At 62.7% G+C, this 57,671-nt stretch carries 46 protein-coding genes and 1 other RNA gene (2 of these 47 only partly in view); 32 read left to right on the forward strand and 15 right to left on the reverse strand.

Annotation, left to right across the window (positions count from 1 at the left end):
* The 8 genes from dnaE to glnA all read left to right on the forward strand — a co-directional run.
* Window positions 1–334: the 3' portion of a DNA polymerase III subunit alpha gene (dnaE, locus tag H3V04_RS00895; protein WP_198186916.1), read on the forward strand. It extends 3,224 nt beyond the left edge of the window; the window shows 334 of its 3,558 coding nt (coding positions 3,225–3,558); the start codon falls outside the window, past its left edge; its stop codon occupies window positions 332–334.
* A gap of 82 nt (window positions 335–416) precedes the next feature.
* Window positions 417–1,814, forward strand: a complete 1,398-nt coding sequence (hisD, locus tag H3V04_RS00900; protein WP_198186917.1) for a histidinol dehydrogenase — start codon at window positions 417–419, stop codon at window positions 1,812–1,814.
* Window positions 1,811–2,959, forward strand: a complete 1,149-nt coding sequence (locus H3V04_RS00905; protein WP_198186918.1) for a histidinol-phosphate transaminase — start codon at window positions 1,811–1,813, stop codon at window positions 2,957–2,959. Before hisD ends, H3V04_RS00905 begins: the two co-directional genes overlap by 4 nt.
* A gap of 98 nt (window positions 2,960–3,057) precedes the next feature.
* Window positions 3,058–3,660 (forward strand): imidazoleglycerol-phosphate dehydratase HisB, encoded by a 603-nt coding sequence (gene hisB / locus H3V04_RS00910; RefSeq protein ID WP_198186919.1) that lies wholly within the window; start codon window positions 3,058–3,060, stop codon window positions 3,658–3,660.
* Window positions 3,657–4,409: a hypothetical protein gene (locus tag H3V04_RS00915; protein WP_198186920.1), complete on the forward strand. Its 753-nt coding sequence runs from the start codon at window positions 3,657–3,659 to the stop codon at window positions 4,407–4,409. Before hisB ends, H3V04_RS00915 begins: the two co-directional genes overlap by 4 nt.
* Window positions 4,410–4,454: 45 nt before the next feature.
* Complete coding sequence (gene hisH, locus H3V04_RS00920) at window positions 4,455–5,228, forward strand: imidazole glycerol phosphate synthase subunit HisH (RefSeq protein ID WP_198186921.1); 774 nt, start codon at window positions 4,455–4,457, stop codon at window positions 5,226–5,228.
* A gap of 1 nt (window position 5,229) precedes the next feature.
* Window positions 5,230–5,961, forward strand: coding sequence for a bifunctional 1-(5-phosphoribosyl)-5-((5-phosphoribosylamino)methylideneamino)imidazole-4-carboxamide isomerase/phosphoribosylanthranilate isomerase PriA (priA, locus tag H3V04_RS00925; RefSeq protein WP_198186922.1), 732 nt, complete (start codon window positions 5,230–5,232; stop codon window positions 5,959–5,961).
* Between the two features lie 55 nt (window positions 5,962–6,016).
* Complete coding sequence (gene glnA, locus H3V04_RS00930; RefSeq protein WP_198186923.1) at window positions 6,017–7,354, forward strand: type I glutamate--ammonia ligase; 1,338 nt, start codon at window positions 6,017–6,019, stop codon at window positions 7,352–7,354.
* Between the two features lie 9 nt (window positions 7,355–7,363).
* Here the strand turns inward: glnA and H3V04_RS00935 are convergent, their stop codons facing one another.
* The 3 genes from H3V04_RS00935 to H3V04_RS00945 are packed head-to-tail and all read right to left on the reverse strand — an operon-like array spanning window position 7,364 to window position 12,995.
* Window positions 7,364–8,251: a hemagglutinin gene (locus H3V04_RS00935; protein ID WP_198176696.1), complete on the reverse strand. Its 888-nt coding sequence runs from the start codon at window positions 8,249–8,251 to the stop codon at window positions 7,364–7,366.
* Window positions 8,248–12,336 (reverse strand): ATP-dependent RNA helicase HrpA, encoded by a 4,089-nt coding sequence (gene hrpA / locus H3V04_RS00940; protein ID WP_198186924.1) that lies wholly within the window; start codon window positions 12,334–12,336, stop codon window positions 8,248–8,250. Before hrpA ends, H3V04_RS00935 begins: the two co-directional genes overlap by 4 nt.
* The gene (locus H3V04_RS00945) at window positions 12,333–12,995 is read right to left on the reverse strand and encodes a class I SAM-dependent methyltransferase (protein ID WP_232342400.1); all 663 of its coding nucleotides are present in this window, start codon (window positions 12,993–12,995) and stop codon (window positions 12,333–12,335) included. The genes hrpA and H3V04_RS00945 overlap by 4 nt, the downstream gene beginning before the upstream one ends.
* Before the next feature lie 222 nt (window positions 12,996–13,217).
* Here H3V04_RS00945 and hflX point away from each other — a divergent pair, with 222 nt between their 5' ends.
* The 3 genes from hflX to H3V04_RS00960 all read left to right on the forward strand — a co-directional run bounded on the left by hflX (window position 13,218) and on the right by H3V04_RS00960 (window position 16,749).
* Window positions 13,218–14,684 (forward strand): GTPase HflX, encoded by a 1,467-nt coding sequence (hflX, locus tag H3V04_RS00950; RefSeq protein ID WP_332460607.1) that lies wholly within the window; start codon window positions 13,218–13,220, stop codon window positions 14,682–14,684.
* 101 nt (window positions 14,685–14,785) lie between these two features.
* Window positions 14,786–15,748: an L-lactate dehydrogenase gene (locus H3V04_RS00955; RefSeq protein WP_024627229.1), complete on the forward strand. Its 963-nt coding sequence runs from the start codon at window positions 14,786–14,788 to the stop codon at window positions 15,746–15,748.
* Window positions 15,749–15,819: 71 nt separating this feature from the next.
* Entirely contained in the window at window positions 15,820–16,749 is a 930-nt protein-coding gene (locus H3V04_RS00960; RefSeq protein WP_198186925.1) for a cation diffusion facilitator family transporter, read from the forward strand.
* A 3-nt stretch (window positions 16,750–16,752) separates the two neighbouring features.
* Here H3V04_RS00960 and lexA read toward each other — a convergent pair whose 3' ends face one another.
* A complete protein-coding gene (gene lexA / locus H3V04_RS00965) occupies window positions 16,753–17,541 on the reverse strand; it encodes a transcriptional repressor LexA (protein WP_332460568.1) in 789 nt (262 codons plus the stop codon).
* A 181-nt stretch (window positions 17,542–17,722) separates the two neighbouring features.
* Between lexA and H3V04_RS00970 the strand changes: the two genes are divergently transcribed.
* Both H3V04_RS00970 and nrdR read left to right on the forward strand, forming a co-directional pair.
* A complete protein-coding gene (locus H3V04_RS00970; protein ID WP_198176692.1) occupies window positions 17,723–18,121 on the forward strand; it encodes a LysM peptidoglycan-binding domain-containing protein in 399 nt (132 codons plus the stop codon).
* Between the two features lie 157 nt (window positions 18,122–18,278).
* Complete coding sequence (nrdR, locus tag H3V04_RS00975) at window positions 18,279–18,761, forward strand: transcriptional regulator NrdR (RefSeq protein ID WP_198176691.1); 483 nt, start codon at window positions 18,279–18,281, stop codon at window positions 18,759–18,761.
* A 113-nt stretch (window positions 18,762–18,874) separates the two neighbouring features.
* On the opposite strand, the gene H3V04_RS00980 is transcribed toward nrdR, so the two are convergent.
* Complete coding sequence (locus H3V04_RS00980) at window positions 18,875–21,109, reverse strand: UvrD-helicase domain-containing protein (RefSeq protein WP_198186926.1); 2,235 nt, start codon at window positions 21,107–21,109, stop codon at window positions 18,875–18,877.
* Between the two features lie 277 nt (window positions 21,110–21,386).
* Here H3V04_RS00980 and mraZ point away from each other — a divergent pair, with 277 nt between their 5' ends.
* The 12 genes from mraZ to H3V04_RS10480 all read left to right on the forward strand — a co-directional run bounded on the left by mraZ (window position 21,387) and on the right by H3V04_RS10480 (window position 35,879).
* On the forward strand, window positions 21,387–21,869 hold the full coding sequence (mraZ, locus tag H3V04_RS00985) for a division/cell wall cluster transcriptional repressor MraZ (protein WP_198186927.1): 483 nt from the start codon (window positions 21,387–21,389) through the stop codon (window positions 21,867–21,869).
* A gap of 11 nt (window positions 21,870–21,880) precedes the next feature.
* Window positions 21,881–22,972: a 16S rRNA (cytosine(1402)-N(4))-methyltransferase RsmH gene (gene rsmH / locus H3V04_RS00990; protein ID WP_373564634.1), complete on the forward strand. Its 1,092-nt coding sequence runs from the start codon at window positions 21,881–21,883 to the stop codon at window positions 22,970–22,972.
* Window positions 22,969–23,460 (forward strand): hypothetical protein, encoded by a 492-nt coding sequence (locus H3V04_RS00995; protein ID WP_232342401.1) that lies wholly within the window; start codon window positions 22,969–22,971, stop codon window positions 23,458–23,460. The genes rsmH and H3V04_RS00995 overlap by 4 nt, the downstream gene beginning before the upstream one ends.
* The gene (locus tag H3V04_RS01000; protein WP_198186928.1) at window positions 23,457–25,238 is read left to right on the forward strand and encodes a penicillin-binding protein 2; all 1,782 of its coding nucleotides are present in this window, start codon (window positions 23,457–23,459) and stop codon (window positions 25,236–25,238) included. Before H3V04_RS00995 ends, H3V04_RS01000 begins: the two co-directional genes overlap by 4 nt.
* A gap of 46 nt (window positions 25,239–25,284) precedes the next feature.
* A complete protein-coding gene (locus H3V04_RS01005; RefSeq protein WP_198186929.1) occupies window positions 25,285–26,166 on the forward strand; it encodes a UDP-N-acetylmuramyl peptide synthase in 882 nt (293 codons plus the stop codon).
* A gap of 9 nt (window positions 26,167–26,175) precedes the next feature.
* On the forward strand, window positions 26,176–27,702 hold the full coding sequence (gene murF / locus H3V04_RS01010; RefSeq protein ID WP_198186930.1) for a UDP-N-acetylmuramoyl-tripeptide--D-alanyl-D-alanine ligase: 1,527 nt from the start codon (window positions 26,176–26,178) through the stop codon (window positions 27,700–27,702).
* Between the two features lie 74 nt (window positions 27,703–27,776).
* Window positions 27,777–28,880: a phospho-N-acetylmuramoyl-pentapeptide-transferase gene (gene mraY, locus H3V04_RS01015; protein ID WP_029677929.1), complete on the forward strand. Its 1,104-nt coding sequence runs from the start codon at window positions 27,777–27,779 to the stop codon at window positions 28,878–28,880.
* Window positions 28,881–28,959: 79 nt separating this feature from the next.
* Window positions 28,960–30,399, forward strand: a complete 1,440-nt coding sequence (murD, locus tag H3V04_RS01020; RefSeq protein WP_198186931.1) for a UDP-N-acetylmuramoyl-L-alanine--D-glutamate ligase — start codon at window positions 28,960–28,962, stop codon at window positions 30,397–30,399.
* Entirely contained in the window at window positions 30,383–31,606 is a 1,224-nt protein-coding gene (locus tag H3V04_RS01025) for a putative peptidoglycan glycosyltransferase FtsW (protein ID WP_198186932.1), read from the forward strand. Before murD ends, H3V04_RS01025 begins: the two co-directional genes overlap by 17 nt.
* A 70-nt stretch (window positions 31,607–31,676) precedes the next feature.
* Entirely contained in the window at window positions 31,677–32,909 is a 1,233-nt protein-coding gene (locus H3V04_RS01030; protein ID WP_198187475.1) for a glycosyltransferase, read from the forward strand.
* Window positions 32,910–33,039: 130 nt separating this feature from the next.
* Window positions 33,040–34,617 carry a UDP-N-acetylmuramate--L-alanine ligase gene (gene murC / locus H3V04_RS01035; RefSeq protein ID WP_373564675.1) on the forward strand — a complete coding sequence of 526 codons (1,578 nt, stop codon included), beginning with the start codon at window positions 33,040–33,042 and terminating at the stop codon, window positions 34,615–34,617.
* Window positions 34,614–35,879 (forward strand): cell division protein FtsQ/DivIB, encoded by a 1,266-nt coding sequence (locus tag H3V04_RS10480; RefSeq protein ID WP_373564635.1) that lies wholly within the window; start codon window positions 34,614–34,616, stop codon window positions 35,877–35,879. The genes murC and H3V04_RS10480 overlap by 4 nt, the downstream gene beginning before the upstream one ends.
* Here H3V04_RS10480 and dtd read toward each other — a convergent pair.
* Genes dtd through H3V04_RS01055 form a run of 3 tightly spaced genes read right to left on the reverse strand, consistent with a single transcriptional unit; the run spans window position 35,872 to window position 39,633 of the window.
* Complete coding sequence (gene dtd, locus H3V04_RS01045) at window positions 35,872–36,372, reverse strand: D-aminoacyl-tRNA deacylase (RefSeq protein ID WP_198186934.1); 501 nt, start codon at window positions 36,370–36,372, stop codon at window positions 35,872–35,874. The genes H3V04_RS10480 and dtd overlap by 8 nt on opposite strands.
* Window positions 36,373–36,390: 18 nt before the next feature.
* Entirely contained in the window at window positions 36,391–37,296 is a 906-nt protein-coding gene (locus tag H3V04_RS10485) for an AraC family transcriptional regulator (RefSeq protein ID WP_373564676.1), read from the reverse strand.
* A gap of 18 nt (window positions 37,297–37,314) precedes the next feature.
* Window positions 37,315–39,633: a beta-L-arabinofuranosidase domain-containing protein gene (locus H3V04_RS01055; RefSeq protein ID WP_198186936.1), complete on the reverse strand. Its 2,319-nt coding sequence runs from the start codon at window positions 39,631–39,633 to the stop codon at window positions 37,315–37,317.
* A gap of 457 nt (window positions 39,634–40,090) precedes the next feature.
* On the opposite strand from H3V04_RS01055, the gene H3V04_RS01060 reads away from it, so the two are divergent.
* Together H3V04_RS01060 and H3V04_RS01065 are read left to right on the forward strand one after the other, a co-directional pair.
* On the forward strand, window positions 40,091–41,656 hold the full coding sequence (locus H3V04_RS01060) for an oligopeptide:H+ symporter (RefSeq protein WP_198186937.1): 1,566 nt from the start codon (window positions 40,091–40,093) through the stop codon (window positions 41,654–41,656).
* A 652-nt stretch (window positions 41,657–42,308) separates the two neighbouring features.
* Complete coding sequence (locus H3V04_RS01065; protein WP_232342402.1) at window positions 42,309–43,748, forward strand: FtsX-like permease family protein; 1,440 nt, start codon at window positions 42,309–42,311, stop codon at window positions 43,746–43,748.
* A 321-nt stretch (window positions 43,749–44,069) separates the two neighbouring features.
* On the opposite strand, the gene H3V04_RS01070 is transcribed toward H3V04_RS01065, so the two are convergent.
* The 5 genes from H3V04_RS01070 to H3V04_RS01090 form a co-directional block, all read right to left on the reverse strand.
* A complete protein-coding gene (locus tag H3V04_RS01070) occupies window positions 44,070–44,348 on the reverse strand; it encodes a type II toxin-antitoxin system YafQ family toxin (RefSeq protein WP_198179021.1) in 279 nt (92 codons plus the stop codon).
* Entirely contained in the window at window positions 44,341–44,595 is a 255-nt protein-coding gene (locus tag H3V04_RS01075) for a type II toxin-antitoxin system RelB/DinJ family antitoxin (RefSeq protein ID WP_198179023.1), read from the reverse strand. Before H3V04_RS01075 ends, H3V04_RS01070 begins: the two co-directional genes overlap by 8 nt.
* 240 nt (window positions 44,596–44,835) lie before the next feature.
* Window positions 44,836–45,234: a transfer-messenger RNA gene (ssrA, locus tag H3V04_RS01080) on the reverse strand.
* Between the two features lie 113 nt (window positions 45,235–45,347).
* On the reverse strand, window positions 45,348–46,292 hold the full coding sequence (locus H3V04_RS01085; protein ID WP_198186939.1) for a LysR family transcriptional regulator: 945 nt from the start codon (window positions 46,290–46,292) through the stop codon (window positions 45,348–45,350).
* Window positions 46,293–46,534: 242 nt separating this feature from the next.
* On the reverse strand, window positions 46,535–48,157 hold the full coding sequence (locus tag H3V04_RS01090) for an NAD-dependent malic enzyme (protein ID WP_198183958.1): 1,623 nt from the start codon (window positions 48,155–48,157) through the stop codon (window positions 46,535–46,537).
* Between the two features lie 298 nt (window positions 48,158–48,455).
* Between H3V04_RS01090 and H3V04_RS01095 the strand changes: the two genes are divergently transcribed.
* Entirely contained in the window at window positions 48,456–49,934 is a 1,479-nt protein-coding gene (locus H3V04_RS01095) for a DASS family sodium-coupled anion symporter (RefSeq protein ID WP_232342403.1), read from the forward strand.
* 106 nt (window positions 49,935–50,040) lie between these two features.
* On the opposite strand, the gene H3V04_RS01100 is transcribed toward H3V04_RS01095, so the two are convergent.
* Window positions 50,041–50,940 (reverse strand): carbohydrate kinase, encoded by a 900-nt coding sequence (locus H3V04_RS01100; RefSeq protein WP_198186940.1) that lies wholly within the window; start codon window positions 50,938–50,940, stop codon window positions 50,041–50,043.
* Entirely contained in the window at window positions 50,930–52,207 is a 1,278-nt protein-coding gene (locus H3V04_RS01105; RefSeq protein ID WP_198186941.1) for an ROK family transcriptional regulator, read from the reverse strand. Before H3V04_RS01105 ends, H3V04_RS01100 begins: the two co-directional genes overlap by 11 nt.
* Before the next feature lie 398 nt (window positions 52,208–52,605).
* Here H3V04_RS01105 and H3V04_RS01110 point away from each other — a divergent pair, with 398 nt between their 5' ends.
* The 4 genes from H3V04_RS01110 to H3V04_RS01125 form a co-directional block, all read left to right on the forward strand.
* A complete protein-coding gene (locus H3V04_RS01110) occupies window positions 52,606–54,606 on the forward strand; it encodes a glycoside hydrolase family 20 zincin-like fold domain-containing protein (protein ID WP_198186942.1) in 2,001 nt (666 codons plus the stop codon).
* A 382-nt stretch (window positions 54,607–54,988) separates the two neighbouring features.
* Entirely contained in the window at window positions 54,989–56,332 is a 1,344-nt protein-coding gene (gene xylA / locus H3V04_RS01115) for a xylose isomerase (protein WP_198176653.1), read from the forward strand.
* A gap of 335 nt (window positions 56,333–56,667) precedes the next feature.
* The gene (locus H3V04_RS01120) at window positions 56,668–57,594 is read left to right on the forward strand and encodes a hypothetical protein (protein ID WP_198186943.1); all 927 of its coding nucleotides are present in this window, start codon (window positions 56,668–56,670) and stop codon (window positions 57,592–57,594) included.
* Window positions 57,587–57,671: the beginning of an extracellular solute-binding protein gene (locus tag H3V04_RS01125; protein ID WP_198176651.1), read on the forward strand. Its footprint extends 1,274 nt past the window's final position; the window shows 85 of its 1,359 coding nt (coding positions 1–85); the start codon lies at window positions 57,587–57,589; its stop codon lies off the right edge, out of view. The genes H3V04_RS01120 and H3V04_RS01125 overlap by 8 nt, the downstream gene beginning before the upstream one ends.

Consider the following 57,671-nt stretch of genomic DNA (forward strand, 5'->3'; position numbering starts at 1 on the left):
CTCGATTATCCGGGTCAAGGGTGTGGTCGAGCTGCGGGACGAGGCCACCAACATTCGCGTCAACGATATGGAGGTGCCCGTCCTGGAGTCGGCCGACGAGCGTCCACTGACCATCACCCTGCCCAGGCAGGCCCTGGACCGGGGGCACATGGAACGGCTGGCCCGGATACTCAAGTCCCACCCCGGCTACTGCCAGGTCCGTCTGGCCGTCACCGACGACCGGGGCAACGTCCGTCTGCTGACCTTCGGCGACGGATTCCGCACCAGGCACGACACCTCCATGATGGCCGAGATCAAGTCCGTCTTCGGACCCTCCTGTCTGCCGTCGGCCTAGGACGCACCCGGAGCCGTCTCACCATTTGGGACGGTGGTGAGTCGCCGGCTTTGGCGACACAAAAGTTCACTACCATCAAAGTATGTCAAAGCTCATGATGAGAACCATGGATCTGCGCGGTAAAACCATGTCCCGCGCCCAACTCCTCGCCGCCATGCCCCGGGCCGATATGGGTACCCGGGAGGCCAGCGCCCAGGTGCAGCCCATACTGGACCAGGTGCGCGAGCATGGGGCAGCGGCTCTGCGCGATCTGGAGGAGAGGTTCGACCATGTGCGCCCTCATGATCTGAGGGTTCCGGCATCGGCCATGCAGGAGGCCCTGGAGGGGCTGGATCCCAAGGTCAGGGCGGCGATCGAGGAGTCCGTCACCCGCCTCCGCAAGGTCTGCACCACCCAGGTGCCCAAGCCTATGGCCACCGATCTGGCACCCGGCGCCCGGGTCAGCGAGCGGTGGATTCCGATCGAACGCGTGGGCCTCTATGTGCCGGGAGGCAAGGCCCTGTATCCCTCCTCGGTCATCATGAACGTGGTGCCTGCCCAGATTGCCGGGGTCGATTCCCTGGCCGTGGCCACTCCGCCCGCCTCCGATGACCCCCGTGGCCTGCCGGCGGCCATCATCCTGGCCACCTGCGCCATCCTGGGGGTGGACGAGGTCTATGCCGTGGGCGGTGCCCAGGCCATAGCCATGTTCGCTTATGGGGCCAGAGGGTCGGAACCGCAGGACGGGGGGATTCTCTGCGACCCGGTCGACAAGATCACGGGCCCGGGCAACATCTTCGTGGCGACGGCCAAGCAGATGGTCTCCGGCATGGTGGGCATCGACGCTGTGGCCGGACCCACGGAAATCGCTATTCTTGCCGACGGCCAGGCCAACCCCGACTGGGTTGCTGCAGACCTGATCGGCCAGGCCGAGCATGACGAGCTGGCCGGCTCGGTGCTGATCACCGACAGCCGGGACCTGGCCCAGGGCGTTCAGGAGGCTCTGGATCGCAGGGTGCCTAGGACCGAGCATGCCGACCGGGTGCGTACCTCCCTGGGCGGCAATCAGTCGGGGATCATCCTGACCGACGGAATCGGCCAGTCCATCGACGTGGCCAATGCCTATGCCGCCGAGCACCTGGAGGTTCAGACGGCCGATCCGGATGCCGTCATCGACCGGATCAGGAATGCCGGCGCCATCTTCCGCGGCCCTTACTCCCCTGTGCCCTTGGGCGACTACATGTCCGGGTCCAACCACGTCCTGCCCACCGGCGGCACCGCCCGCTTCGACGTGGCCCTGGGCGTCCATACCTTCATGAAGCCTGTCGAAGTCATCGAATATGACCAGGAGGGGCTCAAGCCCATCGCTGCCAAGATCAATGATTTCGCGGTATCCGAGGACCTGCCCGCCCATGGCGAGTGCGTCCTGAGCCGGTTCCTGGACGATCCCTACGACAAGGCCGACCTGGAAGCCAACGAAGAGAAGGCCGGCCTAAGGTGAGTACCATACCAGCCGATCTTCCCCTCCGTGCGGACCTGGTGGGGGAGGAGCCCTACGGTGCCCCCCAGCTGGATGTCCCGGTCTGTCTGAACGTCAACGAAAACCCCTACCCCCTGGACCAGGAGGTGGTCGATGCCATCTGCGAGCGCGTGCGCCAGGTGGCCCCAGGTCTCAACCGCTATCCGGACAGGGAGCATGAGGAACTGCGGCGGGCCCTGGCTGCCTACCTGAAAAGGGAGTCTGGTACCTCGCTCCAACCCGGGCAGATCTGGGCGGCCAACGGGTCCAATGAGATCATGCTCCAGCTCTTCCAGGCTTTCGGCGGGCCGGGCAGGACCGCCTTGGGCTGCGACCCGACCTACTCCATGTATCCCGAGTACGCCCGGGACACCTTCACCGACTGGGAGCTGGCCCATCGGCTGCCTGATTTCAGCCTGGATATTGAAACCACCATCGAGCGCATCAAGGCGCTGGGCCCAGCCATGGTCCTAGTGACCAGCCCCAACAATCCCACTGGGACGCCCCTGCCCATGGACCAGCTGACCAGCCTCCTGGAGGCCTGCTCCAAGGTCCCTGTAGCGGGCGGGGACCCGTCCGCCCGGCCCATCGTGGTCGTGGACGAGGCCTACATCGAGTTCCGCGACCCGGGCACGCCATCGGCGGTCAGCCTGATCGGGCAGTACGACCACCTGGCGGTCAGCCGGACCATGTCCAAGGCCTTCGCCTTCGCCGGCGCCAGGGTGGGCTACCTGGCAGCATCCCAGGGAATAATCGACGCGGTCCGCATCGTCCGGATGCCCTACCACCTGAGCGCCCTGACCCAGGCTGCGGCCCTGGCTGCCCTGGAGCACACGGACCTCCAGCTGGCACGGGTGGATCAGATCCGCCAGACCCGGCAGGAAACCGCTGAGTGGCTGGCCGGGCAGCAGTTCCACGGCCGACCCTTGACCGTGGTCCCCTCGGCCTCCAACTTCATCCTCTTCGGCATCTTCCCCGACCGGGATGCCGTCTTCGAGGCCATGAAGGATGAAGGCGTGCTGATCCGGGCCGTTGGTCCCCAGGGCTACCTGAGGGTCTGCATGGGCACGGACGCGGAGATGGAGCGATTCCGGCAAACCCTGGTCCATGTCCTCAAGCGGTTCTAGGAGGATGCAGACCAGCGGAACGGCTATGCTGGTGGTCTAGACGCCGTGCAGGAGCCACAGTGCGGACTGGAGTGCGGCAGGAAAGCGGAGGAGCAGCAATGGCAGGCAGAACAGCCACCATCACCCGCCAGACCAGTGAATCCAAGGTGAGCCTGAGTCTGGACCTGGATGGCACCGGAGTGACCGATATCGACACCTCGGTTCCCTTCTATGACCATATGATGACGGCCCTGGGCAGGCATTCCCTGATCGACTTGACCATCAAGGCCAGCGGGGACACCCAGATCGACGTCCACCACACCGTCGAGGACGTGGCCATCGTCTTCGGCGAGGCCCTGGCCCAGGCCCTGGGGGACAAGCGGGGCATCAGACGCTTCGCCGACGCCACCGTCCCCCTGGACGAGGCCCTGGCCCGAGCCGTGGTCGATATTTCCGGCAGGCCCTATGCGGTCTGCACCGGTGAGCCGGAAGGGTTCGAATACGCCATGATCGGCGGGCACTTCACCGGTTCCCTGGTCAGGCACGTCATGGAGTCCGTCGCCCTGCACGCCGGCATCTGCCTGCACCTGACCCTCTTGTCGGGCAGGGATCCGCATCACATCGCCGAGGCTGAGTTCAAGGCCCTGGCCAGGGCTCTGCGTTTCGCCGTGGAGCCGGATCCCAGGGTGAAGGGCATCCCCAGCACCAAGGGGTCGCTATGAGCACTGATGAACACGAGAACAACGACAACAAGGATCAGGACCTGCCGGATTCCGGCCATCATCTGAGCGAGGAGGAGGTCGAGCGGGCCCTGGCCAGCTTTGAGGCTGAGTTCAATGAGGGCCAGGACCGGGCGGATCAGCCGGTTGATCACTCCGGATCGAGCGTGGATGACGAGGCTGGGCCGAATTCCGAACCCGCCGACCAATCGTCGGTGGAACCGGACGAGACTGATGGCGTTGCTGCTGACTTCGATCAGGAGCTTGAAGGCCTGATAGGCAACCGGGCCAAGGCCGCCGTCATGGTGACCCGTCTGGCTTCGGCAGAGCTTCTGGCGGCCTTCTGCCAGATTTCCGATATTTCGGCCTGGTGCATCCAGGCCCGTGAGGGTGCCGTGGCCATCCTGAGAAACCTGGATGGCGACGGACCCGAGGCTGCCATCCGCGATCTGACCACGGTGGTATCCGGGCTCAGCGCTATCCTCGCGGTCAACCGGGCCGACAAGCTCGAGGTGACTCTCTGGATCAGCGGGAAGTCGGGGCAGACGCTTGCGCCGCCCATCCTCTTTGCCGCCACCGCCGACTTCGTGGAGGACCTGATGATCGGGACCACCACGGTGGACAGGCTGCGCCAGGACGGGGCCGCCATCTTCGACTCGGGGGAGTACAACCGCGAGAAGGCCATGGGCATCATCGCCTCGCACACCAGGTTCGGGGCCGGCGGATCGACTCGCCAGGGCCGCGTCGAGTAATCAAGTCGAGTAGAAGTTCGGGCAAGAGGCTTGGCTAGGAGGAACATGACCAGGATACAGGTGCTTGACTATGGCTTCGGCAATGTCAGATCCATGGTTCATGCCCTCTCCCAGCTTGGGGTCGATGCGCAGATCAGCGCCGACCCGGACCTGGCCATGAAGGCCGACGGCCTGGTCATCCCAGGTGTGGGAGCCTACGGGGCCTGCATGGCGGGGTTGCGGGCCGTGGGCGGCGACCGCATCATCCTGGATCGTCTGGCCCAGGGGTTGCCTGTTCTGGGGGTCTGCATAGGTCTCCAGGTCATGTTCCAGTTCGGGGACGAGGACGGCCGCAGCGAACCCGGGCTGGGCCTGATCCCCGGTCGGGTGACCAAGCTGGATGCCGACGTCGTGCCCCATATGGGCTGGGACCATGTCCAGGCGCCTCAGGGAACACGACTATTGGCGGGCGTCCAGGACCAGCGCTTCTACTTCGTCCACTCCTATGCGGCCATGGCAGTGCAGGGGGATGACCGGACAAGCGGGACGCAGTCCGATCTGTCCCTGCGGGTAGCGGTATTGAATGAACATGGAGACAGCCAGCCAGGGTCGGTCCAGCCAGAGTCTGACAAGACCATACAGGGCGCCTCTTTTGGTGAACCGCTGGTTACCTGGGCCACCTATGGGCGCAGCAGATTCGTGGCCGCCTATGAATGCGGTCCCCTGAGCGCCACCCAGTTCCATCCCGAAAAGTCCGGCCAGGCCGGCGCACGGCTGCTGGCCAATTGGGTGCGGACCCTTCCCGGGGCTTCCGGACTCCCTTGCGAGAAAGGTGAATGAGATGCTGACGCTCCTACCCGCTGTCGATGTCCGCGACGGAAAGGCGGTCCGCCTGAAGCAAGGGATTTCCGGGTCCGAGAAGGTCTACGGCGAGCCTGCCGATGCAGCCAAGGCCTGGGTGGACCAGGGTGCCGAGTGGCTCCACCTGGTCGACCTGGATGCGGCCTTCGGCACGGGCGACAACCGCGACAAGCTGGCCGCCCTGGTCAACGAGCTTGGGGATCGCGTCAAGGTGGAGCTCAGCGGCGGCATCCGTGACGACGCCAGCCTGGGGGCAGCCCTGGATGCAGGCGCCACCCGGGTCAACATCGGCACGGCGGCCCTGGAGGACCCGGAATGGACCAGCCGGGTCCTGGATCGCTACGGGCAGAGGGTCTGCGTGGGTCTGGACGTGCGCGGACACACCCTGGCCGCCCGGGGCTGGACCAGACAGGGCGGGGACCTTTTCGAGGCCATGAAACGACTGGACCGGGACGGGTGCAGCCGGTACGTGGTCACCGATGTGACCCGCGACGGGATGATGACCGGCCCCAACCTGGATCTGCTGGGTCAGGTGGCTGACCGGACCCCGGCCAGGGTGACCGCCTCGGGGGGCATTTCCAGCTTGGATGACCTGGGCCGCATCCTGGACCTGGTCGATCGGGGCGTGGACAGCGCCATCCTGGGCAAGTCCCTTTATGAGGGGGCCTTCACGCTGGAGCAAGCACTGGACCTGGTCTCGGGGCATTGTTAACGCTATAAGCAAATCTGCGAAATACAGGAAATATAGGAATGGGAGCATAAGCTCTATGGATAAGCAAGAGGAGTTCGCGCTGCGCACTGTCGAGGAGCGCGATGTCCGGTTCATTCGTCTCTGGTTCACCGACGTCTTGGGAACCCTGAAATCGGTGGCCATAGCGCCCACCGAGCTGGAGGTGGCCTTCGAGGAGGGGCTGGGCTTCGACGGCTCGGCCATCGAGGGCATGACCAGGGTCTCCGAGGACGACATGATCGTCAAGCCCGACCCGTCCACCTTCCAGATACTTCCTTGGAGGGGAGGGCCGCAGGGCACAGCGCGGATCTTCTGCGACGTGCTCACCCCGGACGGCGAGCCCAGCAGCGGGGATCCCCGGCATGTGCTCAAGCGGGCCCTGGCCAAGGCCAAGGAGAAGGGCTTCATCTTCTACACCCATCCGGAGATCGAGTTCTATCTGTTCGAGAACCAGGATGACTGGTCCCAGATCCCGACCCCCATCGACGAGGGTGGCTACTTCGACCATGTACCCCGCAGCCCGGGGATGGACTTCCGCCGAGCCTGCGTCAACATGCTGGAGCAGATGGGCATCTCGGTGGAGTACTCCCACCATGAGGCCGGACCGGGGCAGAACGAGATCGACCTGCGCTATGCCGATGCCCTGACCACCTCCGACAACATCATGACCTTCCGGACCGTGGTCAAGGAGATCTCCCTGGAGCGGGGAATCTACGCCAGCTTCATGCCCAAGCCCTTCACCGACCAGCCGGGGTCGGGCATGCACACCCATCTGAGCCTGTTCGAGGGTGACACCAACGCCTTCTATGAGGTGGGCCAGGAGTTCAACATGTCCCAGACGGCCCGGCAGTTCGCCGCCGGCATCCTGGCCCACGCGGCCGAGATCTGTGCGGTGACCGACCAGTACGTCAACTCCTACAAGCGGCTCTGGGGCGGAGCCGAGGCACCCAGCTACGTCTGCTGGGGACACAACAACCGGTCCGCCCTCCTGCGCATTCCCCAGTACAAGCCCGGCAAGGGCAACTCGGCCAGGATGGAATTCCGCGGGCTGGATCCGGGGGCCAACCCCTACCTGGCATACTCGGTGCTGCTGGCCGCCGGTCTGGACGGGATCGAGCAGAAGATGACCCTGGGCGAGCCCACCAGCGATGATGTCTGGGAGCTGACCGACGCCGAGCGGCAGGCCATGGGCATCGAGCCCCTGCCGGACAGCCTGGACGCGGCGCTCAAGGTCATGGAGAAGTCGGACTTCGTGGCCCAGGTGCTGGGCGAGCAGACCTTCGAGTACTTCCTGCGCAACAAGCACCGGGAGTGGGCCGGATACAGCCGACAGGTCACCCCCTACGAGCTGGCCTACTACCTGCCCAAGCTTTGAACCCGGGGCTCACTGGTCCGATCGGCCGAACCAGCTGTTGTAGATGATGACGAAGTTGCGGTTGCCGTAGCTTGAGCAGCGGTTGCCCTCGCCGTCGCCTGCCCGCAGCGCTGCCTCGTTTGGCTGGTAGGGCGTATAGATGTAGAGCAAGGCAGTGGCATCGTTCTCGATGTAGACCTTGCCGCTGCCACAGGAGGCATCGGGGCTGAAGCGCACATCGTTCAGGGCCTTGGTCTGGTAGCCATACTGGTCCCGGTGGGCCTGATAGTAGCGGAAGCGGTGGGCGGCCCCGTAGACCTGGTTGAAGAATCCGGCATAGCGGGCGTCGCAGTCTGCATCATCAGGGCAGGAAAGACCCATGGCCGACTGGAGCTGGACCTGGGTGGGGGGCTGGTCGGTGGCCACCAGGTGCTGCTCCTTCTGCAGCATGGTCAGGAGGACCTTCTGGCTGATTCCGCAGGAGCGGGCGGACCCGTCGATGATCTGAGCCGCGCTCTGCCCCTTGCCGCCCTTGTAGGCATCACATAGGCCGTCGCTGGGGCGGTCGGGAACATCCATGTGCAGACTGCGCAGGCAGGTGGATCCGTTGCAGGATCCCCCTTTCTGGTCCAGGAAGGCCTGGACGTCGTCGGCGTTCATGTCCACCGTGTCATGGAAGCGGTGGTCGGTGATGATTCTGCCTGGATTAAAGACGTACTCCTGGGAGAGCTGCTCCTGGTGGCGGATGACGCGGCCGACCATCAGCCGGTAGGAGACGAAGCGGACGGCCAGGATGCACAGGGCGACCACCAGGACTATGGCCATCAGGGCGGCCCCCAGGGTCTGCGCACGGCGGAGGGTGATCCGTCCGCGTTTGGTGCCGCCCCCGCGTCTTCGCCCCGATGGCCTTGTGCTCATGGTTTTCCTTCCAGCGCCTTCCTGATCCTTTGCAGGCTGACGGGGATGGCGGTCCCCAGCTCCTGGGCCCAGATGGAGACGAAGTACTCCTCCATCATCCAACGTCCCCTTCGCGCACGGTCCATGGCCTGGTCTCGTCCGGGACCGGCGGGCAGAGCCTGGGCCGCCTTGGTCGCCTGGTCCACCAGATCCTGGGCGGTCTGCGCCTGCCATGCCCATCGTACGTCACGATCCTTGTCCCTGCGGGCCTTGTCCAGGCGCATCAGGTCCGCCTTCAGGTATGTGTGCAGGCGGGGGAGGGCATAGGGCGGATCGGCGCCGATGAAGCCCTTGGCCACCAGATTGGCAGAATGCTGGCGTATCCACTGCAGGACCGAGAGCAGGGGAAGATCGGCCGGGCCGGACACGGCCTTGTCCACCTGGGCCGAGGTCTCCAGAATGGCGACCACATCCCTGGCCACCTGATAGACGGTGTCCTCGTAGACCTGGCTGACGCCGGCCACAGCCTCCTGCAGGGTCCGGTCGTCGGTGACGGCTTCGGTGTGGGGGATCAGGCGCTTGACAGCGGCCATCTGCAGGTCCTCGGCAAGGGCAGAGGTGCCCGGGTAGGGGGCCGAGGCCAGCATCAGGGCCTCCCGGCTCAGCCAGCGTGAGGAGATCCGCTGGGCAGGCAGGTGGAGCTTGTCCAGGGCGGCCTGCCAGATCAGTTCCTCGCGCGGTTTGGTGGTGGCGCCGGACTGGTGGAGCAGGTCGGCGCTCTTGACCACCTGACCCTGTCGGGCGGCCTTGCTGGCCTGGGAGTCCACCCGGGACCGGGCCGACTGCCGGGCCTGTCCGGCCAGGTCGCGCTGCAGGTCGGCCAGGGACTTGGACCGGCCCAGGACCTTGGGGTGGCCCTGGCCCTTGCGGCCGTGGCCCTGGCGCCGATCCTCCTCCACCTGGAAGGTGGGGCGCAGGTAGTCGGGTAGCCGTTCCAACCTGGCCTGGGTGAAGACCGCCGGGTGCAGCTGGGCGCCGACCGTATTGATGGCTGCGGCGGTGAAGGCCTGCTCGAAGTCCGGCCAGCCCCCGGCGGGGATGGCTCCTGCACCGTTTTCATCCCCGGCTGCAGGCTGGTCCGCCGACCCATAGGTGGCCTGCTCTGCCGATGCCGGATCGGCGCCGGGCAACAGGGGATAGTGGCCGTCTATCCAGGCGCGGATGGTCCGGGCGGCGTCAGGGGCGGGGACGAACTGGACCCGCAGGGCCTTGGGCAGGGACTTGATGGTGGCTGTGATCAGGTCGTCCAGAAGACCGGGCACGGTCCAGCTGAACTGTCCGGGCGTCAGCTGGTTCAGGCAGTGCAGGGGGATGTGGACAGTGATGCCGTCGTCCGGCTCTCCCGGCTGGTAGCGGTAGGTCAGGGGCAGATCCATGGGCCGGCCGTCGATGCCCAGGGTATGCCAGTGGTCGGGGTAGTCCCCGGGTCGGTAGGAGGCGGACTGGTCGTTCAGGCGCTCCACCTTGTCGGGGTCGAAGTCCAGCAGGTGGGGGTCCGCATCGTGGCGCTTCCGCCACCAGGCGCCCAGTGCGGCCAGGGAGGTGGCCTCCTGGGGAATGCGCTCCTGGTAGAAGTCGTAGAGGTCCTCCTCGGTGACGGTGCCGGTCACCTGGCGGGTCCGGCTGGTCCGCTCTCCGGCTTCGCTGAGCACCTGCCTGTTGGCCTGAATGAAGCCGTCATGGGGGAAGCGCTCGCGCACGTCACCCTCGACCAGGCCCTGGCGTATCAGCATGTCCCGGGCCTGGCCGGGGTTGATGCGGGCCCACTGGACCGTCCTGTCGCGCACGATGGGCAGGCCGTAGAGCAGAACCTTTGAGGTCGCCACCGCGGCACCACGGGAGGCCGACCAATGGGGCTCGGCGTAGGCGGTCCTGGTCAGGGACTTGGCCAGGGGCTCGGCCCAGGCGGGGTCGATGGCTGCACAGCAGCGCGCCCAGAGCCGGGAGGTCTCCACCAGCTCGGCGGCCATGATCCAGGGCGGATTGGCCTTGGCCAGTGCAGAGCCGGGGAAGATGGCGAAATGCGTGCCGCGCGCCCCCTGATAGTCGTTCTTGGCCTGCCGGCGAGCCCGCTTCATGGCCTTGGCCCGGGCGGCACCATGCAGGCCGGCGAAATCGGAGGCCTTGGGTTCGTGGACCACCTGCATGCCCATGCTGGAGAGCAGTCCGGCCAGCATGGACCGGTGGATGCCTTGGTCGTCCCAGGAGCAGACCAGGGCGTGTGCCGCCTGCTGCCCAATCGGCAGGGCCAGCAGGGCCTGATCCGGTCCCTTGACGGGGACGGGGGAGCCCACCTTCATGTGCAGGCCCCGGCACATCTGGGCAAGCTGCCGGTAGAGGTCATGCCACTGCCGCATGCGCAGGAAGGCCATGTACTCCTGCTTGCAGGCCTTGCGCAGGGCCCCATTGGAGGGTTCCTTGTCCTGCGGGAAGAAGCGGTTCCAGATGTTCAGGGCCGTCAGGAAGTCGCTGGATGGGTCCTCGTAGCGGGCATGGATCCGATCGGCCTCCTCGCGCTTCTCCTCAGGTCGCTCGCGAGGGTCCTGCAGGGAGAGGAAGGCCACGACCACCAGAACGGCGGCCAGGGTGTCCGGGGTGGCATCCTGGCCGGCCTGCAGGATCATTCTGCCCAGACGGATGTCGATGGGGATCCTGGCCAGCCGTCGTCCCAGATTGGTCAGCCGGATGAGGCCCTGCTGGCGGGAGATGGCCTGCAGCTCGGTCAGTTCCCGCAGACCGTCGCTGACTGCTCGGGTGTCGGGCGGGTCGATGAAGCCGAAGTCGGTAACGTCCTCGGCCGTATGGGCCACGCCCACCGAGAGCATATGCAGGATGACCGAACCCAGAGAGGTGCGCAGGATCTCCGGGTCGGTGAACTTGGGACGGGTGTCATAGTCGTCCTTGGCATACAGGCGGATGGCGATGCCGTCGGCCACACGTCCGCAGCGGCCTGCACGCTGATCGGCCGAGGCCTGGGAGATGGGCTCGATGGGCAGGCGCTGGACCTTGGCCGACTTGGAATAGCGGCTGATCCTGGCCAATCCCGGGTCCACCACGTATCGGATGCCCGGTACCGTCAGGGAGGTTTCCGCCACGTTGGTGGCGATCACGATGCGCTGATGGCCGTGGTGTTCGAAGACCCGGTGCTGTTCCTTGGCCGACAGGCGGGCGAAGAGGGGGATGATCTCCAGGGCGTCCGGGCGGCGCATGTCGGAGGTTCGCGGGCCGAAGTGGCGTCGCAGGGCGGTTTCGTACTCACGGATGTCGCGCTCGCCGGCTGCGAAGACCAGGATGTCCCTGGGGCCGTCCTCATGGGTGGAGTGGATGACCAGCTCGGCGCAGGCCCGGGCCACCGCCTTGGGGATGTCCGGTTCCTCCCTGTCCTGGCCTTCCCCATCGGAGTCGAACCCGGGTACATGCCGCATCAGGGCAGGTGCCGATCCGGCGGGCTCGTAGAGGGTTTGGACCGGATAGGTCCGGCCGGAGACCTCCAGCACGGGCACCTGGGTGTGCAGGGCCTTGGCGAAGTGGTCCCGGAACTTGACCGAATCGATGGTGGCCGAGGTGATGATCAGCTTCAGATCGGGCCGTTTGGGCAGCAGGGCGGTCAGGTAGCCCAGCAGAAAGTCGATGTTCAGGCTGCGCTCGTGGGCCTCGTCGATGATGATGGTGTCGTAGGCCCGTAGCTGGGGATCGCCCTGGATCTGCGCCAGGAGGATGCCGTCGGTGACCACTCGCAGGCGGGTGCTCCTGCTGGACTTGTCGGTGAAGCGCACCTGGTAGCCGATCTGTTCACCCAGCCTGGTGCCTGTCTCCGAGGCGATGCGCTCAGCCACGGTTCTGGCGGCGATCCTCCTGGGCTGGGTGTGCACGATCTGGCGGCCGTGGTCGCCACGACCCATCTGAAGGAGGATCTTGGGAATCTGGGTGGTCTTGCCCGAGCCGGTCTGACCGGAGACGATGACCACCTGGGAGGACTGCACGGCGTGGACGATGTCCTCCTTGGCCGCACTGATGGGCAGCTCGGTGGGATACTCGAACCTCATGCCCGGCCCACCTCGATGATCCGGTAGCCCTTGGACGAGGCATATTTCTCCGCCGTCCAGCCGGAGCCCAGGGCCTGAGCCAGCCAGGGAATCAGGGAGTCGGCGCCCAGGTTGCGCTGGACCACCAGGTAGGCCCGGCCTTGGGGTTTCAGTCTGGGCAGGTAGGTCATCAGCAGGTCGTGCAGGGCCGTCTTGCCCACCCGGATGGGCGGATTGGACCATATCAGGTCAAAGCACAGATCGTCCGGCACCTGCTCCGGGGTCAGCGTGTGCACCCTGTCAAGGCCCTGGGACCGGGCGTTGCGGGCGGTCAGATCCAGGGCCCGCAGGTTGGTGTCCACAGCATAGACGCTGGCCTTTGGCGACTGGATGGCCATGCTCAGGGCGATGGGCCCCCAGCCGCAGCCCAGGTCCAGAAAATCGCCCTCGACCGGGGGCTGGGGGACGCGTTTGAGCAGGACCGAGGTGCCCAGGTCAAGCCTGCCCGACGAGAAGACCCCGTGGGAGACCTCCACCTGGCAGGTGCGGCCGGCCAGCTCCACCCGGATGGTCCGCCGCTGGTCGGGGGAGGCCGGACGGGCCACGAAGTACTGTTCGCCTCCGCCCGTCCCGGTCCTGGAGGATTGCCCCCGGCTGCTGCCATGGTCCCTGTGCGTCATGTCCATCCTGTCCGTCTTTTAAGTCCGCCCGTCCCTCGGGCACCCGCTGATGTCTGCTAAGAAGATGATAATAAAGACTGTGTCATGATTCCGCCTACACCGGATTCGTTCCCTAGTCCATAGATCAATGCAGAGGTGCCTTTGACCCAAGAAAAACCGACCCAAGAGCATGGTTCAGCAGTTGTCGACGCCCACCAGGACCCGCTCGCCCACAAGTCCGAGGTGCTGACCGGCAGTGAAGGGCAGGTCGGGCAGGACCAGGATCAGGAGTGGCAGGAGCGCAGCCGACGTAATGCCTTCCGTCATGTCGAGGGGCTGGGCGAGCTGCAGGACGTGACCGAGGTGGAGTATCGCAAGGTCCGTCTGGAGCGGGTGGTACTGGTCGGCGTCTGGTCGGGTTCTCGGACCACGGTCGGCCAGGCCGAGGAGTCCCTGCGCGAGCTGGCCGCCCTGGCGCGGACCGCCGGGGCCGAGGTGCTTGACGGCCTGCTCCAGCAGCGTGTCAAACCCGATCCGGCCACCTACCTGGGTTCGGGGAAGGCGCGGGAGCTGGCGGATATCGTGGCCCGGCTGGGCGCCGACACCATCATCACCGATGACGACCTTCATCCCTCCCAGCGACGTGCCCTGGAGGATGTCACCAAGGTCAAGGTGGTCGACAGGACAGCCCTGATTCTGGACATCTTCGCCCAGCATGCCACCAGCCGCGAGGGCAAGGCCCAGGTGGAACTGGCCCAGCTGGAGTACATGCTGCCCAGGCTGCGCGGCTGGGGCGGATCACTCTCCCGCCAGGCCGGAGGTCAGGCTGCCGGGCAGGCCGGCGGCATAGGCTCCCGCGGCCCGGGCGAGACCAAGATCGAGACCGACCGGCGGGTCATCAGACGTCGGATTTCCCGGCTGAAGCGTCAGATCGCCCAGATGGCCCCCTCGCGTCAGGTCAAGCGTGGATCCCGGCGACGCTATCAGTTGCCGGCCGTGGCCGTGGTGGGGTACACCAACGCCGGCAAATCCTCGCTGACCAACCGGCTGACCGGGTCCGAGGAACTGGTGGAGAACGCCCTGTTCGCCACCCTGGATACGGCCGTCAGGCGCACCAAGGCCGCAGACGGTCGGCTTTATGTCTATGTGGACACGGTCGGGTTCGTCCGCCGCCTGCCCACCCAGCTGGTCGAGGCCTTCAAATCCACCCTGGAGGAGGTGGGCCAGTCCGACCTGATTCTGCACGTCGTGGACGGCTCCCATCCCGATCCCTTCGGGCAGATCAGGGCTGTGGATGCCGTGCTGGCAGAGATCCCCGGCGCTGAGTCCATTCCCCGCCTGTTGGTCTTCAATAAGGTTGATCTGATCGACCAGGATGCCCGGCAGCGGCTCGCCAACCTTGAACCCGAGGCCTTCCTGGTCTCGGCCAGGCAGGGTCAGGGTCTTACGTCCCTGCGCAGGCGGGTGGAGGAGCTGCTGCCCGCCCCCGCCGTGCACGTCCAGGCCGTCCTGCCCTACACCAGTGGCTCCCTGCTGGAGCAGGTGCGGCGGTTGGGACGGGTGGATTCATTGGAATACCGGGCCGATGGGGTTGCGCTGAGCGCTGATGTGGACGACCGGCTGGCGGCCGCCGTGCTTGACCAGGCCATTGATCAGAAGCCCTTGCGGGCTCCAGCTGGTGACACGCCATCGGGAAGGCTGGGCTCCTAAGGGGCAGATGCACGCCAGGTCACCTATGCTGGGTAGACTACGTATGTTGTGTCAGCGGCAAACCCGTTTCCCGGGTTCCGATAAGAGAGGTCCATAAAACAATGGCGGAATCATCAATCAAGCCAACCAAGCTAGCGATCGTAGGAGCCGGAGCCGTGGGGTCGACCCTGGCCTTCTCGGCAGCCCAGCGCGGTGTGGCTCGGGAGATCGTCCTTGAGGATATCAACGCCCAGCGTGTTGAGGCCGAGGTCCGCGACATGCAGCACGGATCCAGCTTCTACCCCACGGTCACCATCGACGGCTCGGACGATCCGCAGATCTGCGCCGATGCCGACATGGTGGTCATCACGGCCGGAGCCAGGCAGAAGCCGGGCCAGACTCGGCTTGACCTGGCCGGCGCCACCATCAACATGATGAAGTCCATCATTCCTCAGATGGTCGAGGTGGCACCCAATGCCATCTTCCTGCTGATTACCAACCCCGTCGACATCGTCACCCGGGTCTCTCTGGAGCTGTCCGGGCTGCCGGTCAACCAGATGTTCGGTTCGGGTACCAACCTGGACTCCGCCCGGCTGCGGTACCTGATCGGCCAGCAGACCGGTGTCAACGTCAAGAACGTCCATGCCTACATCGCCGGCGAGCACGGCGACTCCGAGGTCCCGCTCTGGAGCTCGGCCACCATCGGCGGGGTGCCCATGTGTGACTGGATGGAGCTGCCCGGCCATGAGCCTCTGGACGCGGCCAAGCGCGAGGAGATCCACCAGGAGGTGAAGAACGCCGCCTACCAGATCATCGAGGGCAAGGGGGCGACCAACTTCGCCATCGCCATGTCCGGCGTGGACATCATCGAATCCATCCTGAACGGCACCGACAGGATTCTGCCGGTCAGCTCCCTGCTGGAGGACTTCCACGGGATTTCTGACGTGTGCATGTCGGTTCCCAGCGTGCTCAACCGTGACGGGGTCAACACCCACATCAACACCCCGCTGAGCGACGGCGAGCTGGCTGCTCTGAAGCGTTCCGCCGAGACCCTGAAGGAGACGGCAAGCAAGTTCGGTTTCTGAGTATTTCTCGGAAGACCCTTGCCTTGTGACCCCTGGTGGCATACTTTGGTGATTGATGAATCGGGGTATGCATGAGCGCTCATGAAGGTGGTGTCCAGGGCGGCGGGTCCGCCCATCGTCGACAGTTGCTGACGACCCTGGCGCTGACGGGCTCGGTATTCGTGGCCGAAGTCGTCGGTGCCTTGGTCACCCGTAGCCTGGCCTTGCTGGTCGACGCCGGGCACATGATGACCGACATGGCCGTGCTGATCGCCTCCACGGTCACGGCAGTGTTGATGGAGCGCCGTCCCACAAACCGGAGGACATGGGGCTGGTCCCGTCTGGAGGTCATCACGGCGGCCGGCGGTGCTCTGGTTCTGCTGGCTGTGGGCGTCTACGCTATTGTGGAGGCTGTCTTGCGGCTCTGGTCGCCCGGGCGGGACCAGGTTCATCAGCAGGGGTTGCTGCTCTTCTTCGGCATTTTGGGCCTGGCTGCCAATGTGGGGTCCATCCTGGTCCTGGCCTCCGGGCATAAGGACAACCTGAATATGCGTGCCGCTTTTCTCGAAGTGGTCAACGATGCACTGGGCTCGGTGGCCGTCCTGGTATCTGCCGTGGTCATGATGCTCACCGGCTGGGCCGGATTCGATGCCGTGGCGGGAGCCCTGATTGCTCTGCTGATGATTCCCCGCGCGATCAAACTGCTGGCCAGCAGTGTCTCCGTGCTTCTTGAGGAGACCCCGGCGGACCTCGACATGGCCAAGGTCAGGAAGCACCTGGAGGGTGTGCCCGGCGTGCTTGAGGTTCACGACCTGCATGCCAACAGTGTTTCCACCGGCCTGCCGCAGCTGACGGCACATGTGATCGTTCGTAAGGATACGACGGCTGTCGAAAACGAACGCATTCTGACCAGCATGCAACGCTGTTTGCGCAATCATTTCCCGGTCTCGGTCGAACACACGACCTTTCAGATAGAGCCGCAGGGTCACCGAGACAGCAGCGGCGAGCATTTGGACATGTAGCCTTCAGACCTTGCGCAGAACGGTGACCACCTTGCCCATGATGACGGCGTGGGTGCCGTCAATAGGGGAGTACGACGGGTTGTGGGGAATCAGCCAGACGTGGTCCTTCTCGCGACGGAAGGTCTTTACCGTGGCCCCATCGTCCAGCAGGGCCGCGACGATGTCTCCATTCTCAGCCTCCTGTTGGCGGCGGACGACCACGAAGTCCCCGTCGCAGATGGCGGCATCAACCATGGAATCCCCATGGACCTCAAGCATGAAGAGCTCACCTGATCCAGTCAGGCGCTCGGGCAGACGCATGACATCGTCCACATGCTGCTCGGCCAGAATGGGCTGACCTGCGGCGATTCTGCCGACCAGGGGCACGTCGCGCGACTGCATGATGGCCTCGTCGGTCTGTGTGTCGGGGAAGGGCATGATCCTGGCGGTTCCAGCAGTCGGCTCAGGTTGGTCCTGAACCAGCTCTATGGCACGTCCCTTGTTGGCAGTCAGACGAATGTATCCCAGATCCTGCAGGACCTGAAGCTGGTGTTTGACGGAAGAAGTGCTGCGCAGTCCCGCGTCTTTGCCGATCTCCCTGTAGGAGGGCAGAAATCCGCGCTCCGACAGGTGCCGCTTGATGGCTTCCAGCACCCTGGCCTGGCGATCGGTCAACTTGGGCCTGGACCCCTGATTCGGATGCTCGGTGCTGGCGGAGGTTTCAGCGGTTTCCTGAGAGGTTGCGCCATGAGCGGCGCTGGACTTGCTGTCGGAGCTCATGGTTGCAGGCCCGACAAAGGGGATGGTGCTCACGGATGGCTCCTTTCCTTGGAAACTGAACTCAGTCTAGCCTGCCCAAAGTGAAAAATCAAACAAATGTTCGAATCGGCCTTGCCAAACGACGAGTGAGATGCCAGAATGAGAACATCTGTTCGATAGAACAAATGTTCGAAAGAGGTGTGCTGTGGTTGTTCGTGCCGGTGTCAGTTCCCGCATGTCTACGCCGTCGAGCCTGCCCTCGGCCTGCCGGGTGTATGTCAGTTCCCTGTTCTCGTCCGTCATGCTGCGTCTTCGCAGTGCCGCCAAAGCCTGTGTGTCCGATCAGGGTTTCGTGGGTGTCATCGTGCGCAGATTCGCGGCTTTTCTGGCTGTCGGCGCGATGACCCTGATTGGGGCCGGATGGATGGCTCGTCCGGCCAGCTCCGCTCCAGGACCGCAGGAGGTCATTGCAAGAACGGTCCGTCCGGGCGATAATGTCTGGTCCTATGCAGCCTCGATCACCCCGCAAGGCGAGGATGTCACTGAAAACGTGGACCGCATCATGCGGATCAACAACATGTCCTCGCCCAACCTGCGCGTTGGTGACCGAATTCTGATTCCCAGCGACGATTGATGCAGCGACTTTCGGTCCAGGGAATTACCGACGCGGCTTCAATGACTCGTCGCCGGGATGAAGGTACTAGCTGAATTCAAGGAGTTTGTCCAGGGTTATACGCTGATAGGCCCGGTATACGTGGGTCTTGAGGTTCTTTGGCGCTATGATATTACATATGCATTGTCCTTTCTGCCAGAATCCCGATACCAAGGTTGTGGATACACGAATCAGCGACGACGGCCATGCCATAAGACGCCGCCGTGAGTGTCCGAACTGCTCGCGTCGGTTCACCACGGTGGAGACCTCGATCCTCCTGGTCATGAAACGTTCAGGCAACGCCGAACCCTTCAACCGCGACAAGGTCATCTCTGGTGTAAGGAAGGCCTGCCAGGGCAGGCCCATCGATGAGAATGACCTGAAGCTCCTGGGCCAGCAGGTCGAAGAGGATCTGCGTTCGCGCGGCCTGGCTCAGGTCGATTCGGAAGAGGTCGGCAGGGCCATTCTGAAGCCCCTTAGGGAGCTGGACGAGGTGGCCTATCTGCGCTTCGCCTCGGTCTACCGCAACTTCAGCAACCTGGAGGACTTCCAGCAGGCCATCGACACCCTTCGCGCCGAGGACCAGTCAGCTGAAGAGCAGCCTGCGACTGCACAGTCCTGAGAAATCAGCTACCCTGGCCCGGCCGTTCTGACTGCATCAGGCCTAAACTGCCACAGGCCAGCACCTCCCGCCGTTGTGAGATGGAGCTGGAAGTGAACGGTGTGCCAGGCGCATCATCCCAGATTCAGCAGTCTCTGATCCTCGGAAGTCTGAGCGATGACCAGTTCCTGGGTCGGTCGCGTCATGGCCACATAGAGGTCGGCCGCCGCGCTCAGCCTGGAGGGGGCTTCATTCTGAATGGCTCCAGGCTCAACCAGAACCACGGCGTCGAACTCCAGGCCCTTGGTGTGGCCGGTGGTTGTGACCGTGATCTGGTGCTGCTGAGCCTTATCGATATGCAACTGTGAGCCGACCTCGGATTCCAGGGCGCTGGGAACGATGATGGCCAGGCGTCCGGTACCGTCTTTGCCCAGGTGACGTTCCGCCAGTTCGCCCACAAGGTCGGGCAGCTGGTCCAGCAGGCTGGCCTGATCGTCGGCCCGCAGGTGGCTGACCGAGCCTTCCACCTCACGCACAGCCTTGAGCGTGGAAACCTCAAGACCCTCGGAGGCGGCGAAGGAGGAAGCCAGGTTGGATACCTGACGAGGGTTGCGATAGTCGATGGTCAGCTGCCGCAGGTCCCATCCGTCCGGGCCGAAAAGCCTGTCCATGGTGGAGGCCCAGGACCGGGTGCCGCCAAGGGCCGCCGTCTGGGCCACGTCCCCGACGATGGTGAAGGACCGGGATGGGCAGCGCCGGACCAGCATCCTCCAGTCCATGGCCGTCAGTTCCTGGGCTTCGTCGACCACGATGTGCCCGTAGACCCACTCTCGGTCGGCGGCCGCCTGAGTGGCTGCCTGGTTCTCGTCCTCGCCATTGATGGAATCCAGCAGCATCTGCGAGGTCACGATGCCTGTGCCGATGCCGTTCTGGGCCAGGGTGTCGCTGGCAAATTGACGTTCCTCATTGCGTCGGGCCTTTTCGGCCTGTTCACGATCCGCCTGGCGGGGGTCTGGGCCCAGCAGCTCCATGGCCTCATCCAGGATGGGGATGTCGGATACGGTAAGTTCGGCGCCGTCCTGGCGGGTCAGCAGGTCGATCTGTTCCGGGGTCAGCCAGGGGGCGAACCGGCGCAGACGATCCGGCCTGGACCAGAGGTCGTTGACCAGCCAGCGGGGGTTCATGGGCAGCCAGGCCAGGTTGAGGGTCCGCCGCACCTGGTCGTTCAGCCGTAGCAGGGAGGTGACCCGGGCAAGTTCCTCGGCTCCGGGCTGATAGTCCACCCCTTCGGCATAGCGGGCGGTCATGGCGTTCAGGGCCGAGCGCACGAAGGTGTTCCTGGCCTTGTTGTGGGGCTGGTGGCTGCGTCGGGCATCGACCAGGGCCTGTTCCAGGTCGACCGCAAGCATGGGGACTGCCACCCCATCCACCTTGACCGTTGGCAGGGAGGCAGGCACCCGCTCCCGGGAGGCGACGGCGTTGGCTACGGCCTCGGCCATGCGGATGTCCCCCTTGAGCCGGGCCACCTGAGGATCCTCCTGGCGTTCGGTGCTGATGCCGGGGATGAGGTCGCCCATGGTTCGGCTGAGCACTCCGGTCTCGCCCAGGGAGGGCAGGACCTGGTCGATGTAGTGCAGGAAGGCGTTGCTTGGCCCGACGATCAGCACGCCTGAACTCTCGAGTCTGCGCCTATGGGTATAGAGCAGATAGGCCGCCCGGTGCAGGGCCACGGCGGTCTTGCCGGTGCCTGGTCCTCCCTGGACCACCAACGGGCGGGTCATGGGGGAGCGGATGATCCGGTCCTGTTCGGCCTGGATGGTGGCCACGATGTCGGTCATCTGCCCGGTGCGGCGGCTGGACAGGGAGGCCATGAGCGCGCCCTCGCCGGCCAGGGTGCCGCCCTGGGCCGCCTTGTCCACTTCGGGGGCCGACAGATCCAGAACCTCATCCTCGATGCCGGTGACCTGGCGGAAGTTGAGGGTGATGTGCCGACGCATGACGATGTCGCCGTGGTCCGCCGGGGTGGCCTCGTAGAAGGGGCGTGCCGCCTCGGCACGCCAGTCGGTCAGGATGGGCTCATGGTTGCTGTCCAGCAGGCCCAGTCGCCCGATATATCGTCGGCCGCCTTGTGCCGTATCCAGCCGGCCGAAGACCAGACGGTCCTCCACGGCCCGCAGCTGGGTGAGCCGGTCCTCGTACATGTTGGCGAATGAATCCCGCTCGGTGCGCTGGGTGGGCGATCCGTGGGAGCCGGCGGCCCGGACCGCGTCCAGTCTGGTCCTGGCCTGGGTCCGCAGCTCGTCCAGACGGCCGTAGGCCCTGTCCACCGCCGTCTGCTCTTCATGCAGCTGTGAGGAATAGCTCGACATGTGCGTCCGTTCTGTCCAATGTTCAAAAATCGGATGATCCAATATACCGCTGGACCTCTACTTTTTCGGTCCGGCAGACCCTCGGTAGCGCCCTCTTCGCCAGGTGGCGAAACGCCGGACCGGACACTTTGGCGAGTCGAATGGTTGGGTTTGGGCCTGAAGTGGTGTCAAGGTGGTGAGCAATGGGGATAAGTGGGGTAAAGTGGGGAGCACTGCGCAGGGGACACTACCCAATGGGGCCGTCCCATGGTTACCGAACTGGCATTGGAGGTGGGGCATGGCCGATACATACGACGCAGATGCTGCCTTGCCTTCCCTGCCGCCCATGCTTCTGGGCACCTACACCCCCAAGATGGATTCCAAGGGCCGCCTGGCGCTGCCCGCCAAGTTCCGCGCCCAGCTGGGTCAGGGCCTGGTCATGACACGTGGCCAGGAACGTTGCGTCAGTCTGCTGCCCGCTGAGGAATTTCGGCGGATGGCCGTGCGCATCCAACACACCTCCATGGGCGACAAGTCGGCCAGGGACTACCTGCGTGTATTCCTGTCTGGCGCTGTCGACCAGGTCCCCGACAAGCAGGGTCGCATCCTGGTTCCGCCCATGCTCCGTTCCTATGCACGGCTGACCGGCCCCGTCGTGGTCATCGGTGTGGGCACCCGTGCCGAGATCTGGGATCAGGATTCCTGGGCCGCATACCTTGAGAGCAAGGAACAGGGCTACGCCGACATTGCCGACGATGTTCTTCCGGCGGTGGATTGCTGATGGAGGCGTTCATGGAAAATCGCAATCCACCCGATCAGGAGGCCGTGGACAGAGGCATGGTCCACCGTCCCGTCCTGCTGGAGCGTTGCCTTGCGCTGGCCCGGCCCGCCCTGGAGCACCCGGGGGCCGTGGCTGTGGATTGCACGCTGGGTCTGGCAGGGCATGCCACCGCCTTCCTCAAGGCTTGCCCTGAGGCCTGTCTTATCGGCATCGACAGGGATCTTGAAGCCCTGGATCTGGCAACTGGCCGTATGCGTGACGAGGGTCTGGCCGACCGCTTCACGCCGGTGCACGCCCCCTTTGACCAGCTGGACCGGCAGCTGGATGCACTGGGAGTGGGCCAGGTGGACCTGGTCTTCATGGATCTGGGGCTGTCCTCCCTGCAGATCGACCAGCGCGACAGGGGATTCACCTACCGGCAGGATGCTCCGCTGGACATGCGCATGGACACCAGCCAGGAGCTGACGGCCGCACAGGTCCTGGCCGAGTATGACCAGGAGCACTTGGCCGAGATCTTCTCCCGGTATGGGGAGGAACGCTATGCAGGACGCATCGCCCGGGCCATCGTGGAGGCCAGGCAGGAGCAGCCTCTGACTACCTCGGCCCAGCTGGACCGCCTGGTCGACAGGGCTGTGCCGCGCGGCCACCGTCCTCCGGGCAATCCGGCCAAGAGGGTCTTTCAAGCCCTGCGCATCGAGGTCAACGGGGAGTTGGATCGTTTGAGGCGAACCCTGCCCCAGGCCATCCTGCGGCTGGCCCAGGGGGGTCGTCTGATTGTGGAGTCCTACCATTCCCTGGAGGACCGCATGGTCAAGCGCTTCATGGCGCCTGGGTTGCATGTCGACCTTCCTGCGGGCATGCCGGTGGTGCCCGATCAGGCACGTCCCTATCTGTCGGATCTGACTCACGGGGCCATCAAGGCAGACCCGGCCGAGCGGGAACGCAACCCCCGGTCCGCCTCGGTCCGCCTGCGGGCTGTGGAGATGAGCGGAACCATCCCTGAGGAGCGTCGTCGTCGGCTTCAGGCCGAGGCCCGTGGTGAGGGTTCAGATGGTCGCCGTCGCCGCGTCGGCCACGGTTCGGAATCGAGGCGCCGGTCATGACCATGCCAGCACGTTCAGTCCGTTCCAAGGCCTCTGCAGACAAGGGCCATCCCCGCATCCAGGAAATGCCCACCAGGCCTGAGCTCAGTCTGATCAAGGGCACAGGCAAGCCGGGCAAGGCCCGCCAGCCAGAACGAGGCCCGGTGGCTGAGGGGGCCCGGCGCCTGATCAGCTGGACGCGGACCTGTGGCAATCCTCTGCTGAGGATCATGACCTCCGTGGTTTTTCTGGCCGCCTGTATGTTCGGCTCCCTGATGTTGCGTACCCAGATGGTCCAGGATTCCTTCGAAGCCACCCGAATCCAGCGTGAGATCAGCAATCTCAACCAGGACGTCCAGGATGACCAGAACAAACTCGACCAGCTCCAGGCCTCCCTGCCGGACAAGGCCCAGCAGTTGGGCATGCAGCCCCAGCAGGGTCTGAACTCCATCGATCTGCAGGGCTACAGGCCCCCTCAGGATGCCCAGGGCAAAGCGGGGCATCCATGAGCGGCAAGGGAACCAAGCGCTCCTGGCACCTGTCTTTCTGCAAACGTTCCCTGTCCGTGGGCCTGATCCTGATCCTCGTGGCCGCGCTGGCCCTGGGCAAATTGGCCTACATCCAGCTCTTCGACGGAAGGTCCATGGCCCAGGCAGCTGCGGCGGGTCGCACCGTGCCGCATACCATCAAGGCCCAGCGTGGCCGCATCCTGGATGTCAATGGCCGGGTGCTGGCCCAGAGCCTGGAGCGATACAACATCATCGGCGACCCCGAGGCGGCCGCTTCCTTCATACCCATCAACTGCACCAAGCGCACGGGCAGTGACTGCCACAGCATCAAAGGCCATCCGGTGGGCGCTGACGGTGCTGCCGGCGTGGCCCGCCTTCTGGCGCCTGCCCTGGGGATGAACGCCATGGAGCTGGGAGGCAAGCTCAGCGTCCCCGGACGGTATGTGGTCCTGGCCAAGCGGGTGACCCCCGAGGTCAAGCGTTCCATCGACAAGCTGGGACTGCAGGGGATCATCACGGCCGAACTGAGCAGTGAACGCACCTATCCGCACGCGGATCTGATGGGAGCCCTGATCGGGGGCATCGACGACAGCGGCAAGGGCGTGGCCGGGATCGAGCAGATGGAGAATCGGCGGCTGACCGGCACTGACGGCTATACGGTCTATCAGCAGGGGATGCTGGGCCAGGAGATTCCCGGAACCATGACCCGTCAGCGCAATCCGGTCAATGGCAAGGACGTGAGACTGACCATCGATCAGGACGTGCTCTGGTACGTCCGCCAGGCCCTCAAGTCAGGCTGCCAGAACTACCATGCGGACTGGGCCCTGGCGGTGGTTCAGGACACCCACACCAACGAGATCCTGGCCCTGGCCGACACCGACGACTACCAGGCGGGCAGCGACCAGGCCAAGGTCAACTCCTCCAGGGCTGTGGCGGAGACCTTCGAGCCCGGTTCGGTCGGCAAGACCATCTCGGCCGCAGGCATGCTCCAGGAGCGGGCGCACTCCATGACCGACCGCTTTACCGTGCCCGACCACATCACCCTCGACAACCAGCAGTACAAGGATTCCTTCAACCATGGGGACGAGCATTGGACGCTGGCCGGCATTCTGCAGAATTCCTCCAACGTGGGCATGGTCATGGCCGGTCAGAACTACCCGGACCAGAAGCGCTACGACTATCTGACCCGCTTCGGCATCGGCCATGTCTCGGCCCTGGGTCTGCCGGGGGAGTCCAAGGGACTGCTGACCACGCCTCAGACCTGGGATCGACGCACCCGCAACACGGTCCTGTTCGGCCAGGGCTATGCCACCAACGCCGTCCAGCTGACCAATGCCATCGCCACCCTGGCCAACAAGGGGGTCCGTTCCGACCAGACCATCATCCGCGGTCAGGGCGCCGTCAAGGCCAATCAGGTCAGGGTCGTGGACGAGAAGGTGGCCGCCGAGGTCATGGACGCGATGGAGTCAGTGTCAGAGAAATACGACAAGACGGTCAAGGTGGAAGGCTACAGGATAGCTGCCAAGACCGGCACCGCCGAGGTGGCTGACAGCTCCGGCAGATTGAGCGGCATCGTCAGCGACTGGGTGGGCATACTGCCCGCTGACGATCCCCGCTTTGTGATCACCGTGGTGCTGAAGAATCCCCATAGCAGTGCCGGGGTTTTCGGCGGCGTCACCGCTGGTCCCATCTTCGCCCAGATCGGTGAATTCCTTATGCAGAAATACCAGGTCCCCACGTCCCAGCCCAGAACCGATGCTATCCCGGTAACATGGTGATACCGGCAGGCATCATGGCGTTCCCGGACGAAGGAGAGATTGCAGCATGAGTGCGCTGAGTGAATCAATCTCCCGACGGTTGACCCTGGGTCAGCTCAAGGGGCGCTACGGGCTTACCCTGGTCCCCGACTTCGCTGAACCAGTGACGGTGACCTCACTGGTGGACGACCTGCCCTCGGTGCGGCCCGGCAGTCTTTACGTGCCTGCAGACCAGCAGGTGGACCAGGGCATGATCGAGGAGGCCGAGCGTCGGGGGGCTTACGCAGCCCTGCTGCCGACTGCGGCCCGTCAAGAGGTGGGACGAGCCCGCATACCTCTGCTCTTCGGCACCATGCACCCCTGGCAGATGGGCCAGCTGCTGGCCAATGCCGCCGGTGATCCTTCGGGAGCACTGGCTGTCTTCGCCCTTGTCGGTTCCCAGGTGCAGGACCAGGTGGATCTCTTGGCCGACTTCCTGCACGTGCTGGGCAATCCCGTCGGCATTCTCAGCGCCAAGGGCTCATACTCGCTGGACCGGCGGCTGGACCTGGAATACCCCCTGAGCATGTTCGATGTGCAGCGCAATCTGTCCATCGCCCTGGAGGACGGGGCGGCCGCCGTGGTCATCTCCGTGGAGGAGCAGACCCTGGCCAGGGATGCCCTGCAGGCGGTGGACCTGGATGTGGTGGCCCTGGGCGCCCAGGAGGGCTCCACCCGCGATATGCGGCACGTGCGGCTGATCTCCAGGGCCCGCCGATACGGATTCAACCTGGGTGGACACACCATTGTGGCCCGGCGCAACGAGGAATCGGACGGGCTGGCCCGCCAGTCCCTGCCTGCGGATGCGGAAAGCGACGACCTGTCCCTGTGCATCGCCATGACCATGGCCGCCGGCGTCAAACGCAACAACATCAGGAGCGCCCTGCGCGTCTCCCGCGAAATGTCCTGAGAGGTGAGGATGAGTCAGTCTGTAGGGGCCGGGTCCATGCCCATGACCCTGGAAGAGGTCGTCGAATATGTGCACGGTCGGCTGGTCGAGGCCGGTCCTGGTCGCGAACCCGACCGGCGGTCCGTGCGCATGCGGGTGGTGACCGACTCCCGGCAGGCGGGGGTCGATGGACTCTTCGTAGCCATCAAAGGCGAGCACGTGGACGGTCATGACTATGTTCCCGGCCTGGGGGCCAAGGGTTGCCGGGCGGCCCTGGTCGACCACCTGGTTCCGGACGCTGACCTGCCTCAGATTCTTGTGGACGATACGGTTGCGGCCCTGGGGCTGCTGGCCAGGGCCAACATGGACCTCCGGCGTGAGGCCACAGGCCCCTTCACGGTCATCGGCATCACCGGCTCAGTCGGCAAGACCACGACCAAGGATCTGTTGGCCTCCCTGCTGGCCCTGCTGGGCCCTGTGGTGGCCCCGGTCGGGTCCTTCAACAACGAGATCGGCCTTCCTCTGACCGCCTTGGAGGTCGGGCCGGACACACGCTACCTGGTGGCGGAGATGGGTGCCAGCCACGTGGGCGAGATTGCGGGCCTGACCCGGATGGTTCCCCCGGACATGGCCCTGGTCCTCAAGGTGGGAGTGGCCCACCTGGGCGAATTCGGCTCCGTGGAGCGTATCGCCCAGGCCAAGAGCGAGATTGTGCAAGGCCTGGTGCCGGGCGGGACCGCCGTGCTCAATGCCGACGATCCCCGGGTGGCCGCCATGGCTGATCTGGCCTCCGGGCCTGTTCTGCGGTTTGGCATGGCCGTTCAAGGCGGCGGGCAGGGCAGCGACCTGGACGGTTCGGCTCGCTACCTGGACAGCGACAGCCTGGACAGGCCGGCCTTCGAGCTGTGCCTGCGTGGCCAGCAGCCGGTTCAGCTGCGTCTGGGCATCCCGGGACGGCACAACGTCATGAACGCCCTGGCCGCCGCCACGGTAGCCCATGCCCTGGGTCTGGACGCAGAGCGCATCGCCGATGAACTGGGCCGTCAGCGTCGGATCAGTCCGCATCGGATGGCCCTATCCTCGGTCCGGCTGCCGGAAGCCTCCTTCACCCTGATCGATGATTCCTTCAACGCCAATCCCGACTCCGTGCGGGCCGGTCTGGACGCCCTGGCCGCCTGGAAGGGATCCGATGGCCCGGTCTATCGGATAGCTGTCCTGGGGGTCATGCTTGAGCTGGGCGATCGAGGGGAGCGGCTGCATCAGGAGATCGGCGCCTACTGCCGTCGTCAAGGCATCGATGCATTGGTCGCGGTGGGTTGCCGGGACCAGCAGATGGACGGTCTGGTCCAGGCCCTGGTCCTTGGTGCCGGCGGCCCATCCGATCCGGGCGAGGATCAGCCTGGGGCCATGCGGGTACTCTTTGCCCAGGACGCTGACCAGGCCGACCAGATGGTCCGCCGCCTGTGCGCCAGGCATTCGGACCGGCAGAATCTGGTTCTGCTCAAGGGCTCGCACATGTCCGGCCTGTCCGATCTGGCCGACCGGTGGCAGGGCTGAGCCATGGGTCCATCGGCATCCCCGCAGCGGGGTCTAATATTCAAGGACAGAATCCAAGAGTTGGAGTACACACTGTGATTGCCCTCATCATCGGAATCCTGGTCGCCCTGGTGGTGACGCTGGCGGGGACCCCCCTGCTGATACGGCTGGTCCACCGCCTGCACTACGGCCAGTACATCCGTCAGGACGGGCCCAAGTCCCACCTGGTCAAGCGCGGCACCCCGACCATGGGCGGGCTGGTCATCAACCTGGCCATTCTGCTGGGCTGGGCGGCCTCGGCGCTCTACCGTTACCTGTCGCGGGGGGAGTCCGTGTCCCTGTCGGCCATGCTGGTCCTGTTCGCCATGCTCTCCATGGGCTTTCTGGGCTTCATCGACGACTTCGCCAAGGTGCGCAAAAAGCAGAATCTGGGCCTGTCGGTCAGGGCCAAGTTCATCGGCCAGTTCATTCTGGCCACCATATACGCGGTGCTGGCCCTGAAGCTGCCCACCAAGAACGGCTACCCCAGCGCCCAGGCGGGCATATCCTTCGTGGAGCAGCCCATCATCGACTTCCGAATGGCGGGCAGCGTCCTGTCCGTGGTGCTCTTCATCATCTGGGTCAATCTGCTGATGACGGCCTGGAGCAATGCGGTCAATCTGACCGATGGCCTGGACGGACTGGCTTCGGGATCCTCCATGATCGCCTTCGTGGGCTATACGGTCATTGCCTTCTGGGAGAGCTACCACTTGAAGGGCGGCGGCCATCCCGGCCATGCCTACGCGGTCTCCGACCCCCTGGACCTGGCCATCATCGCCTGCTGTGCGGCCGTGGCCTGCTTTGGGTTCCTCTGGTACAACACCAATCCTGCCTCCATCTTCATGGGCGACACCGGATCCCTGGCTCTGGGCGGGCTCTTCGCGGCCCTGTCCATCGCCACCCATACCGAGCTTCTGGCGGTCATCCTGGGCGGGCTCTTCGTGGGAGAGGCAGCCTCCGATGTCATCCAGGTGGGCTATTTCAAGCTCACCCACAAGCGGGTCTTCAAAATGGCGCCCATCCACCACCACTTCGAGCTGATGGGCTGGCAGGAGTCCAAGGTGGTCGTCCGGTTCTGGATGGTGGACCTGATCTTCGTCCTGTTGGCCCTGGTCTGCTTCTATGCGGACTGGGTGGTCCGCTCCGGGCTGCCCATCTGAGTGCGTCCATTCACGGTACCGGACTTCGGCAGCCGGTATCATGCCAAGCAGATGCCGGAGCTAGCGGAATGAGGTGTTCATGGATATGGACTTGAGCCAGAAGCGTGTACTGGTCGCCGGGCTGGGCATTTCCGGACGGAGTGTGGCCGCAGCCCTGCGAGGACGAGCGGCCGGGGTGACCACTGTGGACCAGCGCGCCCCAAAGGCCGATCTTCATGACTTCGGCCAGGTGGATTGGAGCCAGGTGGACTTGGTCATGGCTTCGCCTGTCTTCAATCCGCGCACTCCATTTATCCTTGAGGCGCAGCGTCGGGGCATTCCCGTGGTCAGCGAGGTGGAGATGGCTTGGATGCTGCGGGTGCCCTCAGTCGGGACCGGCCGCCCAGCCCCCTGGATAGGGATCACCGGAACCAACGGCAAGACCTCGACCACCAGGATGGTCGCCTCCATGATGCAGGCCAGCGGGTTTACGGCCCCTGCGGTGGGCAACATCGGCAAGGCCGTCTCCACAGCCGTCCTGGACCCCGACAATGACATGCTCTGCGTGGAGCTGAGCTCCTTCCAGTTGCACTTCACCTTCTCGCCGGCCCTGGAGTGCGCGGCCATCACCAATCTGGCCGACGACCACCTGGACTGGCACGGGGGCTTCGAGGCCTATGCGGCCGACAAGGCGCGCATCTACCGGGGCGTGCGCAAGGCCCTGGTCTACAACGCCGATGACTCCCGGGTCTCCGATCTGGCCAGACAGGCACAGCCAGCCCCAGGCTGCCGACGGGTGGGCTTCACCCTGGAGCGGCCCGAGTCCGGACAGCTGGGCGTGGAGGACGGTTGGGTCGTGGACCGCAGCGGATTGACCGGTCAGGACCTTGATGAGGGTGTCAGGTTGGTTCGGGTGGCGGATCTGACGGACCTGTGCGAGCCCGATGGCACGGTCTATCCCCATCTGCTGGCTGATGCCCTCTGCGCTCTGGCTCTGGCACTGGGCGCCGGGGCCAGGGTCGACGCGGCCATCGAGGCCATGCGCGCTTTCACGCCCGGCGACCACAGGATCAGCACCGTGGCCACCCTGGGCCAGGGTTCGCAGGCCGTCCGATTTGTAGACGATTCCAAGGCCACCAACGCCCACGCCGCCGAGGCCTCCCTGGCCAGCTACCACGACGGCCAGGTGGTCTGGTTGGCCGGCGGACTGGCCAAGGGCGCCCGCTTCGACGATCTGATCCGGTCCCGCAGATCCAAGTTGGCCGCAGCCGTAATCATCGGCCAGGATCAGCAGCCCATGCTCCAGGCCATCAAGGACCAGGCGCCCGATCTTCCGGTTGCCCTGATCGACCCCGATGCAGGCGACCAGGTCATGGCCCGGGCCGTTCGTGCGGCCGGTTCCTATGCACGCCCCGGGCAGGTGGTTCTGTTGGCACCTGCCTGCGCCTCCATGGATCAGTTCGCCTCTTATGCCGACCGGGGTGACCAGTTTGCCCAGCAGGCAACACAATGGGTCCACGAGCATGAAGCGCGACACTGATCCGCACACGGCTTCCTCCCGGGGGTCTGGCGGCAAGGGGGACTACCGGGGATGGCGGGCCATCCTCAATCCGCTCTGGTGCTACTACGGCTTTCTGGCTACGGTCGTCGCCACCACGGTCTTCGGCCTGATGATGGTCTTCTCCTCCTCGGCTGTGGATCTGGTGGCCCAGGGCAGCTCACCCTGGAGCCAGGTCATTCGTCAGAGCATATATGCAGTGTTTGGGCTGCTGCTGGCCCTGCTGGCCGTGAGAATCAGTGTCGACCACTACCGGAACTGGAGCACTTGGTTCCTGATCGCCAGCCAGGGCATCCAGTTGCTGACCCGTACGCCGCTGGGGCGTTCTGCCAACGGCAATGAGGGGTGGATCTCGGTGGGGGGTGTCTCCATGCAGCCGGCCGAGCTGCTCAAGCTGGCCCTGTGTCTGTGGTTGCCCCAGGCCCTGATCGAAGCCCAGCGGCAGGTCGGCAAGGATTCCGACCTGAAGAGCCTGGCCAAGGCCTTTGCCAAGCCGGCCACCGGTTTTCTCGTCAGTTTCCTGCTGATCATGCTGGGCAAGGACCTGGGAACGGCCATGATCATCGTCATCATCGGCTTCGTGGCCTTCCTGGTCTCGGGCTTCCCCCTGCGCTGGCTGCTCAGCCTGGCAGTCCTGGGCATGGCTGCGGTCATCGGCTTTTCGGTCTACGGCAACAGCAACCGGACCCAGCGGATCATGGCCGCCTATGGCAAGTGCTCGGCGGATGACATTCAGGGGGTCTGCTATCAGTCCATCCACGGGCTCTACGCCATGGCCTCGGGGGGTCTGACCGGGGTCGGGCTGGGCAACTCCAGGGAGAAGTGGAACTACCTGCCCGAGGCGCACAATGACTTCATCTTCGCTGTCATCGGCGAGGAGCTGGGCTTTGTAGGGGCAGCCATGCTTATTCTGGTCTTTGTGGTCATGGGCTGGTGCATGCTGAGAATCGCCCTGACCACCAAGGAACGGTATGCGGGCATGGTGCTGATCTGCCTGGATGTGTGGCTGGTGGGCCAAGCCCTGGTCAACATCTGCGTGGTTCTGGGGCTGCTGCCGGTCATCGGGCTGCCCCTGCCCTTTGTATCGGCTGGAGGGACCGCCCTGATCTCCTGCCTGGCTTCGGCCGGGGTGGCTCTGAAGATGATTCGGACCCAACCGGACGTGATGGCAGCCACGGACAGGTCCTGAGATGCGGAATGGACAAGGCGGAAAGGAAGCGGATTAGCGGATGACGACAGCGACGAGGACCGAGAAAGGGATGTCTGGGGATGACCAGGGGCATGCCGGGAAAGGCGCTGGTCCCCATCTGGTGTTGGCCGGCGGGGGGACGGCAGGGCATGTCAACCCCCTGCTCAGTGTGGCTGCGGCCATTCGGGAGCGCTGCCCCCAGGCGGCTGTCAGCGTGATCGGCACTGCCGTCGGGTTGGAGCACGACCTGGTCCCGGCCGCCGGACTTCCCCTGGACCTGATTGAGAAGGTTCCCTTCCCTCGTCGTCCCGGCAAGGCCGCCCTGGACTTCCCCCGGCGTTGGCGGCGTGAGGTGCAACGGGTACGAGGGTATTTGCAGGATCGGTCGGCCGACCTGGTGGTCGGCTTTGGCGGCTATGCCTCGGCGCCGGCCTACAGGGCCGCACGAAACCTGGGTCTGCCCATCGTCGTCCATGAGCAGAACGCCCGGGCGGGCATGGCCAACAAGCTGGGTGCCCGCTGGGCCGATTTCGTGGGTACGGCCTATGAGGATACCGGCATCCGGGCCCGGGCCGGAGTGCCCGTGCACCGTGTGGGTCTGCCCCTGCGTCCGGCCATCGCCCGACTGGCCAGGCAGATGGAGGCCGACCCCGCACGAGCCCGTCGGGAGTCTGCACAGTCCTTGGGTCTGGATCCCGACAGGCCCATCCTGCTGGTCACCGGAGGATCCTTGGGTGCGCTCAGCCTGAACAAGGCGGTGGCTGGCGCGGCAAAGCAGCTGCTGGATCGAACCCAGGTCATCCATCTGACGGGCCGTGGCAAGGCCGACCAGGTCAAGGAGCAGGTGGCGGCTGACCTGGGCGATGCGGCAATCAACGATCTGGACCCGGCTCATCGGGGCCAGGGGGACTACCACATGGCCGAATATCTGGAACGGATCGATCTGGCCTTTGCCTGCGCTGATCTGGTGGTCTGCAGGGCTGGTGCCGGCTCTGTCAGCGAGCTGGCCGCCCTGGGTGTGCCCGCCGTCTACGTGCCCCTGCCCATCGGCAACGGTGAGCAGCGGTTCAACGCCCAGCCGGTCGTCCGTGCCGGGGGAGGGATCATGGTGGACGACGCGGCCCTGGATGCCGAATGGGTGGACGACCACGTCCCTGCCCTTATGGCTGACAGGGGTAGGCTGGCTGACATGCGTCGCCGGGCCTGGGGGTACGGGATTCGCGATGCCGCCCAGGTGATGGCCGAGCAGATCCTGACCATGGCCGACCAACACCTTGCCCGCAAGGACTCCGGGAGGGCCTAATCGGGCATAATGGAGGCAGGCGATTGGCGACCGTCCTAAATGGTCCTGAACTGTTGGAGGAGATGCAACTACTGTGCCCAAGCATGAATTGAATACAGTGCCCGGTCGACAGGACGGTGGTGAACGGTCCCTGCCGGTCCTGGACCCCTGTCTGCCTGCCCTGGCCCAGGCCGGAGTGCGCGACCCCAAGGATCTGGGGCCCACGCACTTCATCGGCATCGGTGGGGCCGGGATGAGCGTGCTGGCCGAGATGCTCCACCAGGAGGGGGTGCAGGTCTCCGGATCCGACCGTGCCGAGGGGGACAAGACCCGTCGTCTGCGTCAGCTGGGGATCCGGGTCGCCATCGGCCAGGACGCCCGCAATGTAGCCGGGGCGCGCACGGTGGTCTGGTCCAGTGCCATCAAGCCTGACAATCCCGAGATTCTGGCAGCTCGTGATGCAGGCGCTCGGCTGGTTCATCGCAGCGACATTCTGGCCCTGCTCATGGCATCCAGGATTTCGGTCACCGTGGCCGGCGCCCATGGCAAGACCACTACGAGCGCTCTCTTGGCCCACCTGTTGGCCAAGGGCGGCCAAGGGGATCTGGCCGATCCCAGCTACGCCATCGGGGGCAGCCTCCAGAGCGGCCAGGGGCCCATGGACGGCGGGCATGTTGGAGCCGGACGGGTCCTGGTGGCCGAGGCGGACGAGTCCGACGGCAGCTTTGGCAAGTACACTCCCGACATCGCCATCATCACCAATGTGGAGCCCGACCATCTGGACCACTATGGCACGGCCGACGCCTTCCACCAGGCCTTCGTGGAACATGCCCGGCATGCCCGACGATTCCTGGTGGTCTGCGGGGATGACCAGGGTGCCCTGGAGGTGCTGCAGCGGCTGCACGGGGACTGCCAGGCCAAGATCATCGTCTATGCATCAGATCCCCAGCTGAGTGCTGAATCCCTGCCTGGGATTCTGGGCCTGGTCCGCATCGGGTCCGAGTCCGAAAGCAGCGGCAGCGGTCGTGAGCATTGCCGTCTGACTCTCCCCGCACAGGTGCTCCAGGCGGCAGGCTTGGAGGTCGGCAAGCCGCTCGAATTGCAGGTGGATCTGGCGATTCCCGGTATTCACAACGCCCGCAATGCCGCCGCAGCCATCATCGCCGCCATCCTGCTGGGGATGGATCCTGATACGGCCGCCGCTTCCGCCGCAGACTTCCGTGGGGCCTCTCGTCGCTTCGAGATCCGTGGCTTCCGGCATGGGGTCACCGTGGTGGACGATTACGCCCATCATCCCACGGAGATCGCCGCCCTGCTGACCGCCGCCAGACGGCGTTATCCGGGTCGGACCATCAGGGTGCTCTTCCAGCCACACCTGTATTCGCGCACCGCCATCTTTGCCGACCGTTTTGCGCAGGCTTTGTCCCTGGCGGACGATGTGACCGTCACCGACATCTTCCCTGCGCGTGAGCTGGCCAGCGATTTTCCGGGTGTGGATGCCGGGACCATCCCCGCAGCGGCCAGCAAGGCAGAGGACCAGGAGTCTCAGGATTCCGGGAATAGGCCGGCTGGAGCCATCTTCCGGGCCTGCCCGGACATGCATCAGGCGGCTCTGGACCTGGCCGAGCGGGCGGAGCCGGGGGATGTGATCCTGACCGTCGGCGCAGGCGATGTCACCGACATGGGGCCGGTCATTCTTGACAGGCTGGCTGAACGGGACGAGCAGTGAAGACCGGCAAGGGTCGCCGCGTCTCCAGCGGGGCTTCGTCCAGGACCAGGGCCGTCCGGGCTGCCAAGGCCGCACGGGAGGCCCGGTCTGGGCGCACCAAGTCTTCGGCAGAGCAACAGAGGACCAGCAGAACCGCCAGATCGGCCAGGTCGACTGTTCCCGATGATGCGGCACTGGCAGGCCGCCGGTCCAAGACTGGGAAAACCGGCAGCGAGGGCAGGCGTCTGAAGCGGTCCGAGCATCTCAAAGGGTCGAAGCGTCTCAGGGGTCGTCCGGGTCGTACCAGGAATCCAGGCGGATCACGGACTCGAAGCGCCAGATCCGCCTCCTCATCTTCCCGCTCCCTGGTAAAAAGGAACAACGCCTCAGCTTCCAAGTCTGTGGCCTCACACTCTACAGGTGCGGCCGGCGGATTCGTCGATGCCCGGACCATACCGCCGGACCGGCCCGTCTCAGGCAGGATAGGCACCGATCAGGAGGAGCAGGGGCTGGGGATCTTCGTTCGTCCCAAGGTGCTGGACTTTCAGGCCCGTGTGCGTGAGAAGAAGAGGGTCAGCCGCAGACTGGTCCTGATTCGGACAGGTGTCGTCATCCTGGTCATGGCTCTGATTGCAGGACTGGCATGGCTGCTCTTCCTCTCGCCGGTCTTCCGCCTGCAGACCGACCAGGTCAATGTCAGCGGCGGCAATGCCTGGGTGTCCGACGATCGTGTGGCCTCAATCGTGGCCCATCAGGGGGATCGCTCGCTGCTGCTGATTTCCACCAATGGTGTCGAGCAGGAGATCAGCGGCATGGCCGGGGTGACCGATGCCAAGGTCCGCAAGAGTTTTCCGCACGGTCTGGAGGTGACCTTCGATGCCCAGGAGCCCACGGCGGTCTTCAAGGATGCACAGGGCAAGCTGACGGCCGTCGACAGGCAGGGGAGGGCGCTCAACACTGTGTCCAAGCCGGTGGACGGGGTGCCGGTCATCCAGGTGGCCACCGTCAAGCGGGCCCAGCAGGATCAGGCGGTCAGGCAGACCCTGCGGATTCTGTCGAGCATGCCCGAGGCCATGCGTCATTCGGTGACCAAGGTGACTGCGGAGACCCAGGATTCCATCACCACCGAGCTGGATCAGGGCAGGCATGTCATCATCTGGGGCGACGGCTCCGACCTGAAGCTCAAGCAGGCCGTAGTCGACAAGATCATCAACGATCCCTCAAAGATCGGCGACAAACATCAGCTGGATGTGTCGGCGCCTCTGCGGCCCATCGTCAAATAGCCGCTGTAGAAGCTGCCGGCTTCATCAGCCTGTCGGTGTCCAGCAGGATGGTCACAGGGCCGTCGTTGACCAGATCCACTCGCATGTGGGCACCGAAGCGACCTTCGGCGACAGGGACACCGGTCGCGGCCAGGGCCCGGTTCAGGTCCTGCCAGATGCTCTGGGCATGTTGGGGCTCTCCGGCCGCCATGAAGCTGGGACGGTTGCCGCGACGCAGATCAGCATATAGTGTGAACTGGGAGATGGAGAGGATGGAGCCGCCGCAGTCCAGGATTGACCGGTTCATCCGGCCCTCCTCGTCGGCGAAGATGCGCATCCGGGTCAGCTTGCGGACGGCATAGTCCACCTGGTCAGACCCGTCGCCGTCCTGGACGGCCACCAGGAGCAAGAGTCCTGTGCCGATGCTTTGGGGTTTGAAATTAGGATCCGGCTGCCCCTGTTCGTCGACCACATCGACCCGGGCATGGCTGACCCGCTGTATGACGATTCTCATGCTTTCAGTCTAAGGACTTCAGGCGTTGTTGTAGTGCCGCAGGGAAAAGCTGGAGCGGTACCTGGTTGGTGTCAGGCCGGAGAACCGTTTGAAGACCCGCATGAAGTACTTGGGGTCGTCATACCCGCAGGCCTCGGCGATTTGGCTGACGCCCATGGAGGTTGACAGGAGCAGTTCCTGCGCCCTTTCGATGCGCACCCGCCTGATCTGCCCGGTGATGCCTATGCCGAACCGCCGCTTGTAGATGGTCGACAGGTAGGAGGGCGAGTAATTGAAGTTCTCCGCCACGCTGGCCACGCTGATCCGGTCGCAGGCGTTGATGCGGATCCAATCCTGGACCTGCTGGAGGGTGCTGTCCTCGTCGTCCGCTTCCTGAGGGTTCTTGGGCGCGGGCCTTCCCATGGAGATCTCCATGAGCAGACAGGTCATGAAATAGCTGCAGTAGGGGCTGGGCTCCGGGTAGGTGCGCTGATAGATGTCCAGCAGCTGGTTGAACATGACGGTCACCCGGTTGTTGTCTGCCAGGCGAAAATCCAGGGGCAGCACCACGCGTGCCGCGCCCTGGCCCTTTCCATCCCTCTGTTCGTCAGTCAGGCCCTGAACCCCTTTCCAGTCGGGCAAGGTGAAGTGGGCCCAGTAGAAGGTCAGCGGCTCCTGTCCCAGTCGGCGACTGCCCTCATGAGGGGTGCCGGGCGGGATCAGCAGCAGACCTCCTGCCTTCAGATCATGATGCCGCCCGGCTACGGTCAGCGGGAGGACACCCTCTTCAACCAGAATCAACTCAAAGCTGTCAACGGTGCGGCGCTCATGAATCCATCCTGGGGTGCCGATGAAGCGCCCTGCGGATTTGAAGACCGCCGCATCGTTGGGGAAACTGGTGATGATTGCCTGATACGTGCTGACCGTCCTTACTGTCTGTGAAATCTTGGCCTGAGGACGCGGTCAGTGGCTGGCCACCTCGACGTAGGCATGGTAGGGCTGGTCATGGTCGATGGTCCAGAGGGGGACGAATTCCAAGCCGCTGTCCCGGTGACGGAAGACCAGCTTTTCGCCCTGGCGTTCAAAGGCGGACCCGGGATCCTTCCGGTCGATGTTCAGGCTCTGCATGTCGGTGCTGGGGCTCAAGGCGGCAAGCACGTAGGGGCCCCAGGCCACGGCGGCCAGGGAGGGCCTGTCAGGGGTGCCGATCAGCCGGATGGTCGGGTCGAACGTCAACGTGACGGTGGTTCCTGACCAGGAATCCAGACCGCAGGCGCTCGCATCCAGGACCGCCACAGCCGGGTCGGTACCCATGAGATCCTGGGAGACTGAGGTGCCATCGATGTCGATGTGGAACCTGCCGCGGGTCCAGACGGGGATGCGCAGGGCCAGGCGCGGCCTGTCCAGAGCCTCTATGGTGATGGTCACTTTCTCGGGGTGGCGGTCGTCCACGTCCACGTTCAGGGCGATCTTCCGGTCGATGTCGTTCAGGCTGCAGGGCAGATACTGCTCGATCCACAGGGTCGTCTCGTCCGTGTAGAAGGCTCCATCGGCGTAGTAGAAGTGCGATTCCAGGCCGGTGCCGTGGCAGCAGCTGTTCTCCTCATCGAACTCCTTGCGGCCGCCCGGTTGGGTGGGGAAGAAGTAGAGGCTGCCGCCCTGGGGCACATGGTCGGTGCTGGCGGCGATGTGGTTGAGCGTGGTCAGCTCGGTGTAGTCTGCATACTCCTGGTCTGGGTCGAAGGAGAACAGGAGCGCCGACAGCTTGAGCAGATTGTAGGAGGCGCAGGACTCGGCGGTGTTGTCCTTGAGCAGGGCGCCGATCACGTCGGGCTGCTGGAACATCTCCCCTTGCCCGGTGCCGCCCATGGCATAGATGTGATGGCCCATGACCGACTTGAGGAAGAATTCGGCCTGCTGCAGGTAGTAGGGCAGTCCGGTATGGCGGAAGAGCTCCACCGAACCGATGACCTGTGGGATGTGCTGGTTGCCATGCAGCCCGCCCAGGGCATCCACCTTCTGACGCATGGGGACCATGAGACGGTCGTTGTCGAAGAGGCGGGCGGCCTCCAGGTGCTCCTTACGGCCGGTGATGGCGTACAGATGGGCCAGGGACTCGTTCATACCGCCGAACTCGCCGGCGATGTACATGCTCCACATGTTCTGCAGCTGCTCGTGGGGGAGCCGGTGGACGCGGTCATAGACCCAGTCGCCCAGATCCGAGGCCACGCGCAGAGCCGTTTCATTGCCCGCGAAGTGGTAGGCGTCGATCAGCCCCGCCAGGATCTTGTGCAGAGTGTAGTACGGCGCCCAGATGGTGGGGTAGGGCGCGTACTGTTCCAGCTTGTCGAACTGACTCTCGTCGTAGGCCGACAGGAAGCCCGGCTTGGTGGTTCCGCTCTTTGCAAAGGCGGCCTGGACCTCGGCGAGCCCGTCGACCAGGTAGGTCAGCTTGGTCCGAATGTCCTCGTCGCCCGTAGCGGCATACCCCAAGGCGTATGCGGACAGGACGTGGCCGGTGGTGTGGCCGCGCAGGTTGGAGTCCGGAGCGTCCCAGCCGATCATGGGCTTGGCGCCCTTGGTGTCCAGGTGGGCGGCCCGGCGGAACTCCACCAGGAGCTGATCGTCGTCCAGGGTCTTCAGGAAGGCTATCCGTCGGCGCTGGTTACCTGCCAGCATGCCATCGCCGGTCAGCCGCACGCGGGAGATTGGCACGCGGCGGACCCTGGGGCTGGAATCCACAGGCTGTTCTGGGTCTTCGTCAATCACCTGAACCTTGCATTGCAGGCGGATGTCGCTTCCGTCGATGGATCCTTGGAAGTCATGTTCGCCGGTCTGTTCGTCCCGCTGCTCAACGCCTTCGTCCCAGTTGACCCGCTGGGAGACCTTCTGCCCGTCCTTGGTCAGCACGGCCGTGAACATGGGCAGATAGTAGGTGGTGCCCTTGCGAGCCTTGATCTCGATGGGGTAGACCTTGCGCACTTCAATCTTGTTGGGCATCTGCAGCACGGTCACATCGAAGCTGCGCTGGGCCCTGGCACCGCCCTTGGTGACGGTCGCGGTCAGGGTCACGTTCCGATCGCCCCGACCGTATTCGGGCTGGTTGACCTTGCCTTGAGGGTTCACCCATCGATCGTCGCTGCTGGTCCACTCGATGGTGGTTCCCTCCACCCCCTCGGTCGGCAGTTTCAGGTCGAAGTCCACGGTGCCCGTGTTGCCGATGTAGATCTGACGGGCCGCCTCGTCGACGCAGTCCTGATCGGTGTGCATGGATGATGTCATGATGAATTACCTACTTCCTCCGCTGACAGGTGGATTCTGGCCGGTCATGGGTTCCGTCGGGTCGTCTCCGATCCATCGGCGCCGCTCTGCCCCGACGCCTTCGTGCGCCTTACCTCATCAGTCTATGGACGAAAGCCCGATTGTGAAGGTGGGGGAAATCGTCGAATGGGTGGACAATCTTGTGTCTTTGGTCTGGAGTGGTTCAGGCTGGCTTCTATTCTCTTGCAATCCTTGCAATGGCGCGCTTTCTGAGCAAGGAACGTCCTGCCAGGGGAACTTTGCCGAGCAGCTGCCGGATGGTATTACCGAGAAATATCCACCTTTTTCCGTTCTCTTTGCACCTAAGGCCGAGGGACAGAAGATTTACCGTTCACAGTGGAACAGCCTGTGGTTCCACGCAGAGCAAAAGGGTGCCGAACAACGAGGGTCGGTGCCATTGAGAAGCGAGGAGAAGCGTATGGCAACACCAACGGAAAACGGCGGCGAGCAACCGGATATCGTGGTTGATGAATCCGGTCTCAAGGTTGACCGACGACAGGAGGAGGAGCTGAACCAGCTGAGGGCGGACCGCTCCTTCTTCGGCTACCCCAAGGGCATCGGTGCCCTGGCGGCCGGCAATTTCTTCAATTCGATCTGTTGGGCCTCCTACGGGGCCGTGACGATCTACTACCTTTATAAGCCTTGGACCCAGGGTCTGGGATTCAGCCAGGGGGAGGCAGCACAGCTTATAGCCATCGTGGCGGCCATCAATTCCATGTTCGGCATCGTGGGCAGCTGGCTGGCGGATCGGGTGTTCGGGGCGCGCAAGGCCCTGGTCATCGGCAATATCGTCAAGGGGCTGTCCTGCGGGCTCTTGGCCATTCCGGCCTTCTCCATCAGTCAAGGTCGAGTCATGGCCATCGTGGGCATGATCCTCATGAACCTGCCCATTATGGGGGCTTCGAACGCCTCGCTGACAGGCATGCTCTTCCACCGCAAGGACAACCGTCGTGACGGCGCTTTCGCCATTCACGCCATTGCCAACAACATTGCCGGGTTCATCACCCCGATCATCTCCGCCCAGTTGGGGCTGATCAACTACCATTACGGATTCGCTATAGGAGCGGTCGCTGCGCTGATTTACGCCGCCATCATCGGCGTGCCGGGCAATCGTTTCTTCGGTTCGCTAGGCTCCAAGCCCTCACGCCCGCTCAACAGCCAGGAGCGTAAGCGCTACGGATGGGGTGCCTTGGGCGTGCTGGTGGTGATCGGCCTGTTTATCGCCGTCCTCCTTGCCACCCACAAGGTCAGCGTCAACGCGCTGGCTAGTACGGTCAGCTCATGCACCTTTGTAGTGGCCATCGCCTTCTTCCTGGTCATCTGGCGGTCCAAGAGGATTGTCGGAGTGGAGCGTCGGCGGCTCAAGGCCTTCGTGCCCATCGTGATCATGCAGATTGTTGCCGGAGTGGATTACGCCATTCAGGGCACCACCCTGCTCATGTTCCTGGACCAGCGGATCAACAGAAAGTTCGGCGGCATTGAAATCGCTCCGGGATCCTTCAACACTCTCGTGGGCATCATCGCCATGCTGGCCGGCATCTTCTTCAGCTGGTTCTGGCTGACCGACACGGGCAAGCGGTGGAAGTCAACCAACCGTCTCTGGTTCGGATTCGCCTTCTTTGGCATCTCCAACCTGCTGCTGATCGTTCCCACCGTGGTGCTCAATCCTCATACAGCCAGGTATTCCGTGCTCTGGCTGCTGCTCTACTATGTGGTCTCCAACTTCGGCGGCTTCCCCTATGGCGTTGCGGCCAACTCGACCGTGGCAGCCATCGCGCCCAAGTCCTATGAGACTCAGATGCAGACCGCTTTCACACTGTCGGCTGCCATCGGCACAGCCATCATGCTGCTGGTTTATGGCAGACTGACCACCCTGGACCAGCAGTTGCCTCTGTTGCTGATCATTGGCATTATCGAAATCGTCGTGGCTGTGGTGGTCATGCTTTTCCGAGGCAAGATAGACGCTACGGTCATGTCGGATTGAGCAACTCGTTCCCTGCCGGAGGATGAGTCTTCTGCTGGGAACCGTGATACATGACTGTCGCATGGGTGACCTGCGTGTCTGGTGCTCGGATCAGGGTTGGATGCTCTGATTCGGGCGTCAGACGCGCAAGTTTGTGCTCGAGGCTGGGGCAATGTCGGATATCGACGATTGTTGCGATGACGGCCCGGTGTCGCTTGTTTGTACGGATATAGCCATTAATTGACTGATGCGGTCATAATCCAGTCGGTCTGAATGTCCTCGCCCAAGGTGAAGGCATGCTCGCCGGTCCGTTTGAAGCCCATGGTTTGGTAGAAACGTTGGGCGGGGCCTTTGTGTTCCCATGCGCATTCGTCCGGCCATATTTTGCTCAGGATCCTGAGACTTGCCCGGTGCGGTGGTCAGTACAATCCACCAGGACATGATCCCTTTTCGGCTAGTTTTGTTGTTGTTTGGAGACCTGAACAAGATTCTGAGCATCGGATGGTGGACTGAGCAGGGGAATGGCCGACGGCCCATTGTAAGAAGGAATCGGGGTTAATTCAGGGTCGTTTCAGGGGTTTGCCGGATGTTGTCTCCCGCGCCGATCAACTATTTATATAAATAGAGTAATCCGGCAGAGTGTATGCACGAGGACGTGGCAGGTGAATGAAACATGACTTGGGCCTTACGTGATTTGAAAGCCAATAGTGGCATCTGGGCTGGCGTCTTTATCGTTCTTGTGGTTACCCAAACCCTGCTCTGTGCCATGAGTGTGAGTATGGGAGTCAACAGCTATTACCAGGGTCTGTCGGTCAAGACCAGGGATCCCGCCAAGAGTCTGGCTTCGGCCCTGAGTCTGGTCTTCCTCACGGTCATTGTGCTCGGCTGCTTGGTAATCAAGCAGACACTGCAGGCATCAATTCGCCAACGTCGGCGAGGCCTGGCCCTTATCTCGCTGTTGGGAGCCACGCCTAAGCAGATTCTGCTACTTACACTTTTGCAGGTGATCATTCTGGTTCTGCCGGCCTCCCTTGTTGCCGTGGCTCTTTCACCTGCGCTGGCTGGAAGGATCCTCGATTGGTATTCCACCGGGATGCGAATACCGGTGCATTTCGCTTTTACCTGGCGCGGTTTTCCGAGGTCTGCCCTGACTGGTCTCGCAGTGGGGTTGGCCACGGCCGTCTTGGCGACCAGCCGAACATTGCAGGATTTGGGAAAGATGACACCAGTCCGGGTGGTGCGCCGTGCTGAGGAGAGCGAATCGATTGACCGCCCCCGACATGGACGTGGTCTTGTATCCCTTTTTCTTGGGCTGGCCTTGCTGCTGTTGCCGTTGCCTGTCTTTGCCTATCTTTCGCACAGCGGCTCTGGGCCCTTGGATCCTAAGCAAGTCCAGGCGGTCATAAGTGCCGTTGGAAGTGGACCGCTTTTCGCCATTCTCTTGCTTCTGATAGCCTTGGCTCGCGCTGGTGGGCCGGTTATAGGCAGGGCCACTCAACTCTGGACTGCTCTGGTGCCGTCATCGTCTGCCGTCTGGCGGATAGCGCGTTCACAGGCTGTGGTCAGGAGTCGAGACACTACATTCGGCTCAACAGTTATAGCTCTGACTGCCTGTATGTTTCTGGTCGGCGGTCTGTTGGCTGCCGGAGGCACCAGTACCGTCGCCATGAACAAGGTACCGGGAATAGCGAATGCCACATCAGGTGGAACCTTGGAGTTGCTCTATGGTTTCTGGGCAGCGTTGCTTGTCGCCCTGGTCGGCGTGATCGCGGGATTCGCTATCGCCGCTCGGGATCGTGACCTCGATCTGGCGCTCCTGTCAATCGCTGGGGCAAAACCGCAGCAGCTTACTGCTATATCCACATTGGACGGCACCATCGTGATGACTACAGGCATTATCATCGCAGCAGGCGGCACCGGACTGGTCGGACTGAGCACAGCTATGGTCTACTGGCCCCTTATACACAGTCTGTCCGTAGTTTTTCCTTGGCAGTTTTTCCTTATCTGCGGGTTGCCGATCATCGTCGTCGGGTCGCTGGCGACCATGCTGACGGCGCGGCCTGCATTGAGACGCTCGCCCATAGCTATTCTGCAAGGGGCCATAGGCGAATGATCGACAATGAACTTTTACTCCTGGACTCGCGATGCGTAATTGAGGGGTCTTGCCGAGCATTGATCGCGGCCATGGCTGTGTGACATATTCGTCAATCTGCGGTTCCTTGCCGTATTGACCGGCACTGGTCAATACGGCAAATGCATGTTGGTTGCTCGAAGATGGGTATCGTCATTATGGCATGTTGATCTTGAGGAGATCCTGCTGACGATTAATTTTTAACTGAGAAGTGGATAAACAATTGGCGGTCAAATTTGTGTATTGGGTACAGTGACTCGCGCCAGTCGGAACAAGGCTCGATCACCCAGACTTTCACATATGTCACAGTGTTTGATCGTGGCTGCCGGTGGTCATCAAGGTAAGAATCATTCGATTCTTATCGCGCTTGTATACCAGGAGCCAGTCTGCGTCGACATGTAGCTCCTCATATTTGGACCAGCGTCCTTTCAACTGGTGATTTCGGTATCTACGTTTAAGCAGTGCTGAATTGTAGTCAGCCAAATCGTAGAGCACTTGATCGAGCCTGCTTAAGTCGAAATGCTTCTTCTTGATTTTCTTGACATCACGCAGAAACTTCTGTGTATATGCAAACTCATACATGATGGATGATGTCTTTCATATTCTCTACATCACCCGCACGAGTGACCGGCGAAGCCTCAGCTTCCTCCATTTCCATGTCAAATTTGGAAAGTTGGGAGCGAAATGGAAGTCCTCCTTCGCGCAGGGACTGAGAGAGAAACATGTTAATCGCCGTGCCGAGATCAAGACCTAGATCTTCGAAAAGCTGTGAGGCTCGACGCTTCATATCTTCGCTGGTGCGAATTTGAATTCGCGCTGTCTCTTTCATTACTTTCACCTTCCGATTGCTCAATTAGTCCTCGTTATCTCCAGAATTATATCATTCTTGCTCCGATTGGAGTTGTCTTGGAGTTATTTTAACTCTGAAAATAAAGCAAAGAGATGACCAAGAATTCATGAATAAGATTGTGTGGACAATATGATGCACTAGAAATGCAAAGAGATGGATTCTTGAACCGTAAAAGCGGTATACAAAGGGCCAGCCAAGTTGCCTCGGCCGGCCCTTGTTTTGTGGAGCTGCGGGGAATTGAACCCCGGTCCGGTGACCGCACCCTCAGTCTTCTACGTGCGTAGTCTGCTGGCCTTTGTAGCTATCTGTCTGCCCCCACCTGTGTCGCAGACAACCGGTGGCGGGCATAGCCGCAGTAAAAGTCCCCGAACCGCCCTGTGGCGCAGCAGTTCAGGCAAGTCTTCTTAATGACGCTCAGCATCCCCCCGAAGGCGAAGGGGAGTGAACGGAGCAGCTGCTCACTGGTTAATCCTGGCGCGAAGCTCAGGCAGCGAGAGCGAACTCAGTGCGGTTAGATTTAGCACTTGTTGTTTGCGGGAGGACATTAACGAGCGGACCCCCGCGTTCTCGGCACGCTTCCCTGCGACGAACAGGTCACCGTCGAAACCGATCAGCCCCAATCTTGAATTATCAAGCTCTGCCGGTGCCGTTGCGGACCAGCCTCGTCAGTATACAACAGATGGACGCCGCGGATATTCCCGCTTCTCCCTCGGCATTGACTCCAATTTCGGTCAAGCCACAGAGCCCAGTCGGTTGGTGGCATAGTCACTGAAGGCATGCACCTCCTCCACGTCCTCGTGGAAGGCCTCGCGTTTGGTGTCGTTGAAGAGGAAGATGTTGAAGCGAGGCATGTCATCTCCGGCAAAGGGGATGAAGCGCAGGCCGTCGCCAGGGTGCACGCCGGCCGAGGTGATCAGGCTGCAGACCAGGCCGGATGTGGTCACCATTTTCAGTGTTTCCACGTCGGAGACTTCAATCAGGTGGCTGACCGGTTCAGACAGGTGAATCAGCCGTTGGGCGGCCTGGGCATGGACGAAATCGCGGTTGAGGGTGGCGAAGGGGACATCCCCGGGAAGCATGGACAGATCCTCGGGGTGCAGGCTGGTCATTCCCGCCGTGCCTAGTCGTTCGACCATGGACTGGGTGCAGACCATGCCGAAGGGGAAGGAGGCCAGCTTGGTCGTCTCCACGCCATCCACGCTCAGCGACTCGTTGACGCTGGCTACAGCCCCGTAGTCCACACGGTGGGCCTCTATCTGGCTCAGCAGCTTTTGGGACCCTATGGTTTCTACGGTCGTGTTCTTGTCTGGTTCGCACTGCCCTTGCCGCCCCTGCCCGGAGCTCAGCAGCGAAGAGATGATGGGTGGCAGGCCGATTGTGCGCCGTCGAATCCCGGTCCTCGCAGCCAAGGCCTCAGGCAGGGAGTTAATAAGGTCCAATGCCTGGCCGACGTGGTCCACCACTGTTCTTCCGGATTGGGTGAGCTGTGTGCCGTCACCTGCGCCGAAGCGCTGCCTTTGGACCAGCCTGGTTCCCAGACGTTTTTCCAGTCTTCTGATGGCCTGTGAGACGGCAGGCTGGGAGATGCCCGCCTCCAACGCGACGTCGGTGAAACTGCCGTACCGGGCCAGCATGGTAAGCAGCTCGAGGTCGCGGACATTGTCCATATAGGTCATGAGCCGCTTCCCTTGATTGGTGCTCAGATTATTGCTTGTCTTTATTGCTTATCCGTCAACTTTGGCGAAAGACTACTTATAAGAACCATATCATTATCATCTGGACTTGAGAAGATTGACCCTTGAAAATATTGACAGATCATGACTCATGACTGGGGTCCGGCCGCCACGATTATTGATTATCAATCGTGCCGGCCGGACCCCAATTTCAATGTCGCAAGAAGCGAAGATGCAGGTTTCGCTCAGGCGTCGTAGTGCCACTGTGCCTTGGCAACGGCGGCATCCACGTCCTCAATCGGCTCACGGTTCAGGCCTTCCTGGACCGCCTGTGCAGCTACAGCAGTGGCGACTCGACGTGAAATCTCCTTGAGATCGGCTACCGGCGGCAATACGGCGGTTCCGGGCTTGTCCACGTCGATCATGTCGGAGATGGCGTAGGCTGCGGCCAACAGCATCCCCTTGGTGACCAGCCGTGCCTTGGCGACGATGGCCCCGAAGCAGATGCCGGGATACATGAGGGCGTTGTTGCCCTGTCCGATGGAATAGGTGACCCCCTGGTAATCAACAGGCTTTGAGGGGGTGCCGGTGATGACGAAGCCGCGGCCGTGGGTCCAGGCGATCACATCGGCAGCCTTGGCCTCGGCCAGTTCCGTGGGGTTGGAGATGGGGCAGATCAGCGGCCGCTCCACATGCTTGGCCATGGCCTCGACAACGTCCTGGTTGAAGGCTCCTGCCCTGGTCGAGGTGCCGATGAGCACCGTGGGTTGGAAGGCGTCGACAACCTGTGCCAGCGAGGTCTTGTCGGTGACTGAGGCGAACTCATCCGGCTTGCGGGCATATCGAGTTTGTCCCTCGGTCAGATCGTCCAGACCCTGCTCGATCAGACCCTGACGATCGAAGAGCAGAACCCTGCTGCGCGCAGTCTCTGAATCCATGCCTTGGCGGATGATCAGGTCATCCACGATCTGATCGGCGATGCCCACGCCGGCGGTCCCTGCGCCGAAGACCATGATCCTGGTGTCCTTGGGGTCGGCTCCGGCGATTTTTCTGGCGGCGATCAGAGCGGCCAGTACGGTCACGCCAGTGCCCTGGATGTCGTCGTTCAGGGTCAGGATTCGGTCCTGGTAGCGCTTGAGGACAGGCGCCGCCTCGGGCCTGCCGAAGTCCTCCCAGTGGATCAGGGCCTCCGGATAGCGCTGCAGGACCTGCTGGACGAAGTCATCGATGAAGTCGTCGTAACGCTGGCCTCTGACCCTGGCGAAGTGGTTGCCCACATAGTCCGGATTGTCCAGCAGGGCCTGGCGGTTGGTGCCCACATCCACCATCACCGGCAGAACGCGAGAGGGATCGATTCCGGCAGCAGCGGTATAGACCGCCAGCTTGCCCGTCAGGATCTCAGCCCCCTGGGCGCCCCAGTCGCCGATGCCGAGAATGCCTTCCGCGTCGGTGCACACCACCAGGTCGATGGGTCGGTCGCCGGCGTACTGGTCCAGGGCGTCGCCGATCCCCTCGGGGTGATCGATGGAGATGTAGGCCACGTCGCTGCCTGAATAGAACTCGTCGTAGCGCTGGATGGATTGGGCCACGGTGGGGGCGTAGACGATGGGCATGTACTCGGTCAGATGCTTGTCCATGCTCCTGTAGAAGAGCCGACGGTCGGTGCGGCAGATGCTCATCAGGTAGAGCCGCTTATCCAGATCGGTAGGCTGGGCCAGGAAGCGGCGATATACGATGCGCTCGCGCTGTTCATCATCCTGTACGGCAGCAGGCAGCAGCCCGTCCAGCTTGAGTTCGCGCCGTTGTTCATAGTCGAATCCCAGTCCCCGGTTGGCATAGGAATCGTTGATGGTATCGAATCCTGTCATGGTCTCACTTGTCCTTCACGATTGGGGCCGGCCGCGTTGCCGGACCTCTGCAATCAGCCTAGAAAAGCCCTTGGCGGCCCGGCAAATAAGCATTGTCTATATGTTCTCAAGCGCCTGTCGCCGGTCTTCGACGGGTCTTTTATGTCATCAACGGCTGCCGGTCATGGCCTTCCCCATATAGGCAGCGCTTATTTGTCGCCCCTGCCACCTGCCGCATAGCATAAGTCCACATGAGCAAGCCGACGAAGAGGTCGGCGGTTTCCAGGCGGTCATACGCCGGACCATGAGCGAAGGAGCAATGATGGGTGAAACAGTACGAACAGGCGGGGGCGGGGGAGACCCCAAGACGGGAGCCAGGCAGCCGTTCAATACGAGCCAACTGGTCAAGGCTCTGATCTGCGTAGCGGTAGGGCTGGTCATCTTTCTGATTCCGCCTCCCAAGGGGCTGACCGCCCAGGGCATGCACATGCTGGGAGTCTTCGTGGGCACCATCCTCGGGCTGATTCTGCAGCCTCTGCCCACATCGGCGGTGGCCATCATCGGCATGACCGTGGGGATGCTGACAGGGGCATTGGACCCCAAGAAGGCGGCCTTCAACGGGCTGGGCAGCGCCTCCATCTGGCTGATCGTGGCGGCCTTCTTCATCGCTCAGGGCTTTGTTTCCACCGGACTGGGCCGCAGGATCGCCCTGGTCTTTCTTTCCCGATTGGGCAAGTCCAGCCTGGGCATAGCATACGGGCTCTCGGCCGCCGACCTGGTCCTGGCTCCGGCCACCCCGTCAAACACGGCTCGCCTGGGCGGCATCCTTTTCCCGATCATTACATCAATCAGTGATGTGCAGGATTCAAAGCCCGACACCGACGAGTCCCGGCGACGCATCGGCGCCTACCTGGCGATCACGGCCAACAACGTCAACGCCATTACATCGGCCATGTTCCTGACGGCTATGGCGGCGGGCCCGGTCGTAGGACAGCTGGCCCAGAAATTCCATGTGGACATCGGATGGGGCACCTGGGCCCTGGCCGGCATCGTGCCTGGCCTGCTCTGTCTGATTCTCATACCCGCCCTGATCTACCGCATCTTCCCGCCCACCCTGAGGAACGTTCCTCAGGCTCAGGAGGATGCCAAGGATGAGCTCAAGGGGCTTGGCCCGCTGAGCATGCACGAGTGGATCATGGCCGTGACCTTCCTGGTCATGCTGGTCCTCTGGGCGACCGGCTCGGTGATCCATATCAATTCCACCACCGTGGCCTTCCTGGGCGTGGCCGTGCTGCTGTGCACCAAGATCATCACCTGGCAGGACATGGTTGCCAACAAGTCGGCCTGGTCCACGCTGATCTTCTTTGGCGTTCTGGTAGGCATGGCTGAACCGCTCAATACCCTGGGCGTCACAACTTGGGCGGGGGAGATCATCGCGGGCCTGGTCAAGGGTATGCCTTGGGTGTTGGTCCTGATGATTCTGACGATCTTCTACTTCTTCATCCACTACATGTTCGCTTCCGAGTTGGCCCAGGTGGCGGCCATCTACACGCTCTTCGTCAGCGTGGCCGTGGCTGCCGGGGTCCCGGCCATGCCCGCAGCGCTGATGCTGGGATGCGCCAGCGGACTGATCGGCGCCATGACCCATTACGCTTCCGGACCGGCGGCCTTGATTTACGGTGCCGGATACGTCAAGACCTCCGAGTTCCTGCGTATTGGTCTGATCTGCGGACTGGTGACCGTGGCCATCTTCCTGACCGTGGGTCTGGGCTGGTGGCGGCTCATCGGCATCTGGTAAATCCCGATACCGTAGATATAGGTTTGGTGTAGCTATAAGTTTGGTCCCGTCCTGTCGACAGTTCGACGGGCGGGACCAAATCATGTTCAGAGGGAGAGGTGGGGGATCATTGACCCTGCTGGCCCAGGTAGTCGGGGATATGCTCGGGATATTCGGGCCAGGCGCCTGGCTGGGTGCAGACGAAGGCAGCGGTGTTGACGGCAGCCCGGTGGGACTGGGTCAGGGAGGCTCCCAGCAGGCGGTTAATGGCGAAGGTGCCGGAGAAGGCATCGCCGGCACCAACAGTGTCGGCCACAGTGATTTCAGGCGTGGGTAGGTGGGAGGACTGGCCGTTCGCCAGATAGATCGTGCTGTAGTCGTTGCCGGCGGTCAGCACGATGGTATCCAGGTGCCACTGGTCCATGAACCAGTGGCAGAGCTCGTCGTCGGTGGCTCCTGGCACGTAGAACATATCTCGCAGAATGACCAGCTCCTCGTCGTTGAGTTTGAAGACCGTGGCCATGTCCAGAAGCTCCTGGATCAGATCCTTGCTGTAGAAGGTGCCTCGTAGGTTGATGTCGAAGAAGCGCATGGCATGGCTCTTGGTGTGGCGCAGCACCTGCAGGCAGGTTTCGCGTGACTGGCTGCTGCGCATGCTCAGCGTGCCATAGCAGACCGCATCGGCCTTGCTGGCCAGACCGGCCAGGTCATCCGTGTATTCCAGATGATCCCAGGCCACGTCGGGCTTGAAGACGTACTGGGGGATGCCCTCGTTCAGCTGGACCTCGACGGTGCTGGTGGGGTGGTCGTTGTGCTGCAGGACCGCATCGACGCCGGCCTCCTGGACCGCCTTCTCAAGCTCCCGGCCCAGGTCGTCGCGTCCCACGGCACTGATGGCGTAGCCTTCCGCCCCGTTCTTTGCGGCGTGATAGCTGAAGTTGACCGGTGCGCCACCGGCCCGCTTGCCTGTTGGCAGGACATCCCAGAGGATCTCGCCGATGCTGAGGACCACGGGTTTACTGGTCATGGTGTTCCTTTCCTGATGACGGACGATGCGTCCGCCTTGTGCTTGTTGACTTCACAGCTGGTCGGCCCATACTGGCCGGATGTTCCAAAAATTGGCTGGCAGCCACCGCAGCGGCCCCGGTCAGCGTGGCGTCGGCAGGTAGGTTGGAGAGCAGGATCTGCGTGTGCTCTCGTAGACCAGGCAGGGCTCGCTGGGATACTATGGCCCGAACCCGCTCCAACAGGCGGGTACCGGCGGCGGCCACCATGTCTCCGATGACGATCTGGGCGGGGTTGTAGGCGTTGACGATGGTCACGCAGCCATAGCCCACGTAGTCGGCTACCTGATCCACCAGGGTCCGGGCGGCTTGCTGGCCGGAGCGGGCCTGGTCGAACAGACTTGCGCAGGCCTTGGCGTGGGTCATGGCCTCGACTCCAGGGAAGTGATCCCGCATATCCGGCTGGCACATGCGGCGGTGGATGGCTACTGCCGAGCAGTAACATTCCAGGCAGCCGCGGTTGCCGCACTCGCAGGGCAGGCCGTTCAGATCGATGCTGACGTGGCCGATTTCGGTGGCCGCTCCCTGGCTGCCGTCCACCAGGGCGCCCCTGTCGATGACTCCCAGTCCGACGCCTTCGCCCACCAGGAAGTAGGCCATGCTGGATGCGCTCACGCCTGGGTCGAACAGACTCTGGGCCAGCGCACCGGCTCGGGCATCCTGCTCGATGAAGGTGGGTACGCGGAAGGCCCGGCCGAATTCGTGGATAAAGTCCACCCCACGCCAGCCTGGCATGCTGGTGACCAGGGCAATGCGACCACTCTCGCGCAGGTAGGGGCCCGGAACGGCCATGCCCACGGCCACGATGGCGGGGTTCGCCTCCAGTTGTCTTTCCACTCGGGTCCTGACCTCGGCCACAGCGCAGGGGATGTCGTCGGGGTCGACGGGGGGCAGCTCCTCCGAATCCAGCAGACGGCCGCTGATGTCGAATAGTCCGATGCTGACCAGGCTGCGGGCGAACTTGACTCCGATGACCTGGTAGCGGTCGGCATTCAGGGCCAGGCCGATGGATCGACGGCCGCCCTCTGAGTCCATGCTGCCGGTCTCGCTGATCAGGCCCAGGCCGATCAGACGGCCCACCAGCTTGCCCACGGCAGCCGGCGTCAGATTGAGGTCCCGGGCCATCTGGGCTCGTGAACTGGTGCCGTGCTGGTGCAGGTACTGGACGATGCGTGACTGGTTGAGCTCGGAGAGGGCCTTCGGTGTGCTGGCGTATGGACTGCCGTGCATGTCAACCTCCTCCTTGAGTGGTGCAGGCACGCGAACCTCGCACACTTTATGAACAACGTTTATATATTAACACTGTTTATTATCCTTGCGCAACCTGCTCCCATCCGTTCAAGTTATCCCGACCGAGGCAATTTCATTCTTGGCTGCGGCATCATCAACCATGAAGTTCGCCAGCCTCTGCTCCTTCGCCAATTCGCCAATGCGTTGGATCACAGGTTCTTGCGGGCTCGTCGGCCTGTGCGAATGCTGCCTATGCGCCTGTATTCGGCTCTGCCGGAATCTCTTCTCGTCCCCGGCGTATGGGTAGACTGATGCGGTGGCCATCGATGGCCATGGCTGGAGCATGTTCCTGACGCGGTCGTCAGTGGCATCAGCCTGTTGCGGGAAAGGTATGGAGTATGAGTCTTGATAATGGCATTGATGCCGTCGCCGATCCGTCCAGGGAGCGGCCGTTGGCCCTGATTCCCCGGCCGCTCCACTTGCAAAGGGATCGGGGCCAGTTGTTGTTGCCGGTGGCGGGCGGAATTGTCTGCGGTTCAGCGGTTGACCAGGAGCTGGGTTCCGTCCTGAGTGGCCAGTTGGCAGATACCATTCAGCAGGCCACGGGGATGGTCTGGGATCATTCGCGAGGGCAGGCGTGGAATGGCGCGATCAGTCTGGATCTGGACCAGAAACTTGGTCCCCAAGAGTATCTTCTGTCCATCGCTGATCAGGGGGAGCGCTGTCCGATCGTGGATATCCGCGGCGGCGACAGTCAGGGACTGCGATGGGGGGTACAGACCCTTCGCCAGATCATCATGCAATGCGGTCCGGTGCTTCCCGCCCTGCACATCCAGGACCGCCCCGCCTATCCAACGCGCATCTACAGCCTGGATGTGACCCGCGGTCGGGTGCCCACCATGGGCTGGTTGCGGCACTGGGCGGACATATTGGCCCTGTATAAGTTCAATCAGCTGCAACTCTACATTGAGCACACCATGGCTTTCCCGGGCATGAGCGAGGCTTGGAGGGGCACAAGCCCCCTGGAGCCCGGGCAGATCACCGACTTCGATGACTATTGCGCCCGCCTGGGCATCGAGTTGGTGCCTTCGATCTCCACCTTCGGCCACCATTACACCAGCCTTCGCACTCGCGGATTCAGGGATCTGGGCGAGTTTCCCGAGCAGGCGGACCGGCCATACTCTTTCATAGAGCGTCAGGAGCATCACACCATCAATGTCAACCACCCACAGGCTCTGGCATTCTCTACAGGGCTGATTGACGCCTATGCGCCGCTTATGCGTACGCGAAACTTCAATATCGGCGGAGACGAGACCTTTGATCTGGGCAAGGGGCGTTCGCGGCAGGACGGTTCCAGCAAGGATCCTGCTGACATGTATGCCGACTATCTGATCAGCCTGTGTGATCACCTGCATGCACAGGGCCGCCATCCCATGTTCTGGGGCGATGTCGCTGTGTCCATGCCCAGGGTCCTGGACAGGCTGCCCAAGGACTGCACGTTGCTCAACTGGCTCTACGAGCCACAGGTGAAACCTGACAAGGTTGCTCTTGTAGCCTCTACAGGGGCCCGGCAGATAGTCTGCTCGGCCGTTCACGATTGGAATCATCTTCTGCCTGGAATCGACAATGCATGGAACAACATCAGCCGTCTGAGCCGATACGGGATCCAATACGGTGCCGTTGGGGCCATGGTCACGGACTGGGGCGATTACGGGCATATCAACGATCCGCGTATGAGTTTGCCTGGCATGGCCTACGCCGCCCAGTGCTTCTGGAATCCCGATGACGATGATCGGGACCGGGTGGACAGGGATATGGACCTGCTGGTCTATGGGGATGCGACGGGGGACTATCTGCCGGCGCTGATTCAGGCAGGCTCCAGTGTGGTCTTCGGCTGGGACGATATGGTGCGCTACTGGGAGCTGGACGACCGCCACGGCGGTCTTAATCAGGATGTGGCATCTACAGTGCCAGGCGTGCCTGAACCGGATCCGTCTGCCGATGTCGACGAAGCTCGCCGTAACCTGCTTATGGCTTTGCGCAATCGTCTTGAGCAGGTGGATCAGCGTGACGCTCTGCTGGTCGACGCGGCTGCGCGCATGGGCAGGGCGGCCGCCGAAAGCCAGGCTGATGCGCGCAGAACTTTGCAGGCTCAGTTGGTGGCTGTCCATGGCCAACGCCTCTTCAACGCATTGGGTCGTAGTCTGGCCGTTTGCCATGGCGTTCTGCCTGGAGCTCCGGATGCCGGCGCCGACCGGGGCCTGGCCGATGCCTTGGAGATCTGGTTCGAGTCCTACGCCACGGTTTGGCGTCAGGTCAGTCGTGAATCGGAGTTGGGGCGGATCGCCTCCGTGATTTGGGGCTTCGCCGACATTCTTCGGAAAGGGACGAACTCCTGATCGGATCGGTTGCGATGGTCATGTCGAAAGGTCGGGAGAGCGCAAGGATGACCATCAATGAGTAGAGCGTCGCTCTGCGGCATTTTGAGCGTTTCTTGCACGGAGTCCCAGGATTGCATAAATCTCGAACCAGGCAAATTGTCATGCCAGGAGGAGCTCGGCTTTCATGGTTGGGTGCTAGTTGAGCGCGGGGTCTTATAGGGCGAAGGAGTTTCTTGAAAACCATTGAGTGGTACCTGGGTTGGCAATACCGCATCCATATAATTCAACGAATTGACAAAATCGATCCGTCCCTCTACTCTTGATGTTCAGGAGGCAGGAACTGGTTTCCTCCCCTGTGAACGCCGTAAAGGCAGATGCAATAGGCAAAGGAGCATTTCGTATGGGTCTGTGGGACGTCGACAAGATCGAATACGTGGGTCGCCAGGGCGTGAAGGAGGGCCTGGGCTTCCGCTACTACGACAAGAATAAGGTGGTGGCCGGCAAGCCTATGAAGGACTGGCTGCGCTTCGCCGTGGCATGGTGGCACACCTTCAACCAGGGTCTGGTGGATCCCTTTGGCGATCCCACCGCGCAGAGGCCCTACTACCGCTACACCGACCCCATGGATCAGGCGCTGGCCAAGGTGGACTACGCCTTCGAGCTCTTCACCAAGCTGGGGGTCGAGTTCTTCTGCTTCCACGACCGTGACCTGGCTCCCGAGGGCGACACCCTGCGCGAGACCGACGCCAATCTTGACAAGGTGATCGACCGCATCGAGGCCGCCATGAAGGACACCGGGGTCAAGCTGCTCTGGAACACCTCGTCGCTCTTCACCAACCCCCGTTTCGAGGCCGGCGCCGGCACCTCGCCCTTCGCTGACATCTACGCCTACTCGGCAGGCCAGCTCAAGCACAGCCTGGAGATCGGCAAGCGGCTGGGTGCCGAGAACTACGTGTTCTGGGGCGGCCGTGAGGGCTACGAATCCCTCTGGAACACCCGCATGAAGGAGGAGCAGGACCATATGGCCGCCCTCTTCCACATGTGCGTGGACTACGCCAAGGAGATCGGCTTCGACGCGCAGTTCCTGATCGAGCCCAAGCCCAAGGAGCCCACACTCCACCAGTACGATTACGACGCGGCCACCACCATCAACTTCCTGCGCACCTACGACCTGCAGGACAACTTCAAGCTCAACATCGAGGGCAACCACGCCAACCTGGCCATGCATACCTATCAGCATGAGGTCCGCGTGGCCCGCGAGGCCGGATTCCTGGGATCCCTGGATGCCAACCAGGGCGACAAGCTGATCGGCTGGGACATGGACGAGTTCCCCTCGGACCTCTACGATGCCACCGCCGTCATGTGGGAGGTGCTGGCCAATGGGAGCATCGGGCCCCGCGGAGGCCTGAACTTCGACGCCAAGCCGCGCCGTTCCTCCTTCCTGCCCGAGGACCTCTTCAGGACCCACATCGTGGGCATGGACACCTATGCCGCCGGTCTGCTGGTCGCGGCCAAGATGCACGAGGACGGCTACATCGAGCAGCTGCAGCAGGATCGCTACTCCTCCTTCGAATCGGGCATCGGTTCGACGGTCAAGGATGGCACGGCAACGCTGGCCTCCCTGGAGGAGTACAGCCTTGACAAGCCGCAGGCCGAACTGATCGCCGCCGACAAGTCCGACCATCTTGAAGTGGTCAAGGCCACCATCAACAACTATATTGTCGAGGCTCTGGCCCAGGCCTGAGCTCTGACTAAGCATCACTCAACCCTGTACGACGGAATTCGCCTGGTCGTGCAGGGTTTCTTATGCGTTTTTGGCTATCGATGATTTCCTGTATGTCATGGTCAAGAGACACTCGGATGTGTCTGTGGAAAAACAAAGCGGGTATTTTCTGATCTGAGTAATGCCTAAGGCTTGAGGAATAGCCATTCCTGGCGTTTTTGTATTTCCCTCTTTTTAAGCGACTTTTCTGTGTTTCCGAGGATTTTTGTGGCTCTTGTGTGGTAAAGGGCTATAATGGAACTAAATCGCTTTAGTAGATCATCGGAGAACTACTGCGAACAACATGGAGGTTGTCGATGTCGAATGAGGCAGAGGGCAGGCCAGACAATAATAGTGAAAGTGTCGAACCAAGACCTATTTTGGCCGGTTATTACCGCGCCTGGCACGATAACTGCGGAAAGCCAAAAAGGGATTCGATTTCGCTTGGCGATGTGCCCGCAGACCTGGATCTTGTGTCAATCATCACCAATGGAGAAGTCGATAATGATTTTTGGCTTGCTTTGCCGTCCTACATTGAAAAACTCCATGCGCAGGGCACAAAGGTGGTCAGAACTCTGTTTTTGGACTGCCTCTATCGGGATACCTACGAGGATTGCGGCAAAGTCCATACTTTCACCAGGCTTGGCGAAAGAAACGGCGGACCGGATCGCCGTGCCGACGAGATAATTGCCAACTATCTGGAGCCCTTTGACTACGACGGCCTGGTGATCGATGTCGATCATGAACCTGAGTCCGAGCAAATGGCTGCCGTAGCCGAGGTGTTTCACGCTTTGGCAAAGAAGTGGGGACCGGGTTCAGCGTCCTCACGCATCATGATTTTCGATCAGGATATTCTTCTGCCCCAGACCAGCCTGATTGCTCAGGTTTTTCATGATTGCTCCTACTACTTTGCAGACACCTATGGCATGGATGTTCGCCGTATTCAGGGACTTTTCGAGCAGGTTCGCGACTTCGTCCCTGCTTCAAAATTCGTCACTGGTTTTTCATTCTATGAAGAAGGAGGCCCTCGATGGGGTGATGTCACGTATCCGATTGAAGGAAGCAGGGTCAAAGATCTCCTATCCTGGCATCCGTTTGATTCGAACCGCACGGGGGGACTGTTCGCCTATGCAATAGATCGCGATGGGGTTGCCCAAGGCGACGATCGGTTGCGGCGAACCGATTTTAAAACCATGCACTATTTAAAAGAAGAATTGGAGAACAAAGGAGTTTCTCATGAATAAACTAGGGAAGATATCAGTTATGCTGCTGGCCGCTACTACCAGCGTCGGGATTTTATCGGCATGCGGCTCTTCCGAAT

Source organism: Bifidobacterium sp. M0353 (genome assembly GCF_016100645.1).
Classification (GTDB): Bacteria; Actinomycetota; Actinomycetes; order Actinomycetales; family Bifidobacteriaceae; genus Bombiscardovia; species Bombiscardovia choladohabitans.

Excerpts from the sequence above, each read along its gene's own strand:
- H3V04_RS01000 (WP_198186928.1), top strand. The coding sequence starts at position 23,457 with ATGAGCGGCAAGGGAACCAAGCGCTCCTGGCACCTGTCTTTCTGCAAA.
- H3V04_RS01025 (WP_198186932.1), top strand. The coding sequence starts at position 30,383 with ATGAAGCGCGACACTGATCCGCACACGGCTTCCTCCCGGGGGTCTGGC.
- H3V04_RS01070 (WP_198179021.1), bottom strand. The coding sequence starts at position 44,348 with ATGTATGAGTTTGCATATACACAGAAGTTTCTGCGTGATGTCAAGAAA.
- hisD (WP_198186917.1), top strand. The coding sequence starts at position 417 with ATGTCAAAGCTCATGATGAGAACCATGGATCTGCGCGGTAAAACCATG.
- dtd (WP_198186934.1), bottom strand. The coding sequence starts at position 36,372 with ATGAGAATCGTCATACAGCGGGTCAGCCATGCCCGGGTCGATGTGGTC.
- glnA (WP_198186923.1), top strand. The coding sequence starts at position 6,017 with ATGGATAAGCAAGAGGAGTTCGCGCTGCGCACTGTCGAGGAGCGCGAT.
- hrpA (WP_198186924.1), bottom strand. The coding sequence starts at position 12,336 with ATGAGGTTCGAGTATCCCACCGAGCTGCCCATCAGTGCGGCCAAGGAG.
- H3V04_RS01120 (WP_198186943.1), top strand. The coding sequence starts at position 56,668 with ATGTCGAATGAGGCAGAGGGCAGGCCAGACAATAATAGTGAAAGTGTC.
- H3V04_RS01030 (WP_198187475.1), top strand. The coding sequence starts at position 31,677 with ATGTCTGGGGATGACCAGGGGCATGCCGGGAAAGGCGCTGGTCCCCAT.
- H3V04_RS00955 (WP_024627229.1), top strand. The coding sequence starts at position 14,786 with ATGGCGGAATCATCAATCAAGCCAACCAAGCTAGCGATCGTAGGAGCC.
- hisB (WP_198186919.1), top strand. The coding sequence starts at position 3,058 with ATGGCAGGCAGAACAGCCACCATCACCCGCCAGACCAGTGAATCCAAG.
- xylA (WP_198176653.1), top strand. The coding sequence starts at position 54,989 with ATGGGTCTGTGGGACGTCGACAAGATCGAATACGTGGGTCGCCAGGGC.
- H3V04_RS01085 (WP_198186939.1), bottom strand. The coding sequence starts at position 46,292 with ATGACCTATATGGACAATGTCCGCGACCTCGAGCTGCTTACCATGCTG.
- H3V04_RS01075 (WP_198179023.1), bottom strand. The coding sequence starts at position 44,595 with ATGAAAGAGACAGCGCGAATTCAAATTCGCACCAGCGAAGATATGAAG.
- H3V04_RS01105 (WP_198186941.1), bottom strand. The coding sequence starts at position 52,207 with ATGCACGGCAGTCCATACGCCAGCACACCGAAGGCCCTCTCCGAGCTC.
- H3V04_RS01005 (WP_198186929.1), top strand. The coding sequence starts at position 25,285 with ATGAGTGCGCTGAGTGAATCAATCTCCCGACGGTTGACCCTGGGTCAG.
- H3V04_RS01060 (WP_198186937.1), top strand. The coding sequence starts at position 40,091 with ATGGCAACACCAACGGAAAACGGCGGCGAGCAACCGGATATCGTGGTT.
- H3V04_RS00915 (WP_198186920.1), top strand. The coding sequence starts at position 3,657 with ATGAGCACTGATGAACACGAGAACAACGACAACAAGGATCAGGACCTG.
- H3V04_RS01100 (WP_198186940.1), bottom strand. The coding sequence starts at position 50,940 with ATGACCAGTAAACCCGTGGTCCTCAGCATCGGCGAGATCCTCTGGGAT.
- H3V04_RS01095 (WP_232342403.1), top strand. The coding sequence starts at position 48,456 with ATGATGGGTGAAACAGTACGAACAGGCGGGGGCGGGGGAGACCCCAAG.
- H3V04_RS00970 (WP_198176692.1), top strand. The coding sequence starts at position 17,723 with ATGTCTACGCCGTCGAGCCTGCCCTCGGCCTGCCGGGTGTATGTCAGT.
- H3V04_RS01110 (WP_198186942.1), top strand. The coding sequence starts at position 52,606 with ATGAGTCTTGATAATGGCATTGATGCCGTCGCCGATCCGTCCAGGGAG.
- H3V04_RS01055 (WP_198186936.1), bottom strand. The coding sequence starts at position 39,633 with ATGACATCATCCATGCACACCGATCAGGACTGCGTCGACGAGGCGGCC.
- H3V04_RS00935 (WP_198176696.1), bottom strand. The coding sequence starts at position 8,251 with ATGAGCACAAGGCCATCGGGGCGAAGACGCGGGGGCGGCACCAAACGC.
- priA (WP_198186922.1), top strand. The coding sequence starts at position 5,230 with ATGCTGACGCTCCTACCCGCTGTCGATGTCCGCGACGGAAAGGCGGTC.
- H3V04_RS01090 (WP_198183958.1), bottom strand. The coding sequence starts at position 48,157 with ATGACAGGATTCGATACCATCAACGATTCCTATGCCAACCGGGGACTG.
- hisH (WP_198186921.1), top strand. The coding sequence starts at position 4,455 with ATGACCAGGATACAGGTGCTTGACTATGGCTTCGGCAATGTCAGATCC.
- murF (WP_198186930.1), top strand. The coding sequence starts at position 26,176 with ATGAGTCAGTCTGTAGGGGCCGGGTCCATGCCCATGACCCTGGAAGAG.
- H3V04_RS00995 (WP_232342401.1), top strand. The coding sequence starts at position 22,969 with ATGACCATGCCAGCACGTTCAGTCCGTTCCAAGGCCTCTGCAGACAAG.
- H3V04_RS00945 (WP_232342400.1), bottom strand. The coding sequence starts at position 12,995 with ATGACGCACAGGGACCATGGCAGCAGCCGGGGGCAATCCTCCAGGACC.
- rsmH (WP_373564634.1), top strand. The coding sequence starts at position 21,881 with ATGGAAAATCGCAATCCACCCGATCAGGAGGCCGTGGACAGAGGCATG.
- murD (WP_198186931.1), top strand. The coding sequence starts at position 28,960 with ATGGATATGGACTTGAGCCAGAAGCGTGTACTGGTCGCCGGGCTGGGC.
- nrdR (WP_198176691.1), top strand. The coding sequence starts at position 18,279 with ATGCATTGTCCTTTCTGCCAGAATCCCGATACCAAGGTTGTGGATACA.
- H3V04_RS00980 (WP_198186926.1), bottom strand. The coding sequence starts at position 21,109 with ATGTCGAGCTATTCCTCACAGCTGCATGAAGAGCAGACGGCGGTGGAC.
- H3V04_RS00960 (WP_198186925.1), top strand. The coding sequence starts at position 15,820 with ATGAGCGCTCATGAAGGTGGTGTCCAGGGCGGCGGGTCCGCCCATCGT.
- mraZ (WP_198186927.1), top strand. The coding sequence starts at position 21,387 with ATGGCCGATACATACGACGCAGATGCTGCCTTGCCTTCCCTGCCGCCC.
- H3V04_RS01065 (WP_232342402.1), top strand. The coding sequence starts at position 42,309 with ATGACTTGGGCCTTACGTGATTTGAAAGCCAATAGTGGCATCTGGGCT.